Origin of the sequence: Microbacterium sp. che218 (assembly GCF_040436305.1) — a bacterium.
Taxonomy (GTDB): Bacteria; Actinomycetota; Actinomycetes; order Actinomycetales; family Microbacteriaceae; genus Microbacterium; species Microbacterium algihabitans.
In genome coordinates, this window is the sequence record NZ_AP031501.1 from 56,599 (window position 1) to 114,269 (window position 57,671).

Here is a 57,671-nt window from a genome sequence, read left to right on the forward strand (position 1 = left end):
CGTCTTCTTCGTCATCGTCGTGCCTTTCGATCGGGACGCGGAACGTCCGGTGGCAGAGGTGTACGACCGCGAGTGCTTCGGCGTTCATCGGGGCCGAGAATTCGTCCGGCGATGAACGCGGGCCGCCGCGCCGACGTATACCCCGCAGGGCCGCCGCTTCGGCGACCGTTAATCTCGAAGGGGCTGCGCGCATGACGGGGTCGACCGGGCGAAGCAGGGAGAGGCGCATGCACGCATCCCGACCACGTCCGGCGGGAGCGGGATTCGACCTGCGCCGGGCCTTCGACGACAATGCCAACGCCCTGCTCGGCTTCGCCGTCAACGCCCTCCGAGACCGTCCGCTCGCGGAGGACTGCGTGCAGGAGACGTTTCTCCGCGCGTGGCGAGCGCGCGATCGGTTCGACGCCCAGGGCGCCTCCGAGCGCACCTGGTTGTTCGCGATCGCGCGCAATGTCATCGTCGATGCGCTCCGCGCTCGCGCCCGCCTCCCGCTGATCGGCGATCACGCCGAGCTCGAGAGCCGCGCGGCCGAGGCGATCGATCCCCTCGAGCGTCTGCGCATGCTGGAGGCGCTGTCGGTCCTCACGGAGGCGCACCGCACCGCCGTCGTCGCCGTCCACCTGCACGGTCGCACCTATCAGGAGCTCTCGGATGCCACGGGCGTGCCCGTCGCGACCTGGCGCACCCGTACGTTCCACGCACTTCGCGCCCTCAGGACGCACCTCGAAGAGATGGAGGAGCCCGATGCGCACTCCCGATGACCGCTGGGCCGAACTTGCCGCGGCCGCGCTCGCAGGCGAGCTGACCGCGACGGAGAGCGCCGAGTTCGACGACCTCCGTCGAGCCGACCCTGCCCGCGCGGAGGAGTATGCGGCGCTGCAGGCGCTCGCCGGGCGCCTGCGTCAGGGCGATCTCGCCTGGACGGCCCCGCGCGACGCCGACGACCTGTGGGAGGGGATCCAGGGTGCGGTCGACGGCGAGGTCTCGCCCAAGGTCGACCTCGTTCCGGATGCCGCGGCGGCACGCCGACGCCGGCGGTGGGTCACGCCGCTGACCGCCGCGGCGTGTCTCGTCGTCGGGGTGGTCATCGGGGTCAGCGGAGCCGGTGCGTTCACCTCGACAGTGCCGTCCGGCCCGCCCGGGACCCTGGGGGCGGTCGAGCAGATCGCGGTGAGCGATGATGTCGGCGGCGTCGACGTCTCGGCGGAGGTCGTGGCGCACACGTGGGGCACCGAGGCGTATCTCGAGGCGTCCGGACTCGACGTCGGAGCGACCTACGAACTGGTGTTCGTGGGCGTCGACGGCACGGAGTTCAGCGCCGGAGAGGTGCTCGGTTCGGACGTCCCCATCGTGTGCCGCATGAATGCGGCGGTGCTCCGCGGCGACGCGTCGCGGATGGAACTCCGCGACACGGGCGACGCGGTCATCGCGCACGCGGAACTTCCCGCCGTCTGACCCGTGATGTCGCGGGTCGTGCGCCTCAGCCCAGCTCTCCGGGGTGGGTGAGGCGCCACCACAGCGTCGGCTCCTCGATCGCGCCCGAGATCTTCACGCTCGACAAGGTCGATCGCGGCCCGGCGGTCCACGAGACGCTGCCCACGACCTCGCCGTCGGCGTAGTTCTGCGGCGTCGTGGTCTTGAGGTCGACCGCGATCGGGGTGTCCGACCACGTGCGCACCTCGCTCGTCTGGGCGAGCACGAGCGAGGCCTTCGCTCCCCAGGGCGTCGAGATCGAGCCGACGGTGTCGCCGACCGTGCCGACGGTGACGTCGTGGAACCCGTCCGCGACCCCCTGCAGCATGCGTCGGACGTCGTCGTCGGTGCTGTCGTGCGTCTCGCCGCCCATGCGCACGCCGGTGATCTGCAGGGGCGTGCCGACGCCGACGTCGAGGCGGGAGGTGAAGAGCAGATTGAACGTGCCGTCGCCGAGATTGCCGGTCTTGAGCCCCGTGATTCCGAGGGTGCCCAGCAGGTCGTTGGTGTTGGTGACGTATCCGGGGCCGGGCACGTCGATCGAGCCGGTGGCGGCGATGGCCGCGACGGCGGGGTTCGCTGCGGCGAGGCGTGCGAGGGCGAGCAGATCGCTCGGCGTGCTGGTGTTGCGGGAGTCGAGCCCGGTGGCATCCACGATGCGGGTGTTGGTCAACCCGTTCGCGCTCAGCCACGCGCGGGCGGCCTGCACGTAGGCGCCCTCCGAGCCGAAGCCCCACCGCGCGAGGGCGACGGCGTAGTTGGCGGCCGAGGGGAGCAGCATCGTTGCCAGGGCATCGTGCTGCGACATGCGCGTGCCGTCGGGCATGCGGGCGACGACGGCGTCCTGCACGTAGAACTGGTCGTACAGGTCGGTGTCGGCCTTGGTGAACGAGATCGTGGGACCGGGGTCGTCCGCACTCGCGAGCGGGTGCGCATCGAGCACGACCAGCGCCGTGATCAGCTTCGCGACGCTGGCGATGGAGCGGGCGTCGTCGCCACCGGTCGAGGCGAAGAGGCTCGCGGCGTCGGGCCCGAGGAAGGCGTCGCCGCCCTCGACCCGCAGCAGGGCGGCACCGGTCGCGGGCATGGGCACGGACGAGGCCGCCCCGGGGGCCACCGCGGGCGCTTGCGAGGTGACGGTGGGAGCGGGCAACGCCGCCGTCGACGCCCACCACACGTATCCGCCGGAGCCGGCGAGGAGCAGGAGGATCACCCCGAGGAACGACAGGGCGACGATCTTGCCCGCGGGGCCGGGAGGCGTCGGCTCCGGGGGAGCGTCGTCGAGAAGGTCGGCGAAATCCGAGAGCGTCTGAGACGTGGTCATGAGCGGTCACGGACGATGGTGATGGCTGCTTCCCCCCGGTGCATTCTTCGAACCTAGCCCGCAGCAGTGCCTCACGGCGAGATGAATATCAAGCCCCCTGGCGGGTGAAGGTCGGCGACTTACCGTGTACGCACATCGGGAGATTCCCGAAGACCACAGGGAGGAGCCGACATGGGACTCGACGACAAGATCAAGAACGCCGCGGAAAACATCGCTGGCAAGGCGAAGGAAGCCACTGGCAAGGCGACGGACAACGAGCGCCTCGAGGCCGAAGGTCAGGCTGACCAGACCAAGGCCCACGCCAAGCAGGCCGGCGAGAACGTCAAGGACGCCTTCAAGTAAGTCGCCCTCCCCGAAGTGCCCTCACCCCTCGCGGGTGGGGGCACTTCGTCTTTTCGGACGACATCGCGCCGACCCGGGCGGTGCCCGCCACGGCGCGCCCCGTGGCGGGCGGGAGCGGGGCCGACCGGGATAATGTCGACATGACCGCTGTCGTTCCCACCGAGACGCCCACGCTCGTCTCGGGCACCCCCGTCGTCCTGCGCGCCCACGGCTACGAAGCCGCGATCGCGAGCGTGGGCGCCTCCCTCCGCTCCCTCACCTTCGACGGCCGCGACCTCGTCGTCCCCTTCGCCGCCGACGAACTGCGTCCCGCCTACCGCGGCACGACGCTCGCGCCGTGGCCGAACCGCGTCGTCGACGGCATCCATCACTTCGACGGCGTCGAGCACCAGCTGCCCCTCACCGAGCCGAACCGCGGCCACGCCCTGCACGGACTGCTGTCGTGGGTCGACTGGAACGTCCGCGAGGCGACCGACGACTCCGTCACCCTCGTCGCGACGATCACCGCGCAGGCCGGCTACCCGTGGTGGGTCGTCGTCTCGACGACGTTCTCGCTGGATGCCGACGGCCTCACGCAGATCGTGCGCGCCACCAACCTGTCGGACACCCCCGCTCCGTGGGGCACCGGACCGCACCCGTACCTCGTCGCGGGACCGGCGACCCTCGACGAGTGGACCCTCGGTCTGCCGGCCGACACCGTGCTCGAGGTCACGCCCGACCGTCTGGCGCCGGTGGCCCTGGCATCCGTCACCTCCGACGCCGAGCGATTCGACTTCCGCGAACCGCGAGTGCTCGGCGCCGTGGAGATCGACCACGCCTACACGGGTCTGCTCCCGGATGCCGGTGCCCGCACGACCGTCACGCTCACCGACCCGTCGGGCACGGGCGTGGCCATGAGCTGGGGCGCGGACTGCGCGTGGGTGCAGATCCACACCGCAGACCTCCCGGCCGGTCCCGGCACGCCCGGACACCGCGCCGGCCTCGCCGTGGAACCGATGACGTGCGCGCCCGATGCGTTCAACGACGACGCGTACGACTTCGCCACCGGCGTCGTCTCGCTCGACCCCGGTGCCTCGCACGAGGCCGGCTGGACCATCTCGGCCCGCTGAGCCCACGAACGACAGAACCGCCCCGGAGTGATCCGGGGCGGTTCTCTCGTTCAGGCGGTCAGACGACCTGGGCGCCGCACATGCCGCAGTCGCCGCCGACCGAGACCTCGACGAAGCAGTCGGGGCACATCGTGCGCGTCGGGCGGTCGGTGATCAGCATCGGCTTCGAGCTCGGGGTGCGACGCTCCTTCGGGGCGGACGCGGCCCGCGCGCGTCGGGCCTCGATGGTCGGCGCGGGCGGCGGCGGGGGAGCGGCCGGCTTGTGCGCCTCGCAGTAGAAGCGGACGAAGCCGCCGTGGTGCTTGGGGTGCTGGTGCTTCACCGCCCACAGCTCGGTGCGGTCGTACAGGGGGCCGTCGGCACCGCACGCGACGCAGCGGGTGGCTTCGCCCGGAACGACGTCGGCGACCAGCACGGGGACATCGAAGCGGATGGCATCGCGCCAGTCCTGCGACGAGACGATCTTCATGGGGGACCCTTCTTCGGGCGGTTCGGGCCGCCTCACCTTCAACGGTACGCTCCCGGCCGCCCGTCGGGGGACGCGATCGTGCGCGGATGGGGTGGACAGCGGCCGGAGCCCCCCGGATAGGTTGGAGGCAATTCCCCCGTGCCGTCGTCGGCGGCACCCGTCGAAGGAGAAGCATGGAACTCGCCGCTCTCGGAGCAGTCGGACTGATCGTCGTCGTCGTCGTGGTGGTCGCGATCGTCGTAATCCTGGTCCTGGCCCTCGTCGTCCGCGGCTGGTACCGCGTCGCCAAGGCCGACGAAGCCCTGGTCATCGTCGGAAAGCGGCAGAAGGGCGCCGACGGCGAGTCGTCGCGCATCACGGTGATCACCGGCGGGGGAGCCATCGTCAACCCGCTCACCCAGCGCGGCGAGATGATCTCGCTGCGGGCCCGGCAGATCAAGATGGAGCCCACCGCGCAGTCGTCGAACGGCGTCACGGTCAACGTCAGCGGTGTGGCCCTGGTGAAGATCGGATCCGACCCGGATCAGGTGCGCCGCGCGGCCGAGCGTTTCGCCTCGCAGGACAAGGCGATCGAGCAGTTCACGACCGAGCAGCTCGAGGGTGCGCTGCGCGGCGTCGTCGCGACGCTGACCGTCGAGGAGCTGATGCGCGATCGTCAGCGCCTGTCGGACCAGATCGCCGAGGGCATCAAGGGCGACCTGTCGTCGCAGGGCCTCATCCTCGACTCGTTCCAGATTCAGGGCGTCACCGACAGCAACGGGTACATCTCGGCGCTCGGCGCCACCGAGGTCGAGCGCGTGAAGCGCGAGGCCGAGGTCGCCCGCATCAACGCCGTGCGCGAGATCCGCGCCCGCCAGATCGCCACCGACGAGGCCAACCTGATCGAGCAGACCAAGCTCGACAAGAACAGCGCCGCGGCCAAGGCCGAGGTCGGCCGTGCCAACGCCGAGGCCGAGCAGGCCGAAGCCCTCGCCCGCGCCGAGCGTCGCCAGGCCGTCCTCGAGCAAGAGGCCCAGAACACGCAGGCGCGCCTCGAGTCCGAGGTCAACCGCGTCGCCGACGCCGACCTCTACCAGCGTCAGAAGGACGCCGACGCCGACTCGTACGCGCAGATCAAGGCCGCCCAGGCCCGCGCGCAGATCGCCGAGCAGGAAGCCGCCGCCGTGCGCGTGCGCGCTGAAGCCGACGCGCAGTCGGTGCGCCTCGCCGGTGAGGCCCGTGCCGAGGCGATCCGCGCCGAGGCCGAGGCCCTGTCGCACAACCAGGAGGCCCTGCTCGCCCAGCGCGCCCTCGAGTCGCTGGTGCCGATGATGGCGGAGTTCGCCAAGGGCTATGACCGCGTCGGGAACATCACCGTGCTCGGCGGCGAGGGGGCCAGCGGTCACCTCGCGACCGAGTCGGCGACGGGCCTGCGTTCGTCGTTCGAGGCCGTGAAGGCCGCCACCGGCATCGACCTGACGCAGATCATCCAGGGCCGCGCGATGGCCGACGCCTTCGCCGAGTCGACGCAGCGGCCGGCCGCCACCGGCACCACGCCCGCGTCTCCGGTGCCGTCGACCGCCCCCACGGCATCCGAGCCCGGAGCCTGAGAGCAGCGCCGACATGCCCGAGGCACCCGAGGTCGAGGCGCTCGCGCTGTTCCTGCGCGAGCGCCTCATCGGTCACGAGGTCGTCGGGGTCGACCTCGTCGAAGGGCGGGCGCTTAAGACGCGTGCCCGTCCCCTCGCCGAGCTGATCGGCCGGCGGGTGACCGCGGTCACGCGGTTCGGCAAGCACATCGACCTCGACCTCGACGGGGTGCACCTCGCGCTCGGCTTCGGCCGGGCGGGGTGGGCGACCTGGCAGGAGGCGGGGGCCGCAGAGGTCGACTCCGCGGCCGCGGTGATCGCGCGGATCGCGTTCGATGACGGCATCCTGGGCATCACCGACGCCGGTGAATGGCTCTCGGTGCAATTGCACGTGGTCGACGCCGCCGATGAGGTGCCCGCGGTGGCGAAGCTGGGTCCGGATGCCGCGGACCCGGCGTTCTCGCGCGACATGCTCGTGACCGCGCTCGGCGGTCGGCGCAAGCAACTGAAGGCCCTCCTGCAGGAGCAGGAGACGCTGGCCGGGATCGGCAACGCGTACTCCGACGAGATCCTGTTCGCGGCGCGGCTGGACCCGACGGCGCACGCGTCGAGCCTGAGCGCCGACGAGATCACCCGGCTGCATGCAGCCCTTCACGACACCCTGACCGCGGCCGTGCTCGCGCGGCGGGGAGTGCCGATCGCCGAGCAGAAGGCCGCGAAGGTCGCCGCGATGCAGGTGCACGGGCGTACGGGCGAGGCCTGTCCGGGCTGCGGCGGCGTGGTCGAGGACATCCCCGGCTCCAAGGGCGGCGGGCAGTGGTGCCCCGCGTGCCAGTCCTCCTCCGCGTGAGGGGTGGTGAACTGTCGCCTGGCGCGTGGCTCGGCCCGCCTGCCCGTCCTCCCGCGCATGAGGGGTCGAGAAGTGTCGCCTGGCGCACGGCTCGGCGACACGGTCTGACCCCTCACGCGAGCGAGGGCCCCGGACCGGAGTCCGGGGCCCTCGTCAACGGGGGAGTTCAGGCCGTCTGGCCGGAGTGCTTCCCCTCGGCGACCTCTTCGACGAGCTTCGCGTTGAACGCGGGCAGGTCGTCGGGGTTGCGGCTCGAGACCAGGCCCTGGTCGACGTGCACCTCTTCGTCGACCCAGGTGGCGCCGGCATTGCGCAGGTCGGTCTGCAGCGTCGGGTAGCTGGTGAGCGTGCGGCCCTTCAGCACGTCGGCTTCGGTGAGGATCCATCCGCCGTGGCAGATGACGGCGACCGGCTTGTGCTGGTCGAAGAAGCCACGGGTGAACGACACGGCGTCCTTCACGATGCGGATGTCGTCGGCGTTCTGCACGCCGCCGGGGAGGACGAGGGCGTCGAAGTCGCCCGCAGAGGCACCGGAGACCGAGAGGTCGACCTTCTGCTCGTGACCCTTCTCGCCACTGATGCTGCCGTCGTTCGGGGAGACGAGCACGGCCTCCGCCCCGGCGGAGGTCACGGCCTCCCACGGGCTGGTGAGCTCGCTGTCTTCGAATCCGTCGGTGGCCAGGAACGCGATGCGCTTTCCGCTGAGATCGGTCATGTCGAACGCCTCTCTTGTTGTGGATCGGGGGCGTTTCCTACGCTAGGAACGGCCGCGGCGGGCGAGGCGGGGGTTGCGGATGCCGCGAGGCGGCGGTAGTCCCGCGCGGCGGCCCTCGTGCTCTCGCGCAGGCGTAGGATCGAGCGCATGTCCGGTGAACCCACGTCCGACACGGCCGTCGCATCCAAGCCGCTGATCACGCTGCTGAATGCGCCCGCTGTCGAGACCGACGACGACAAGCCCTCCGCCTCGCAGTGCTGCGGCGGCGGTTCCTGCTCGATCTGATCCGGCGCTGACGCGCTAGCTGAGACGGGGCGGTCTGTCGCGCTCCGTCGTGTAAACAGTGCGGCTCGCGCGTGTACGAGGCGACGCCTTAGTTATGCCGCGGCGCTTCGTCGTGCTGGCGGCGCCGCTTCGCGTGTCAGCGGCGACTCCGAGACGGGTTTGAGTCCGCCTCGAATCCGCCTAAGTGCGCGACGACCGGAGCGTCCGACTCCTCCGCCTCAGCGGGCTTGCGGACGAAGCACGCGAGGATCACCGCCGCGGTGGCGATGACCGCGCCGACGAGGAACGACACGTGCACGCCCGACGCGACGGCCCCGGGCTGATCGGCGCCCCCGGCGAGGGCGGTGCTCGAGAACACGGTCATGATCGCGACGAAACCGGCTGTGCCTGCGGCTCCCGCGACCTGCTGAGCCGTGCCCACCACGGCACTGCCGTGCGAGTACAGCCGACGGGGGAGCGAGCCCAGCGCCGAGGTCATCAGCGGGGTGAAGACGAGTCCGAGTCCGAGATTCAGCCCGAGGTACACGGTGACGATCCACCAGATAGGGGTGCTCTGGTCGAAGGTGAGTGCCATCGTCCACAGCACGACGGCCGCGATGACCATGCCGGGGATGACGAGGGGGGTCGGCCCGAAACGGTCGAAGAGGCGGCCGACGATCGGCGCCATGACACCCATGAGCACGCCGCCCGGAAGCAGCATGAGGCCGACGGTGAGGCTGGAGAGGCCGAGTGCCTGCTGCAGGAAGATGGGCAGCAGGATGAGCGAGCCGAACAGCGCGGCCATCACGATCGCGACCAGCGGGACCGCGAGTCGGAACGAGGGGCTCTGGAACACGCGGAGGTCGAGCAGGGCGGCATCCGAGCGCTGCAGACGCAGCTGACGGATCACGAAGACGGTGACGAAGACCGCGCCGACGGCGAGGGGGATCCACACCGGGACGGACGCATGTCCGGATGCCGATTCTCCGATCGCGCTGAGGCCGTAGACCAGACCGCCGAAGCCGATCGCCGACAGGACCACGGAGAGCACGTCGAATCGTGCGTCGGGACGGGTCTGGGTGACGTTGCGGACCCACCGAGCGCCGAGCGCGATGGCCACGAGGGCGATGGGGAGGATGAGCCAGAAGATGGCGTGCCAGGTGAGCGCGGACAGGATGAGGCCGGAGACCGTCGGGCCGACCGCGGGGGCGACGGCGATGACGATCGTGACGACGCCCATCACGCGGCCGCGCTTGTTCGCGGGGACCAGGTTCAACACGGTGGTGAACAGCAGAGGCATCATCACGCCCGTGCCCATCGCCTGGATGATGCGACCCACGAGCAGCACCCCGAACGCCGGCGCGATCGCGGCGACGAGCGTGCCCACCGCGAACACCCCCATCGCGGCGAAGAAGACGTTGCGGATCGGGAAGCGCTCGAGGAGGAAGCCGGTCAAGGGGATGACGACGGCCATCGTCAGCAGGAACGCCGACGTCAACCACTGACCGGTCGCGGCGCTCACGCCGAAGTCGGCCATGATCGCGGGGAGCGCCACCGACATCGTCGTCTCGTTGAGGATGACGACGAACGCGGCGACGACGAGCAGGGCGATCACCGGGCCCGAGCGGTGCGACGAGGCCTCCGGAGTGGGCGCGGAGTTCGGCCGGGAGACGGGGACGGTGCCGGTGGTGGCCATGACGAGGTCCTTTTCGAGACGGGGGGCTTCGTGGCGCCACGCGGGCGACTGCAGGGAAGGCAACGGCGGCCGACGGCGGGATATTCCGACATCGAGACATTTCTCGTTCCGGATGCCGCGGCGGGCGCGCCGAGTCTATCGAGAGGCTCCGACATCGAGGCCTCGCGAGCCGGTGTCGGTGGTCGGACGTAGGCTGGCCCGCATGAGCATGGGCGCGATGGGCGGGAGCATGTTCCGCGGCGTGGACGCCGAGTCGCAGCGTCGCCGCAACGCGCAGGCACCGGAGGTCGCGAACCTCGGTCGTCGCGTGGTCGAGCTCTTCCGGCCCTACCGGTGGCGCATCGTCTGGACCGCCGTGCTGGTGGTCGTCGGTGCCGCCGTGGCCGTGATCCCTCCGCTGCTCGTTCAGCGCATCTTCGACGACGCGCTCTTCCCCGTCGACGGCTCGAGTCCCGATCTGCGGCTGCTCGCGACGCTCGTCAGCATCATGATCGTGCTGTTCCTCTTCTCGGCGGGGCTCAACGTCGCTCAGACGTGGCTCACCGCCACGGTCGGCAACCGGGTGACCGGCGACCTGCGCACCCGTCTGTTCGACCACCTGCAGTCGATGGAGCTCGGCTTCTTCACCCGCACCAAGACCGGCGTCATCCAGTCCCGTCTGCAGAACGACGTGGGCGGGGTCTCGGGGGTGCTGACCAACACGGTCACGAGCATCCTCGGCAACGCGGTGACGGTGATCGCCTCGCTGGTGGCGATGATCCTCATCGATTGGCGCCTGACCCTCATCGCGGTCGCGCTCATGCCGTTCCTCATCTTCGTGCAGCGCCGCGTCGGGCAGGTGCGCGCTCGCATCGCCGGCGAGACGCAGGAGTCGCTGTCGGAGCTGTCGGCCATCACGCAGGAGACGCTGAGCGTCAGCGGCATCCTGCTGTCGAAGTCGTTCAACCGCCAGCGCACCGAGTCGGCGCGCTTCGACGCCGAGAACGACAACCAGGTGCACCTGCAGGTGCGTCGGGCCATGAGCGGTCAGGGCTTCTTCGCCGTCGTCCAGGTCATCATGTCGAGCGTCCCGGCGATCATCTACCTCGTCTCGGGCTACCTCATCGGCGGGGGAGCCGGAGCGATCACCGCCGGCACGATCGTGGCCTTCACCACCGTCCAGGCGCGCCTGCTCATGCCGCTCATGGGCCTCATGCGCGTCGCGCTCGACGTGCAGACCTCGTCGGCGCTGTTCGCCCGCATCTTCGAGTACCTCGACCTGCGTCCCGCGATCGTCGACGTGCCCGACGCGAAGCCGGTGTCGGCGGCGCCCGGGCCGGTCGGGCGGATCGAGTTCCGCGACGTCGAGTTCCGCTACCCCGACGCCCCCGAACAGGCGCGTCCGACGCTCGACGGCGTCTCGTTCACGGTCGAGCCCGGTCAGCACGTCGCTTTCGTCGGCCCGTCCGGTGCGGGCAAGACGACGATCCTGTACCTCACCCCGCGCATGTACGAGGCCAGTGGCGGGGCCGTCATGTTCTCGGGCGCCGACGTGCGCACCCTCGACCGCGCGTCGATCATCGACGAGATCGGCATCGTCTCGCAGGAGACCTACCTCTTCCACGCCACCGTTCGCGAGAACCTTCGCTACGCCCGCCCCGACGCGACCGACGACGAGATCGAGGCCGCCTGCCGTGCGGCGAACATCCACCACGTCATCTCGTCGTTCGAGGCCGGGTACGACACGGTCGTGGGCGAACGCGGCTATCGCCTCTCGGGCGGCGAGAAGCAGCGCATCGCCATCGCGCGCGTGCTGCTGAAGGACCCGCCGGTGCTGCTGCTCGACGAGGCGACGAGCGCCCTCGACACCGTGTCGGAGCGCATCGTGCAAGAGGCCCTCGAGACGGCGTCGCACGGCCGCACGACTCTGTCGATCGCGCACCGCCTGTCGACGGTGATCGGCGCGGATCAGATCCACGTGGTGGATGCCGGCCGCATCGTCGAATCGGGAACGCACAGCGAACTGCTGGCCCAGGGCGGCCTGTACGCGAGCCTCGCCGCCGAGCAGCTGGCCTCCTCGTTCGTGCTGGCGGAAGAGCAGCTCGACGCTGCGGGTCTCGCCCGCGCAGCCCTGCCCTCGCGTCGCGCCGACGAGGCTCCCGCCTGACGCGCGTCGCCGCACAGGCCGGCGGTCGCGTCGCGAGCGGTCACGGTGGCTTCGACAAGCTCAGCCACCTTGCGCGAGGAACCCACGCCCGTGTCGCGACCCCGGCGGCGCGGTGCCACGATGGGCCACGGTGGCTTTGACAAGCTCAGCCACCTCGCGCGAGGGACCCCTGCGGGCGCGGCACCCGCCGAGCCGGGCCGCGCGTCAGCCGGGCAGCGTCGCCGTGAACGACTCGAGCGCGATGCGGTACGCCGGGTCGAGGTGCGTCTCGGCGAGGCGCTCGAGCGGTGGCAGGTCCAGCGTGCGGATCAGCGCCCCGCGTTCGCGCACGGCCGCGTCGGCTCCCGCGGCGCGCAGCACCGCGATCCCCTCGCCGAGGGCTTCGAGGTAGTCGCGCAGTACGTCGACCTCACCGAGGCGCTGCGTGATCGAGCCGCCGTCGCGCCGCTGGCGCCACTCGACCACCACGTCGGGGATCGTGTCGAAGGCGGGCGCCAGGGTGTACATGCGCTGCGCGAGCACCTGGTCTTCGTAGTAGCGGCCCTCGGGGAAGCGCAGGTCGTGCTCGCGCCAGAAGTCGGTGCGGCTGAGCTTCGACCACGCGACGATGTTCCCGGATGCCGCGGGGTGCTGATCCAGCGAGACGCCCTCGCGCGCCGGGTCGGTGGCGGCCGTCACCCACGGTTGCACCTCGCCTGCGGTGTAGCCGGGGCCCTCGGCATCCGGACGCAAACGCACGTACGCCCCCACGACGAAGGCGCTGCCGGTGCGGTCGAGCGTGTCGGCCAGGCGCGAGAGGGCGTCGGGGCGCAGCACGTCGTCGGCGTCGAGGAACGCGGTGTAGGGCGTCTCGACGAGTGCGAGGCCGGAGTTGCGGGCGGCGCCGAGTCCGCGCTGCTCGTCGTGGCGCACGAAGCGGAAGCGCGGGTCGTCCGCCTCGGCGTCGGCGAACAGGCGGGTGGTGTCGTCGGTGGAGCCGTCGTCGACGAGCACGGCCGTCCAGTGCGGGTGCGTCTGCGCGCGGAGGGAGTCGAGGGCCTCCTGCGCGTACTCGGCGACGTCGAAGCCCGGGACGATGACGGTGACGGCGGTGGAACTCATCCGCGCGATCCTACGGCGGTGACGGCGGCGGCGACGGCATCCGCCACGTCATCGAGAGAAGCGGTGAGGCCGTGCGGCAGCGTGAAACGCACGGCGGTGCGGGCCTCGTCGTGGTCGACGCCGATCGCGAGCAGCACGTGCGAGGCTTCGCCGCTGCCTGCCGCGCACGCGGATCCGCTCGATGACACGATGCCGTGCCGTTCCAGCTCGAGCAGCACGGTCTCGCCGTTGGTGCCGGGGAACACGAAGCTCGCCGTGCCGGGGAGGCGATGCGCGGGGTGACCCGTCACGCGGGCGGTCGGCACGAGGGCGAGCACCCGGGCGACGAAGGCGTCGCGCAGGGCGCCGACACGGGCGGCCTCTTCGGCCCTCTCGGCTTCGGCGAGGGTGAGGGCGGTCGCGATCCCCACGGCTCCGGCGACGTCGGGGGTGCCCGAGCGGCGCCCGCGCTCCTGCCCTCCGCCGTGCAGCAGCGGCTCGAACGGGAGGCGTCCGCGCACCGCGAGGATGCCCGTGCCCTTCGGGGCGCCGATCTTGTGTCCGGCGATGGTCACGGCATCCGCCCCCGTCCCCGACAGCGGCAGCCACCCCGCAGCCTGCACGGCGTCGAGGTGCAAGGGCACTCCGCGGGCGTGCGCGACGGTGGCGAGCGCCGCGACGTCCTGCACCGTGCCGATCTCGTTGTTGGCGTAGCCCACCGACACGAGGGCCGTGTCGTCACGCAGCGCTGCGGCGAGGACGTCGGGGGTCAGCGTCCCCGTCTCGTCGACGGGAGCGTGGGCGACCTCGACGCCGTGCAGGCGATGCAGGTAGTCGGCAGAGGCGAGCACCGATTCGTGCTCGATCGCCGTGGTCACGAGATGCCGGCGTCCCGACCCCAGCACGATCCCCTTGATCGCGGCGTTGTTCGACTCGGTGCCGCCCGAGGTGAACAGCACGTCTCCGGGACGCATGCCCAGCACCGAGGCGACGCGACGGCGGGCGTCGTCGAGGGCGGATGCCGCGGCCTCACCCACCTCGTGATGGCTCGACGGGTTGCCGAAGTAGCGGGTGAGGTACGGGGTCATGGCCTCGAGCACCTCGGGGCGCACGGGGGTGGTGGCGGCGTTGTCGAGGTAGAGGCTCACGCCGTCTCGATGCGGATGTCGAGCCCGAGGTCGAGGGCGGATGCCGAGTGCGTGAGCGCTCCGACCGAGATGACGTCGACGCCGGTCTCGGCGATCGCGCGGACGGTCTCGAGCGTGACACCCCCGGAGGCCTCCACCTGCGCGGCGCCGGCGATGCGGGCGACACCGGTACGCAGGTCGTCGAGCGAGAAGTTGTCGAGCATGATCGTGCCGACCCCGGCCGCGAGCACCGCGTCGATCTGCTCGAGGCGGTCGACCTCGACCTCGACGTGGGTGGTGTGGGGGAGCCGCGCGATCGCGCTCTCGAGGGCCTGAGTCACCGACAGACCCTGAGCGGTGAGCACGGCGAGGTGGTTGTCCTTGGCCATCACGGCATCCGACAGTGAGAAGCGGTGGTTGTGACCGCCGCCGTCGCGCACGGCCTGCCGCTCGATCGCGCGCAGGCCGGGCGTGGTCTTGCGCGTGTCGACGATGCGCGCGCCGGTGTGGGCGACCTCGGCGACGTAGCGGGCGGTGAGGGTCGCGATGCCCGACATGCGCTGCACGAAGTTGAGCCCGATGCGCTCGGCGGTCAGCACCGCGCGGGCGGGACCGGTGACCACCGCGAGCGTGTCACCGGGGGCGAAGCGCTCGCCGTCGGCGACGCGCTGCACGACGGAGGTCGAGGGGTCGGTGAGGGTGAAGGCGGCGGCGAACACCGCGGCGCCGCTGAACACGCCCTCGACCCGCGCCACGAGCTCCGCGCGGGCGACGGCGTTCTCGGGGATGAGGGTCTCGCTCGTGAGGTCGCCCCACGGAGCGTCTTCCTCGAGAGCGGCGGTGACGACACGGTCGATGGCGGAACGGCTCAGCATGCGAGGACCTTCGAGGGGGAGGGGGCGGATGCCGCGACGGCGGTCGCGCGGGCGGGTGCGGCGATGCGCGCGGCGGCGTCGGCCACGGGGGCATCGACGGTGGGAGCGGGCGTGGTGGCGTCGGAACGGAAGTGCGCGCCCACGGATGCCGTGCGCCGCAGCGCCGCGTCGACCACGTGCGAGGCGACGAGGAGGAGGTTGGCGTCTTCGCCCCCGGGGGCGGCGTCGGCTGCACGCCACGCGGCGAGGATGCCGGCGGCACGGGTGAGTCCCGCGGCATCGCGCATGAGCCCCGCGTCGGTCCACATCAGCTGCTGCAGCGCTGCGCGCGTGAAGGGCGGGGCCGCGGCATCCGGAACCTCCTGAAGGGGCACGGGCGCGACGGGTGCGACGGGCCAGATCGTGTCGCGGGCCACCGCCTCTCCGGCGCGCGCGCCGAACACGGCTCCCTCGAGCAGGGAGTTCGAGGCCAAGCGGTTGGCTCCGTGCACGCCCGTGCGGGCGGTCTCGCCGACCGCGTAGAGCCCGGGCACGGTGCTGCGCCCGTCGAGGTCGGTGACGACCCCGCCCATCAGGTAGTGCGCGGCGGGGGTCACCGGGATCGGCTCGCGGCCCCAGTCGAGACCCCGTCCGCGCACGGCGGCGTCGATCATGGGGAAGCGCTGGGCGAGGCGCTCGCCGCCGATGGCGGTGGCATCCAGGCGCACGGGGCGACCGCCCTGCGCGGCCATCGCGCGCGCGTTGGCGCGGGCCACGACGTCGCGCGGGGCGAGCTCGCCGTCGGGGTGGGCATCGAACGCGAAGCGGCGGCCGGCGTCGTCGACGAGGGTCGCGCCCTCTCCGCGCACGGCCTCCGACACGAGGAAGGGCGCGCCCACGGCGAGGGCCGTGGGGTGGAACTGCACGAACTCGAGATCGGCCACCGCGGCGCCCGCGCGGATCGCCGCGGCGATGCCGTCGGCGGTCGCGCCCAACGGGTTGGTGGTGTGGGCGTACAACTGACCCGCCCCGCCGGTCGCGAGGATCACCGCATCGGCGGTGAGGCGCTCGCCTCCGTCGAGTTCGATGCCGACGACGCGGCCGTTCGCGAGCAGCAGGTCGCGCAGCAGCGCGTGCTCGCGCAGCTCGACACCCGAGGCCCGGACCGCCGCCCCGAGAGCGGCCTGGATCGCCGCTCCCGTCGCGTCGCCGCCCGCGTGCAGGACGCGCGCCACCGCGTGGGCCGCCTCCAGCCCGCGCGAGAAGTCGCCGTCGGGGGCGCGATCGAAGTCCACGCCCCGCTCGACGAGCTCGGCGATGCGGGCCGGGCCCTCGCCGACCAGCACGTCCACGGCATCCGGATCGTTCAGTCCCGCGCCGGCGGTCAGCGTGTCGGCGGCGTGCGAGGCCACGGTGTCGGCGGGGGAGGTGACCGCCGCGATCCCGCCCTGCGCCCACCGCGTGTTGGTGTCGGGCAGCGCGCCCTTGGTCACGACCGTGACGTGGCATCCGCTCTCGGCCGCGTGCAGCGCCGCCGTGAGACCGGCGATGCCGCTGCCCACCACGACGACGGTGATCATTTCACCGCGCCGTTCGGCTTGGCCGCGAGCATGCGCTCGAGAGCGACAGTCGCGGGCTCGGCGACGTCGGCCGGCACTGTGATGCGGTTGACGACCTCGCCCGCGACGAGCGACTCGAGCACCCAGGCCAGGTATCCGGGGTGGATGCGGTACATGGTCGAACAGGGGCAGACGACGGGGTCGAGGCAGAAGATCTCGTGCTGCGGGTACTGGGCGGCCAGACGCTGCACGAGGTTGATCTCGGTGCCGACCGCGAAGGTCGTGGGCTCGGTCGCCGCGGCGATGGCCTTGCGGATGATGTCGGTCGAACCCGCTTCGTCGGCGGCGTCGACGACGTCCATCGGGCACTCGGGGTGCACGATCACGCGCACGCCGGGGTGCTCGGCGCGGGCCTTGTCGATCTGGTCGACGGTGAAACGGCGGTGCACCGAGCAGAAGCCGTGCCAGAGGATCACGCGGCTGTCTTCGATCACCTCGGCCGTCGAGCCGCCGAGCGGCTTGCGTGGGTTCCACATCGGCATCTGCTCGAGGGGCACGCCCATCGCCTTGGCGGTGTTGCGGCCCAGGTGCTGGTCGGGGAAGAACAGCACGCGACGGCCGCGCGCGAACGCCCACTCGAGCACCGTCCGCGCGTTCGACGAGGTGCAGACGATGCCGCCGTGACGACCGACGAAGCCCTTGATGGCGGCGGAGGAATTCATGTAGGTCACCGGGATCACGGGGACCAGGCCCTCGGCATCCGGCGTCTCGAGGTCTCCGAGCACGTCTTCGAGCTGTTCCCAGCACTCCTCGACCTGGTCGATGTCGGCCATGTCGGCCATCGAGCAGCCCGCGGCCAGGTTCGGCAGGATTACGGCCTGGTCGGGGCGCGACAGCAGGTCGGCGGTCTCGGCCATGAAGTGCACGCCGCAGAACACGATCGCCTCGGCCTCGGGCCGCTCCTTGGCGGCGTTCGCGAGCTGGAACGAATCGCCCACGTAATCGGCGTGACGCACGACCTCTTCGCGCTGGTAGAAGTGCCCGAGCACGACCACCCGGTCGCCGAGCGTCTCCTTCGCCGCGCGGACGCGGGCGTCGAGCTCGTCGTCGGACGCGTCGCGGTACTCCTGCGGCAATTCGCCCTGGCGCGGCGCCCCGGTGGGGATGACGTCGCCCATCGACGAGCCGGGGCCGTAGCCGGGGCGCGTGTCGAAGTCCCAGGGGCCGACGGCGAGGTCGGTCGTGCAGGTCGCATCGGTCGAGGCGCCCGAGACGATCGCCTGGATCGCGTGATCGACGCTGGGGTCGATCGCGGGGCGGGGCTGCAGGGTGAGAGGGGTGGCGGACATGGGCGTTTCCGATCAGTGACGGGACGGGAGCGGGCCGCGGTCGGCGAGCTCCACGTCGCGGTTGTAGCGGTAGAGGCGGGCGGGTCGGTGGCTTCCAGTGCGGAAGCGCTCGGTCGGGATGAGGGTGTCGGACGTGTCGACCTGGCGGCGGAAGTTCGCCGGATCGAGGCGCTTGCCGAGGATCGACTCGGTCACTTCGCGGAGGTCGGCGAGCGTGAACTCGTCGGGCAGCAGGCCGTGCGCGATGCGGCTGTAGCCGACCTTGTTGCGCAGGCGCCACAGCGTGTACTCGACGATGTCGTTGTGGTCGAAGGCGAGGGTCGGCAGATCGGTCGCGTCGAACCACTCGACGTTCTCGGGGGCGTCGCCCTCGCGGGCGTGCGCGGCCACCTGGGCGTCGACCTCGTCGGAGCGCAGCAGCGCCCAGTACACGATCGAGACGACGCGCGTGGGGGAGCGGTCGACCGCCCCGAACGCATACAGCTGCTCGAGGTAGCTGGGGGTGAGGCCGGTGGTCTCGGCGAGGGTTCGGGATGCCGCGGCGTCGAGCTCTTCGGTCGCGTCGAGCCAGCCGCCGGGCAGCGCCCATCGTCCGTCGAAGGGGTCGCGCGTGCGGCGGACCAGCGGGAGCGAGAGGACGGGTTCGTCGTCGGCGTCGCGGCGCACGCTGAAGATCACGGTCGACACCGCGACGCGCACATCGGCGTCGCGGGACTCGGGCTGAGGGGTTCGTGTCATGGTGACCATATCTCCGAGAACGATCTTAGTGTCATTCCGACTCGAAGGGCGAATTCTGGCGGCGGGCACGAGCGAGGGAGGGGAGGGGTGGGGTGCGCGGCGTGGCCCCGGGGCCACTTTCCGCGCCCCGGGGCCACTCCCGGCGCCCCTATCTGACGGGTGGCCGAGGTTCCGGCGCCGAGCGCGGGGTTGGGGGCGGGTTGCGCGCTCAGGTGGGGTGCGCGGCGTGGCCCCGGGGCCACTTTCCGCGCCCCGGGGCCACTTTCGACGCCCCGATGTGACGGTGGCCGGGGTTCCGGCGCCGAGCGCGGGTTGGGGGCAGGTTGCGCGCTCAGGTGGGGTGCGCGGCGTGGCCCCGGGGCCACTTTCCGCGCCCCGGGGCCACTTTCGACGCCCCGGGCCAGCGCCGGCCGCACCGTCCGGCCGCACCGCCCGGCCGCGCCGGCCCCGCGCGTCGAAAGGGTTCTCTCAGATGCGCGTCCTAGCCTCGAAGGGATTCAGGAGGTCCGGATGCCGATCGTCGACATCGCCCTGATCGTCCTGTTGGCGATCGCGCTCGTTTCAGGCCTCTCGCGGGGCTTCCTCGCCACCATCGGCTTCTTCGCCGGCCTCGCGCTCGGTGCGCTCGCCGCGTACTGGGCGACGCCGTTCGTCGGTCAGTGGGTCACCGACCCCTCGTGGCGCGGACCGGCGATGATCGCCGCGGGCACCCTTCTGCTGTTCCTCGGCGCGTTCCTCGGCGGCAGCGTCGGCAGCTTCTTCCGCCGCGGCGCCGATCGCATCAAGCTGCGCGTCCCCGAGCGGCTGCTGGGCGGGGTGGTCAACGTCGCCGCGGCCAGCCTCGTCATCTCGTTCGTCGCGGGCGCGCTCACCCCCGTGGGCCTGCCGGTCGTGTCGGCGGCCCTTGGCTCGTCGGTCGTCGTCCGCACGATTGACGACCTCACCCCGCCGCCGGTGCGCACGGCTCTCGGCGACCTGCGCGGTCAGGTGTTCGCCGGGGGCATTCCGCGCTTCCCCGACCTCATCCAGATCGGGCCCGTTCCCACCACGCCCTCGATCGCCCTCGACGACCCCGCGCTCACTCAGGCCGCGCAGTCGGTCGCTCGCGTCTCGGGTACGGCCTACGCCTGCGGTGTCACCTCGAGCGGGTCGGGCTTCGTCGTGGCCGACGACCGCGTGGTCACCAACGCCCACGTGGTCGCGGGCGTCGACGCGCCCCTGGTCGAACTGCCCGGCCAGCCGGCGCGCGAAGGCCGCGTGGTCTACTTCGACCCGATCGACGACATCGCGGTGGTCTCTGTCGACCAGCTCGACGCGCGGGCCCTGCCGATCTCGTCGGCGCTCGCCGTGGGTTCGCCCGCCGTCGTGCAGGGCTACCCCGGTGGCGGTCCGTTCACCTCGGGCAGCGCCCAGGTGATCTCCGAAGGCACGGTCCCGGTCCCCGACATCTACGACGACAGCTCCGCTCCCCGTGACATCTACGCGATCGCCGGCATCGTGCGCCCCGGCAACTCCGGCGGGCCCCTGCTCACCACCGACGGCCAGGTCGCGGGCATCGTGTTCGCCCGCTCCGACACCGACGACAACGTCGGCTACGCCATGACCCCCGCCGAGCTCGAGCCGGTGATGGCCCAGATCGACGCGTTGTCGACGCCCGTGGCATCCGGGACCTGCACGCGGGAGTAGCGGCGCCGCTTCGCGCGGCGGACGACCCGGAGGGTCAGGCGGTCGCGGCCGCGGCGACGACTTCTCGCAGTTCGTCGCGCCCGCTCACGCCGAGCTTGCGGTACACGGCGGCCAGGTGGTTCTCGACCGTGCGGTGCGAGAGGCCCAGACTCTCGGCGATCTCGCGATTGCGGGCGCGGGTGGCCGCGACGCTGGCCACCGCCCACTCGCGCGCGGTGAGCAGGTCGGCGATGCCCGATCGCGCCGCGGGGGCGGGGGAGAGCACGGCGCCGACGCGCGTGACGATCACGCGGGCGAGACGGGCGGCGGATGCCGCGTCGGGGTGCGCACCGAGGGCGAGGGTCTGGCGGGCCGCGTCGTAGGCGGCCGCGAGGAAACCGGCCGTCTCGAGTCCCTGCGCAGCCGCGACGAGAGCGGAGGGATCGCCCTGCTCGAGCGCGTCTCCGTAGGCGAGGATGAGGCGCACCGTGGCTCCCGTGTGCCGGGCGGGCAGGCGGCGCAGCACCGCGCACACCGCCGAGGGCTGGCCCATGCGGATGGCGCTCAGCGCCGACAGGGCGAGCCACCAGTCGTGGTGCCGCCCCTCGGCGGCCTCGACGGCGCGCTCGACCGCCGCGGCGGGCGACGGCTCTCCCGCGCGGAACGCGAGCCACGACTCGGCCTGGGCCGCTTCGAGGTCGGTGATGACGAGGGCGCGCATTCCGGGGGTCAGGCGGGCGAGGCACTCCTGGGCCTCGTCGGGACGGCCGAGCCACGCGGCGATCGTGGCGCGGGTGCCGATCGCGAGGCCTTCGAAGGCGAGCAGGTCGCGCCACGCAAGCTCGTGCGTCGCCTCGCGGGCGTGGACGAGAGCGCCGTCGGCATCGCCCTGCATGAAGGAGGTCCACGCGACGCCGAGCGTCCAGATCCCGATCGCCTCGCTGACGCGGTGCCCGGCGTGCGCGCGGAAGGAGTCGCGCGCTGTCGCGAGGTCGCCGTCCGCGCAGTCGGCGAACGCCTCGGCGTAGTCGAAGAGCTCTTCCGCGTGCCGGATGACGGCGAGTGCGGCCTGCGCGTAGGGGCGTCCGGTGGCGATCGCCGCGCGTGCCGTGGCCGTGTCGCCCGCGAGACACGCGGCGAGCGCGGTCGACAGCATCGGATCGAGCGACGCGACGGCCGCACCCGCGCTGTCTGCGCCGAGTCGACCGCCGGCGAGGGGGTCGCTCGGCAGGTCGCCGAGCATGATGCGCCACTTCGTCATGCTGGTGGATAGGAACGCCTTCGCCTCGCGGTCGTCGAGCCGCTCGAGAGCGTCGCCGGTCACGCGGTACGCGCGCGGCGGATCCTGCCGGCGCAGCGACCAGTACGAACCGGCGCGCGAGGCGGCGAGCGCGAGAGAGGCGTCGTCGTCGGCGACCTCCACGGCTGACTGCATCGCCACATCGGCGTCGTCGTGCCGACCGAGCAACCAGAGCGACTCCCCGCGCAGGATCACCGCGTCGACCGGTACCGGCTCCTCGCGCTCGGTGGCCAGCTGCAGCGCCCGCGAGCCCAGCGAGACGGCGCGCGCGTGATGCCCCATCGCGGTGCAGGTGCGGGCGGCCCAGGCGAGCTCGGCGGTGGGCGGGGGCGTCTCGTCGTCGAGGGTGAGGACGACGCGCGTCACCCGGCTCTCCGCGTCGTCGTGACCGGCCAGCAGTTCTGCGGCGCGGGCTGCGCGGGCGCGGCGCCGGTCGATCGGCATCCGTTCGGTGATCGCCTCGCCCACGAGGGGGGTGACGATCCGCACGCGGTCGGGGGTGCCGATGGCGAGCCCCGCCTCGGTGAGGGCCGCGACGCTCTCTTCGGGGAGGACGTCGCGGGGGAGGACGGTTGCGACCGAGAGCAGCGCGAGCTGTTCCCGATGCGCGTCGGGGACGAGATCCGCCCAGTCCGCGACGAGTTCGCGCAGGCGGTTCGGTGGCGCCGGGCGGCCCAGGTCCACGCCGAGCGGAGTCGGGCGGGCGAGTCCCGAACGCAGCGATTGCTCGGCGAGAAGCGCCAGGAACAGGGGGTGCGTGCCGGCCCGATCGAGCAGGGCGACGAGGCTCGGGGCCGCGACGCGGCGGCCGACGACCCGCTCGATGAGCGCGACCGCCTCGTCTTCGGTCGGGGCCGGGACTCCGAGGCGTTCGAGCAGTCCCTCATCACCGAGGCGTCGGAGGGCTGCGGGCAGGGGCTGGCCGATGCGGGCCGTCAGCAGCACGCGCACGCCGTACGAGCGGACGAGCTGGTGAACGGCCGCAGCCGAGACCACGTCGAGCCAGGCGGCTCCGTCGATCAGGAGGACCGTGGTCTTCGCGGTGCCCGCGAGTCGGGTCGTCACGCGCTGCAGGCGGTGCGCGGGCTGCTCGTCGACGTCTCCGCCGGGATCGCGCGAGACCAGGGGGAGAAGGGCGGCGAGCGGGATGCCGCTGAGCTCCGGCATCGCGGAGGTGCGCACGACGTCGAAGCCTCGTCCATCGAGCAGGTCGGCGATGCGCCCGGCCAGGCGCGTCGCGCCGGCACCGGGAACCCCCTCGACGAGCCAGGCGCGGCCTCGACCGGCGACGATGTCATCGGCGAGGAGGGCGGCCCCGTCGCCGCCGGGGGCACCCGCGCTCATCACGTCGATCAGTATGCCGTGCGGCGGAGGACGGTCGGCGCAAAGACGGCCGGTTCGCGTCGAAACCCCGTCGCTCGGAGGGCCACCCACCAGTAGGTGGATTCCACCTAGGGGTTGACAGTCCGCCGTCAGCGAACATGAGCACATGTTCTTGGGTGCCTTGCGTGATTCCGGTCGAGCCATCGCGTCTTCCTGGTGGCGGCTGCTTCTCGTCCAGGTGCTCGTGGCGTTCGCCGCCGGTACCGCCCTGCTCGCGCTGAGCGTGTCGGCGCGGGCCGGGGCGACCGGGGTATTCGCGTGGATCAGCGCGGATCCCGCAGCCAGCGACGACCGCGTCTCGGCCGCGGGGTTCGCCCTCGCTCTGCTGGTGGCGGCGATCGGGCTGCCGCTCTTCTCGGCGGGGACGGCCGCCCTCATCGTGCTGGTCGACGAGGGCGCGGCATCCGGGGACCCCCGCCTCGCGAGCGCTCTCGCGCGGGGGATCCGCTCCGCGGTGCGCGCGGTCGCCGCCCTGGTGCCCGCCGTGGCGGCCGTGGTCGTCGCGTTCGTCCTGGCCCCCGTGATCAGCGCCGTCGGTCTCGTCGGACTCGTGGTCAGCGGCGCGGTCTTCGCCGTGCGTCGCCGCACCCGGCCGCAGGCGCGGTGGGCGTGGCGCGCGTGGACGATCATCGCGGTCCCGTTCGGCGTGCTGTGGTTCGTGCTGCCGCCGGCGATCCTCGCGGTGCCCGCGGCCGTCCTCGACCGCGCGTGGCCCCGCGTCGCCCTCACCCGTGCCGCGCAGGCCTCGCGCGCTCGCCGGGGCAGCGTCCTCGCCGTGTGGGTGCTGTCGGTCGCGCTCTTCGCCGGGGCGCTTCTGCTCATCGCGACCGCTGCCACGCCGGGAGGCTCGGCCCTGGTCTCGTACGCGACCGGCATCGCACAGCTGGTGCTCGCGCCGCTGCCCGTGATCGCGGCGACCGTGCTCTACCGGCGCGCGGGCGGGCCCCGGCCCGCTCCGGCGTCGGCGCTGTCGTCGTCGGCACCGTCTCTGCTCGCCGCGCCCTCCGGGGTTCTCGCGCGGGTGGCGACGGTCACGGTCGTCGCCCTGCTGCTGCCCCTCGGCGTGGTCGCGTCGGGGAGCGCGGCGTCGGCCGCCGGCACGACCGCGGCCCGCGAGGTGTTCGTCGTCACCTCGGATGAGGACACGACGGATGCCGCGGCCCTCGCCGTCCAGCAGGACGCGTGCACCACCGGCTCGGGCGCGTGCACCTTCCGCGCCGCGGTCGCCGTCGCCGAGTCGCTGGCGCGCGCGGGGGCTCCGCGGGCGACCGTGCGCTTCGACGGTCCGCGCACGGTCGTGCTCTCGGCCCCGGTGCGGTTCGAACCCGACACGGCGCCCTCGACCGGCGGCGGCGACAACCCGGGGGAGGAGACCCCGCCGAGCGAGACGCCTCCCACCGAACAGCCCCCGACCGAGCAGCCCCCGACCGAGCAGCCGCCCACCGAGCAGCCCCCGACCGAGCAGCCTCCGTCGGACACCCCGCCGTCGGACACCCCGCCGACCGAGCAGCCGCCGACCGAGACCCCGGCGCCCGAGCAGTCCCCGTCCGACACGACCCCGACCGAGACCCCCGCTCCGCTCGACGAGCAGCCGCAGAGCGACGAGCAGCCGCAGAGCGACGAGCAGCCGCAGGCCGACGAACGCCCGCAGGGCCGTGCCGTCGACGCGGTCGTGGGGGCACCGGCATCCGTCTCCTCCGCTCCCCTCGCCGCGGTGACCGACGTGTTCGGCCTGCTCACGATCGAAGGCGCCGGATCGATCCTCGACGGGCAGAACCGGACGCAGATCCTCCGGGTCGCCAGCGAGAAGTGGGACCTGAGCGTCTCCGACCTGACGTTCCGCGACGGCACATCCGCCGATTTCGCGGGCGGTCTGCTCGCCGGGGTGTCGCAGACGACCCTCGTGCGCACGGTGTTCCGTGGCAACTCCGCCCCCTACGGCGCGGGCGCCCTGTTCACGCAGCGCCTCACGGTCGATGCGAGCGCCTTCTTCGGCAACTCAGCGACCGGGTGGAGCGAGACGACGTGGGGCGGAGCGATCCGCGCCGCGGGCGACACCCGCATCACCAACTCCACGTTCTCGGCCAACCGCATCGGCGACAGCGTCGGCGCCTCGCGCAACCAGGGCACCGACGTGTACGCCGAGACGGCCATGACCGTGGTCAACTCGACCTTCGTCGACTCCGTCGGCGGATCGTTGACGAGCCCGAACGGCACCTCGACCGTGCGCAACTCGGTCTTCTCGGTCACCGACGGCATCACCCCGGGGCTCGCGTGCTCGGGGAGCCCGTTCGTGCTATCGGACAACCTGCACCAGCAGGGCGACGGCAGCTGCGTGACCGGCGACACGCACACGCGCCTGCCCTACACGATGCTCGGCCAACTCGATGAGACCGGGCCCGTGCCGTTCTACCCCCTGCGCTTGACTGCAGACAACGGAGCCCTCGGCGCGGGAGCGGACTGCCCCTCGAGCGATGCGCGCGGCAACGCCCGCCCGGCCCAGGGCTGCGACCTCGGCGCGGTGCAGGCCGATGGCGGCTCGAGCCTGCGGGTCACCGCGACCGCTGACGAGCAGGTCGGCGCCCGCGCGACCTTCCGCGCCACCGTCGCCGGTGTCTCCGGCGCCCAGCCGCGCGGCCGCATCACCTTCACCATCGGCGACCGCACCGTCGGCCCCGTCGAGCTCACCGAGAGCTCCGCCCCCGCGGAGCACGGAGTCGACACCGCCGTCGCCGTCGTGGACGACCTCCCCGTCGGCAGTGCCGTCACCTGGTCGGCCGCCTTCACGGGGGACGACGGGTTCCGCGACAGCGTCTCCACCGCGCAGAGCCTCACCCTGACCCCCGTCGGCACCTTCGTCACCCTCACGTGCGCCGCCGCGAACGGCGCGGGCGTGTGCGCGGGCTCGGACTGGCCGGTCGCGAGCGGCGCCACGCTTCAGCTCGAGGTCGCCGTGTCGGACACCCGTGCAGGCACCGTGGTCATCGCGAGCGACGCCGCGGGCACGACGACCCTCGGCGACCGGGTCGCGACGGTGGGCGGTCGGGCGAGCATCGGCATCCGCTCATCCGCTCTCCCCGACGGTCGCACTCCGCTCTTCGCCGTGTTCACCAGCGACGACGGCCGTGTGCAGGGGGCCTCGCTCGCCGGCCCCGCGGCGACGAAACGCGCCGCGGCCACCGTCGAGGTGAAGCTGAACGCCGCCCAGGCGACCTACGGCGACGCGAAGACCGCGCGCGCCACCGTGACGGTCACGGGAACGGGCGCGACGCCCACCGGAACCGTGTTCGTCACCGGCGCCGGCACGATCGCCCTCGATGCGACCGGTCGCGCCGACGTCGACCTCAGCCTCGCGCCCTTCGCCACGACCTCGTTCACGGCGCAGTACAGCGGCGACGCCGTCTACGCCCCGGTCACCTCCGCCGCGGCAGGGCCGTTCCGTTTCACCCCCGCCGATGTCAGCGTGCGCGTCACGGGCACCCAGCCCGCGTCCCCTGTCGTCGGCAGGCCTTTCGTGGTCCTGGTCGAAACCGAGTCAGTGGCCCCCAGCACGACGGTGCACCCCCTGGGCGACCTCACCCTGCTCGTCGACGGAGCGCCGGTCCCGGGCGCGACGGCCACCAGCGGCGGCGGCGGAACCGGCCCCCTGACCACCTGGACCGTGACCCTCCCCGCCGACGCCCTCGGCACGGGCGAGCACACTCTTCGCGCGGTGTTCCGCGGCGGAACGGGATTCACGGATGCCGAGAGCACCACGGTCTCGAGCAGCATCGGGCTCGCAGGCACCACCACGACCTTGGTCGCGACCCCCGATCACGTCGCGTTCGACGGCAGCATCACTCTCCGCGCGACGGTGACGGCCGCGGGCGATTCCCGCACCCCCGCCGGCGAGGTCGTCTTCTCGCGCGGCGACACCGTGCTCGGCACCGTGGCGCTCGCCGGGTGCGACGCGCCCGCGGGCTGTGCTCAGGCGTCGCTCGGGGTGGCCGCCTCGACGATCGACGTCGGTGATCGCACCGTCACGGCGCGCTACGTCGGCGGCGATCTCTTCGCCCCCTCGATCACGGCGCCCGTCGCGGTGACCGTGACGCCGGCCGCTGCCGTGGTGCAGCTCACCCTGCCGCGCGAGCTGGCCTTCGGCGTCGGGGGTGGTTTCACCGTCTCGGTGGCGGCCGGCGCGACGCGTCCCGCTGCCGGAGTGGTCGCGGTGACCGCGCTCGCGGGCGACGGCTCGCGCCTCGACCTGGGCACCGTCGCCCTGCGCGACGGTGCGGGAACCCTCACCCTCGCTCCCGGTGCCCTCCCCGTCGGCTCTTACACCGTGACCGCCGCGTTCGCGGGCGATGCACGTTTCGCGGCGGCGAGCGCTGACCGCCCGCTCGCCGTGAGCTCGGCGAAGACCGTGATCGGCCTCGACGCCTATGTCAACCGGACGCTCACCTGGGGCGGGACGCACGATGTCGGCGTCACCGTCTCGACGACCGGTCGGCTCGGACCCGAGGGCGAGGTCGTCCTGCGCTGGCGCGGGCACGAGGTCGGCAGCGCGACGCTCAGCTCCGCCGACGACGCGGGAGAGGGCCGCCGGCACGTCGTGGTCACCGCGCACTTCGATTTCGACCCCGACGCGATCGGCTCGGGCGCTCTGACCGCGGTGTTCCGCGGCGCCGACGGCTTCTCGGGGGCGTTCCCCGGTGAGGGCGGCAGCCCGGCCGACAGTCAGTCGATCTCGGTCGTCCCGATCGACGCGGTGACCGGCATCACCAGCAGCATCGCCTTCGGGCAGCGGGCGGATGCCACGGCCACCGTCACCGTGCCGGGCACCGCCCTCGTGGCGCGGGGCACCGTCACCTTCACCCTCTCCGCGCCCGGCGTCGGCGATCGTTCGGCCACGACGTCGCTCGCGGATGGTCGGGCCTCGCTGCACGACACCGAGCTCGGCGGCGTCGTCGTGGACCGCGCGGGCTTCTGGGTCGTGTCGGTGCGGTACAACGGCCCGATCGGCGACGCCCGCTACGTCGCCCGCGCTCCGGGAGACTTCGCCTTCGTCTCGGTCAACCTGCACTCGACCGCAGCCGTCGTCACGGCGACCCCGACCGCCTCGAGCGTCGAGGCGCGCGGTACCCTCACCGCCGACATCCGCGTGACGGCCCCCACCTCTCCCGGCGGCACGGTGCGACTGCGCAGCGAAGACAACCGCGTCGAGGGTCCGGCCGTCGCCGTGGTGAACGGCGTGGCACGGGCGACCTTCCCGATGCCGGCGGACTGGGCGAACAGCGACCGCGCCTTCGTGGCCGAGTACTCCGGTGACACGGCGCTGTCGTCGGCGACCTCGGCGGCGTTCACGGTGCGCGTGGTCCCCACGGCCACTCGCGTCGTGGTCGAGGCCACCGACCCGCTCGCGCCGGTCGTCCTCGTCGGCTCGACGACCTCGTTCACCATTCGCACCTCGGCCGGTTCGGCGCCGACCCCTGAGGGCTTCTTCACCCTCTCGCGCGACGGTCGGGAGTTCGCCCGGGCGCCGATCGGCGCCGACGGGGCCACGCGCGTGAGGACGACGGTGCGCGAGGCCGCCAGCGGTCCGATCACGGCGACCTTCACCCCGCTCGAGGCCGGGTACGCGCCGAGCACCGGCACGACCTCGCAGGACTGGGCCCTGGCCCCCGTCACGGTCACCGTCCGCAGCGACGGCGCCACCGTGGGGCGGTCGGCCTCGGTGTCGGCATCCGTCGCCTATGACGCCGCGCGCTACCCGACGCTCGGCCTCGAGGGCCTTCCCGCGTCGGCTCCGAGCGGGACCGTCCTGCTCGACGCCGGATCGGGCATCCGCTGCACGATGGATCTCACCCCGGATGCCACCCGCCCCCACGCCTCGACGGGCTCGTGCGACCTGCTGTTCCGCACGGCCTGGCACCACCCGATCACCGCGACGTACACGGCGTCGAACGCGTGGGAGTCCCGCAGCGTGCCCGCGATCGTGGTCGTCACGACCGGCCAGACGTCGGTGAGCCTGTCGGCTCCCACCGACGCGTGGGTCGGACTCTCGACGATCCCCGTGCGCTGGAGCGTCGCCGGACCCGCCGTGGGCACCGTTTCGGTGCTGCTCGCCGGCACCGAGGTCTGCACATCGGCGGCGATGAGCGGGTCGTGCTCGGTCGCGCTGCCGGCGTCCGCCGAGGCGGGCGCGGCCCTCACCCTGCGGTACCGCGGGGGAGGCCTCGACTGGTCGGATGCGGATGCCACCGTCCAGAACCAGATCATCGCGTGCGTCCCGACACCCGCCACCGACGTCTCTCCGTCGGGGACGGGGACGGTCACGCTGCTGACCGCGCCGACCTGCGGAGCCGGCACCGGCTACCGCGTCGACACCGACGTGCTGGTGCAGGCGACGACGCCCGACGACTCCGTCGTGACCGGTCTGACCCTCGACACCGTGCCGGTCGCCGACCTCACGACGGGGGCGACCATCGCCCTGACCACACTGCGTCTGCCGCTGCGCGTGATCGACGGCTCCACGCCCCTGCGCTCGCGTCTGCTGGCGACCACCGGGGCCCGATGCGTTCCCGTGAGCGTCGGCACCTCCGGACTCGACGATCGACTGCTCGCTGTCAACATCGTCGAATGGATGCCGCAGGCCGACTGCGGTCGCGAGACGCGCGTCGCCGACGATCGGCCGGTGGCGATGCTGCGGGTCGGCTCCGACTTCACGGTGTCGCTGCGCACCGACCGCATCCCGGCGCACACCAAGCTGCTCACCTGGGAGCAGACGGCGGGGACGCAGCGCAGCTTCCCCGAGGGCGACGCCGCGCGTGCGTCGACCTACAGCGTGCGCGTGGCCGCCGACACGAAGGACGTCCGCGCCCTGTTCGGGCCCGTCTGCTATGGCCTGCCGACGGTGGTCCAGCCGACGAACGGACGGATCACCCTCACCCCGCCGGCGCAGAACTGCGGCGATCCGTACACCGGGCTGAGCGGATGGCTCCGCGGGACGACGGTCTCGGGAGAGCTGCAGGATGCCACCGCGGGCACCCGCAACTACTTCGACGGGTGGGCGGGTGACACCTCGCGATTCGCCGATGTGAGCTCCTCGTCGCGCACGACCACCCACGCGCTGCGGTTCACCGTCTCGGAGCGGCCCTTCACGATCGCGGCGACCTACGCGGCCTGCGTGGCGCTGAAGACCGACGTGATCGGCAAGCGGCTGCTGAACGGTCGCCCGCCGGGGATCGTCTCGGTCGACACCGAGTCGAACTGTCCCGCGGGGTCGGGCACGGGGCAGAACTGGTGGTTCCGCGACAGCGCCGGCGGCGGAGAACGCTGGTTCCGCAGCGGCACGAGCGTCACGCTCACCTCGACCCTCGTGGCGAACTCCCCGAAGACGACCTCGTTCCTCGGCTGGACGGGGATCACGGGCGGCGACGCCGCCCAGGCGACCACGACCACGACCCTCACCTCCGACGCGAAGGCGGTCGCCGCCTTCGGCGACCTGCAGAAGTGCATGCCGGTGCGCATCCAGACAGCTCCGGCGGGGGCGCTGAACGTCGCGGTGGACTGGGGATCCGACGGCAACGTCTGCGATCCCACGGGATCACGCCCGCTCTCCGACGGACGCTACGACCAGGGCACCGGCGGTGCTCTGCTGAACGCGGTGACCTCGCCCGCGAGTCCCCTGGCCGTCGGCGCCGACATCGTCTGGGCCTGGTCGGCCCAGCAGCCACCCGAGCCCGGAGAGGCGCCCGCCGCCCTCTCGAACGTGTGGGAGGAGACCCCCGCGCTGCAGCAGGGTGTCTACGGCAAGGTGAACGCGGTCGCCTACGCCTGCAACCGCGTCCTGGTGGACGCGTCGGTGCGCGCCCCCGACGGCACCGTCGTCCGCGACGCCGGGGCGAGCAACATCGCCCCCGCCGGAGACACGAAGCTCAGCGGCTTCGTCGGACTCCCCGCCGCCGACTGCTCCGTCGGCGCGAACCCGCGATCGGGGCGGTCGGGGTATTCCTGGCAGGTGGGCACTCCGCTTTTGCCCGTCGTGCTGGCCGACTCGGGGGCCTACCGCTTCACCGGATGGAGCGGAGACGTCACCGGAACGGGAGAGACCCCCGATCAGCCCCTCGTGCTGGGCGGCGTCCCGCAGCCGGCGAGCGGACTGGGGTTCCACCACCGCATCACGGCGAACTTCACCGCGATCTGCCACCGATTGACGATCGGGTCGGATGCCGCGCAGATGAAGGTGCACACCGCGCCCAACTGTCCGGGTGTCGACGCCTCGCAGAACATGTATCTCGGCAACACCTCCGTGGTGGTGCAGGCGATCGACGGCAATGCGCTGTTCCGCCATTGGGTCAGCGGATACGACGCGATCTCGACGTCCGACGGGCACTGGGCGACGGTGAAGATGACCGACGACCGCACGGTCATGCCGTACTTCTCGTCGAAGTCGGCGGGGGAAGCGATCAGCTCGGTCGCGACCGCGGTGGGCGACTACGCCGCGGTGTCGTCGAAGAAGTTGATCGGCTTCGTCAGCGCCGGGGCGCTCGCGTTCGTCAAGACGCTCACCGCCCCGATCGCGGCCGTCGGAACGGCGATGAGCGGGCTCGCCGACATGCTGGAGTACTTCGAAGTGCGCGGCGCGTTCGTGGACGGGCTGCACGAGGCGGCGGCGGTCGTCGAGTCAGTGCTCGCGATGGTCTACTCGCCGATGGAGTGCATGACCCAGTGGTCGTCGGGCGGAACGAAGAGCATGTTCTACGGCATCCAAAACGTCGTGGGCGGAATGGCGGTGGGTGTCCTGACCGCCGATGCGGCGGGTGCGGCGAAGACCGTCACGACAGCCCAGAGCAAGTTCGCCGCCGCCGTGGATCAGGCGAAGAAGATGAAGGCGGCCGTGGTCGCCGCGAAGGAACGTGTCGACCAGGCGCAAGAGGTCATCGACGCCGCCCGTGCGGCTTCCGCGTCGGTCGACGACGACACGGCCGGGCTGGAGAGCACCGCCTACGAGGCGTGGGGGACGCAGAAGGGGGCATCGGTGTTCTCGTCGTGCATGTCGTCGACGATGGGCGCCGGGCTCGACCGCCTGTCGGGGCGATAGCGCAGCCTTCGCAGACCTGGTCGCCGTCCTCGCCCTCGCGGGTGGGGGCGGCGGCCCCCGACCAGGGCAACCTCTGTGCGTCTCCCGCGGTGCGCCGGTGCTCCGCTAGGCTGACCCCACAAGTCCACACCGGCCCCATGATCGATGCGGGAGAGCTCCGGCGAACGCAGCCGGGCACCGAAGGAGCAAGCCTCCCCGCCAATCTCTCAGGTACGCGTACCGCGTCGATCGGGCCACTCTGGAAAGAGGTTCGGGATGCCACGTCCCCGAGCCCGCCGACGGTGAAAGCTGCGCGAGTCGCGCGGTGAAACTCTCAGGCCCATGACAGAGGGGGAGTTCTTCAGGCGCCGCCCGGCGTCTGTCCGTCATCGCGAACGGCAGAACTCATGACCGAAACCCCCGCTCCACCGCGCACGTCCCCGCTGAACGATCGGCACGAGGCCCTCGGCGCCTCGTTCACCGACTTCGGCGGCTGGAACATGCCCGTGCGCTACACCTCCGACCTCGCCGAGCACCGCGCCGTGCGCGAAGCCGCGGGCCTGTTCGACATCTCGCACATGGCCGAGTTCCGCGTCGAGGGCGAAGCGGCGGCCGCGTTCCTCGATTACGTGCTCGCCGGGCGCCTGTCGACCATGAAGATCGGCAAGGCGAAGTACTCCCTCGTGCTCGCCGAGAGCGGCGGCATCGTCGACGACGTCATCGTCTACCGCACGGGGGAGCAGAGCTTCCTCGTCATCTCCAACGCCGGAAATCGGGATGCCGTGGCCGCGGCGTTCGACCTGGCGCAGCGCACGTGGGTGCCCGCAACCGAGGTCCCTGAGCCCGCAACCGAGGTCCCTGAGCCCGCAACCGAGGTCCCTGAGCCCGCAACCGAGGTCCCTGAGCCCGCAACCGAGGTCCCTGAGCCTGTCGAAGGGACCGGAACCCTCGCAACAGCCGCCCCCGCGTCGGACGCTTCGACAGGCTCAGCGACCGGCGCTCGCGGAACCCCCACGGTCGCTGCCCCCGCGTCGGACGCTTCGACAGGCTCAGCGACCGGCGCTGGCGGAAGCCTCGCGGTCGCCGACGTCACCGACGACTACGCCCTCATCGCCCTGCAGGGGCCGGAGGCCCGCGGCATCCTGAGCTCCACCCCGGGTGTCGAGATCACCGGCACCGCCCTCGACGAGCTCGGCTACTACGCCTGGACCGAGGGCACCTTCCAGGGTGCACCCCTCTTCGTCGCCCGCACCGGGTACACCGGCGAGGACGGCTACGAGCTCATGATCCCCACCGCGCAGGTCGCCCCCCTGTGGGATGCCGCGCTCGCCGCCGGCGCCGACCGGGGCCTCGTGCCGTGCGGTCTCGCCGCGCGCGACACCCTGCGCCTCGAGGCCGGCATGCCGCTGTACGGCCACGAGCTCTCGCGCGACATCGTCCCCGCGCAGGCGGGTCTCGGCCGCGTCGTCGCCGTCGACAAAGAGGCCTTCATCGGCAAGGACGGCCTGTCGTCCGGTCCCGCCGACGCCCCCGTGCTCGTCGGTCTCGTCTCGGAGGGCCGCCGCGCGGGCCGCGCCGGCTACGCCGTGCTGCACGGCGACGACACCGTCGGCGAGATCACCAGCGGCGCCCTCAGCCCCACCCTCGGCCACCCCGTGGCCATGGCGTTCGTCGCACCCGCGGCATCCGCCATCGGAACCGAACTGTCCATCGACGTGCGCGGAACCCGCATCCCCGCGACCGTCACCGCCCTTCCCTTCTATCGGAGAAACGCATGACCGACCTCACCGCCCTCAGCTACACCTCCGAGCACGAGTGGATCGCCCTCGAGGGTGACATCGCCACCGTCGGCATCACCGACTTCGCCGCCGACAAGCTCGGTGACGTCGTCTTCGTCGAGCTGCCCGGCGCCGACTCGGCCGTCTCGGCCGGCGACGTCTGCGGCGAGATCGAGTCGACCAAGTCGGTCGGCGAGCTCTACGCGCCGCTGAACGGCACGGTCGTCGAGGTCAACGACGCCGTGGTCGACGACCCCTCGCTGGTCAACGCCGAGCCGTTCGCCGGCGGCTGGCTCATCAAGATCCGCGTCGAGGGCGACCTCCCCTCCGACCTGCTCGACCGCGCCGCCTACGAGGACCTCACCGCATGAGCACTCTTCTTCCTCCCCGCACGGACGCGGGCACCCCGGCCGCCTTCACCGACCGCCACATCGGCATCGGCCCCGACGCCCAGGCGCACATGCTCGAGGTCATCGGCTACGACAGCGTCGAGGCACTCGTCGAGACGGCCGTCCCGGCTTCCATCCACGTGCAGGCCCGCGCCACCAGCGCGATCCCGACCGCGGCCACCGAGGCCGAGGCCCTGGCGGAACTGCGGGATCTGGCATCCGCCAACCGCTCCGCCCGCCCGATGATCGGTCTCGGCTACTACGACACCTTCACGCCGTCGGTGATCGCGCGCAACGTCCTCGAGAACCCGTCGTGGTACACGGCGTACACGCCGTACCAGCCCGAGATCTCGCAGGGCCGGCTCGAGGCGCTCATCAACTTTCAGACGATGGTGACCGACCTGACCGGTCTCGCCACGGCGAACGCGTCGATGCTCGATGAGTCGACCGCCGTCGTCGAGGGCATGCTCGTCGCCCGCCGCGCGTCGAAGGCCAAGACCGACCTCTTCCTGGTCGACGTCGACGCCCTGCCGCAGACCAAGGCGCTCCTGCACCACCGCGCCGCGGCCGTCGGCATCCGCATTCTCGAGACCTCGTTCGAGGGCGATCTGCCCGAGGCATTCGGCGCGTTCGTGCAGTACCCCGGCGCGACCGGTCGCATCTGGGACTTCTCGGCCGTCGCCGAAACGGTGCACGCCGCGGGCGGTCTCGTGGTGGCCGCCGCCGACCTGCTCGCGTTGACCCTGCTGCGCTCGCCCGGCTCGCTCGGCGCCGATGTCGCGGTGGGCACGACCCAGCGCTTCGGCGTGCCGCTCGGCTTCGGCGGACCCCACGCCGGCTACATGGCCGTGCGTGCGGGCCTCGAGCGTCAGCTGCCCGGCCGCCTGGTGGGCGTGTCGCAGGATGCCGTCGGCGCCCCCGCCTACCGCCTGTCGCTGCAGACGCGCGAGCAGCACATCCGCCGCGAGAAGGCGACCTCGAACATCTGCACCGCCCAGGTGCTGCTGGCCGTGATGGCGGCGATGTACGCGGTGTACCACGGGCCCGACGGGCTCCGCGCGATCGCGACGCAGGTCGCGCGCAAGGCCGACTCCCTGGCATCCGCTCTGCGCTCCTACGATCTGACCCTCGCGAGCGACGCCTTCTTCGACACCGTGCGCGTGCACGTGCCGGGGCGCGCGCAAGACGTGGTCGACCGCGCCCGCGAGCGCGGCTACCAGTTGCTCTGGGTCGACGACGCGACGGTGGGCGTCTCGGTCGATGAGACGACGACGGATGCCGACGTCTCGGCCATCCTCGACGCCTTCGGTCTCGCCGCGGAAACGCTGCCCGAGGGCGGGGCGCTGCGCGGAATCGATGCGGCCCTGCACCGCGACGACGAGTTCCTCACGCACCCCGTCTTCCACGCGCACCGCAGCGAGACGGCGATGATGCGCTACCTCAAGACCCTCGCCGACCGCGACTACGCGCTCGATCGCGGCATGATCCCGCTGGGCTCCTGCACGATGAAGCTCAACGCGGCCACCGAGATGGCGGCGGTGTCGTGGCCGGAGTTCTCGCGCGTGCACCCCTTCGCCCCCGAGGCCGACGTGCACGGCTACCTCGAGATGATCGAGCAGCTCGAGCGCTGGCTGGCCGAGGTGACCGGCTACGACGCGGTCTCGCTGCAGCCGAACGCCGGGTCGCAGGGCGAGCTCGCGGGGCTCCTCGCGATCCGCGGGTACCACCTCGCAGGCGGCGACACCGAGCGCACCGTGTGCCTCATTCCGTCGTCGGCGCACGGCACGAACGCCGCCTCGGCGATCCTCGCGGGCATGAAGGTCGTCGTCGTCGCGTGCGACGAGGCCGGCAACGTCGACCTCGGCGACCTGCGCGCGAAGATCGCGCAGCACGCGGCCGAGCTGTCGGCCCTGATGATCACGTACCCCTCGACCCACGGGGTGTACGAGCACGACGTGCTCGAGATCACGCAGGCCGTGCACGACGCGGGCGGACAGGTGTACGTCGACGGCGCCAACCTCAACGCGCTGCTCGGCTTCGCCCGCTTCGGCGACCTGGGCGGCGACGTCTCGCACCTCAACCTGCACAAGACGTTCGCGATCCCGCACGGCGGTGGCGGACCCGGTGTCGGTCCGGTCGCGGCGAAGGCGCACCTCGCGCCGTACCTGCCCTCGCACCCGTTCTCGCAGCGCGCGGATCACGCCGGCGGCGTGTTCGACGGGGGACCGGTCTCGGCCGCCCCGCACGGCTCGGCCGGCATCCTGCCGATCTCGTGGGCGTACGTGCGCATGATGGGCGCCGAGGGCCTGCGCCAGGCCACGGCCGCGGCGGTGCTCTCGGCCAACTACATCGCCACGCGCCTGCGCGAGCACTACCCGGTGCTCTACGCCGGTGAGGGCGGACTCGTCGCGCACGAGTGCATCCTCGACCTGCGTCCGCTCAAGGAGCAGACCGGCGTCACCGTCGACGATGTCGCCAAGCGCCTCATCGACTACGGCTTCCACGCCCCGACGATGTCGTTCCCGGTCGCCGGCACCCTGATGGTGGAGCCGACCGAGAGCGAAGACCTCGCCGAGCTCGACCGCTTCGTGGATGCCATGATCGCGATCAAGCACGAGGCCCTCGCGGTCGCGGCGGGGGAGTGGCCCGCCGACGACAACCCGCTGGTCAACGCCCCGCACACCGCAGAGACGGTCGTGGTGGGCGAGTGGGTGCACCCGTACTCGCGCGAGACCGCGGTGTACCCCGTGCGCTCGCTGATCCGCGGCAAGTACTGGCCCCCGGTGCGCCGCATCGACCAGGCCTACGGCGACCGCAACCTGGTCTGCTCGTGCCCGCCGCCGGAGGCGTTCGCCTGACCCGCGCGCGGCGTCGGCTCCCCGCATCCGGGGTCGACGCCGCGCGGGGTCGGCGGGGCCCCGGCGGGCCCGTTCATTTCGCGAGACTGCATCTCGCTGACAACTCCGTTGCAGCTTGACGCGGGTTTGTCAGCGACTTGCAGTTTCGCGCGTGCTGGCGGCTAGGGTGCCGGCCGCGAGGTACAGCGCCGCCCCGCGCCGCGCTGCCCGCCAAGCTTGCGCCCCACCGGACGACGAGACTGCATGTCGCTGACAGTTCCGTTGCAGCCTGACGCGGGTTTGTCAGCGAGATGCAGTCTCGCGCGTCGATGACCCCCGAAGGACACCCCGAAGCGAGGCCAAACGGCCCGGATCGGGGGTGTGGACGATCGGCATCCCGACGCCCCGCAGCATCGCCCGCAGGGAAGTGGCCTCGGCGACGTCGTCCCATGCCCAGTGCACCACGGTGCGGACCCCCGCGGCCAGAAGTCGCCGATCGCGTTTCTCCCGCGCGCGAAGCGCCTCGAGGGGATCGCCGAAGCGGCCGTCGTACTTGTGGTGACCGTCGGCTTCTCCGGCGATCCTCTGAGCGGGCCACCAGAGATCCACACGGTCCTCCCGCTCGTCCGTTCCCGGAAAGCGCTCCTGAAGCTCGGGAGCCGGGAACCCCAGCCACTCGATCGAGGCCCTGCTGATCGATTCGAGAGGGGACTCGGCGGCCCGATCGGCGCGATGCAGCGCCCACCTCGCCTGTCTCCTTCCGCGGGCGGATGAACGCTCCTCGTTCAGCACCACGAGCGCGAGGTCGCCCAGGGAGGGGTCGCGACGAACCGTGGCGTCGGCGACGGCAAGCGCCAGGGCGGGGTGCCGAGACCGGGCGATGTCGATGCAGGTGTCGGCGAGCGATGTCACCCGGATACCGTCGACCTCCGCGAACGTACGATCTGAGGCTGCCATCGTGTGCACACGCACTCCGCCCGAGCGCCGAGAGGTGGCGCCGTGCTCGGAGAGGACGTGGATGTCATGATCGCCACCCACCAGCGGAAGCCCCAGAAGGACGGCGGCCGACTCGAGACACAAGACATCATCCGGATGCCACATCGCGTGCGCTTGCACTCGGAGCCCGTACCGCTGCCACGGCGCGAGGGCGTTCCATTCATCGCGGAGGGCGTAAACGCCCCGATTGAGACGGAGCACCTCGCCCCTTCGTCGGCTCCGCGTCGAGTGTACGAGAGTGCCGGCGGGGAGCAGCGTCGCGGGAAGCTCGAGAGAAGACATGCGCTTCACCGTGCTCGCGCGACGCCGTCCCCGGGGCGCGCGACGAGCAATCCGTGGAGAACGCCGCGCACCGGCATCCGGTGCAGAAGGCGCAAACGATCGACTTCCTGGCTGCACGCCTGAGACGCCCGCTGCCGGTCGTCGCCTCGCGCGCCGAGGGCGTGTGGCCCGCGCGCCCTCGCCCCACACCCGCCGAGACTGCATCTCGCTGACAACTCCTGTTGCAGTGTGACGCGGGTTTGTCAGCGAGTTGCAGTCTCGCGAGGAAATCGGCCACCCTGTCGCGCTCACGCCCGGCGGCCGCGACAGAGGCATGCGCGCGCGAAGACCTGCCGAGACTGCATCTCGCTGACAACTCCGTTGCAGTGTGACGCGGGTTCGTCAGCGAGTTGCAGTCTCGCGGCAAACGAGACCCGGACGCGCCCCGCGAACAGGTCCGAACCCCACCCGGCGGGCCCCGGCGGGCCCAGGCGGGCCTTGGCGGGGGCCCGGCGGGCCCGAGGAGATCCCCAGGAGGCCTTTAGTAAAGTGCCCCTGTGCACCACGGGCTGAACGACGTTCCTCGACCGAATCGACGACGCCGCGGAGTCGGCGGCCTGCTCGCGATCGCCGCAGCCGCCGCCGTCGTGCTCGCCGGGTGCTCCGCGCCCGAGACGAGCCCCGCGCCGCGCGAAGAAGAACCCACCACCCTGACCCTCGGTGTGGTCGGCTCGCTCACGAGCTTCAACGCCGCCAGCGCCACCGGCGACACCGACGCGAACCGGGCCGTCGCGGCCCTCCTCGACGAGAAGCTGGGCTCTCTCGACGGCAACCTGCAGGTCGTTCCGAACGACGGCCTCGGCCGCATCACCCGCGTGCAGGGCGATCCGCTGAAGGTCAGCTACGAGCTCTTCAGCGACCGCGTCTGGTCGGACGGCACGGAGGTCAGTCTCGACGACCTGCTGTTCGGATGGGCCGTGTCGTCGCACTACTTCGACGACGCCACCTACGACGCCTCGGGCCAGCTAGTGTCGGGCACGCGCTACTTCGACACCGCGGCACCGGCCGATCCCAACGCCGCGACCACGCGGCCGAGCCTCGACCGCGCGAACGACACCCTGACCCTCACCTACGCCCAGCCGTTCGCCGACTGGAACCGGCAGTGGCTGCTCGACCGGCCGATCCACGTGGTCGCGCAGCGCGCGGGCGTGAGCGTGAAAGACCTCGTGACCGCGATCATGACGACCCCCGCGGGCGACCCGGCGGCGCCGCGCGAGCCGAACGCGGTGCTCGCGGCGGCCGCGAAGGTCTGGAACACCGGCTTCGACGTGGCGCCCGGCACGACGCCCGATCCCGCCGGCGTCGTCTCGTCGGGACCGTGGAAGGTCAGCGCCATCACCGACGACACCCTCGAACTCGCGCGACGCGACAGCTACCAGGGCGGTCACTTCCCGGGGCTCGAGAGCCTGAAGGTCCGCTTCTTCGCCGATCGGTCCGCGCAGCTCTCCGCCGTCGAGGCGGGGGTCGTCGACGTCGCGAACGTCGGCGACATCGACGCCACCGAGCTCAAGACGCTCACCGATGCCGGGCTGCAGGTCAGCACCGGACCGACCACGCAGACCCTGCAACTGCGATTCGCTGACGGCACGGCATCCGCCCTCCGTCGGGCCACCACCCTCTCGCTCGATCGCTCCGCGATGGTCAAGGACGTGCTGGGCGACGTGCGCCCCGACGCGCAGCCGCTGCAGTCGTTCCTCTCGTCGCCGGCGACCGGTCAGCTCTACAACGACCTCGTGTCGGGCAACGGCGCCCCCGGAACCGGGAGCGACGTCGATGGAGCCCGCTCGGCGCTCGACGAGCGCGCGGCCGTGCTGCGCGTCGCGTACGACAGCACCGACGAGGTGGCGTCGAAGGTGTTCGCGCGTCTGGTGACGATGGCGGCCAAGGCGGGAATCGCGGTGCGCGCGGCGGCGGCCGACGACGTTCCGGATGCCACCCTGGCCTGGGTGGGCGAAGACGAGAGCCTCTACCGCTCGGCGCGCGACCGCATCGCGGAGGGGGTCGACGGCGAGAACACCGACCAGCTCTTCGACGAGCTGACCGTGCACACCGACCCGGTCGACGTGCTGTCGGAGGCCAAGGAGATCGACCGGTCGCTCTTCACCGCCTACGCGGGCGTGCCCCTGCTCGAGCGCACGGGCGCGGTGGTCGCCGCGGCCGGCGTCGGGGGAGTGACCTACACGTCCGAGCCCGACGGCGTACCGCCGGCGTTCTGGACCTGGTCGCCGCCGCAGAGCTGAGCGACGTTCCGGATGCCGTGAGCTCGGCCGCCTCGCTGCGGCTGTGCTCCGGATGCCGCGCCCCCGGCGTCCGCGTCTCGCGCAGCGGCTCAGCTCGTCGGTGTCGGCGTCGACGCCGGCGCGGGCGGCGCGAAGATGGCGGGCCACCAGGCCGCGGCGAGCGGGTACCCCACGAAGGCGACGATGTCGATGATCGTGTGCGCGATCACGAGGGGCATCACTCGGCCCCAGCGCTTGTAGCACCAGCCGAACACGAGCCCCATCACGACGTTGCCGAGCGCCGACGGCCACCCCTGGTAGAGGTGGTAGCTGCCGCGCAGCAGGGCCGTCGAGACGATGATCCCGGTCCACGACCAGCCGAGGCGGCGCAGGCGATCGAAGAGGAAGCCGAGGAAGATGACCTCCTCCGTGAGGCCGGCGCGCAGCGCCGCCAGCACCAGCAGACCGATGACCCACCACGAGGAGTCGAGCGGGGCGGGGACCACCGTGATGCTCTGCCCGATGGAGCGGCCGATCGCGTAGACGCCGATGCCCGGCGCTCCGATGAGCACGACGAGCAGGATGCCTCGGAGGAGGTCGCCGCCGAAGCGGCGGAAGTCGAGCCCGATCCGGCGCAGCGCGTTGTTCGCCGGCTCCCACAGCAGGTAGACCGCGAGGGCGACCAGGGCGAGCGAGAAGAAGATATCGAGGAACTGGTAGATCGCGTCCCACAGCGGCTCGGCGCTGCGCGAGGGGTTCAGCTGCGTCTGCTGCTGCGAGATCGGGGCGCGGGTGGCTGCGCGCACGAACGACACGACCGAGTAGATGGCCGATTGACCGACGCTGACGAGCAGCACGATTGCGATCTCCCAGCCCAGACGCCGACGGTCGTACCGGTCGGCGGGGGAGAGGGTCGGAGGATAGGTCCAGTCGGCTGGACCCCGAAAGGCGCCCGACTTGTCAGATTGCCACATCTGAACCCTTCTGAGTAAATCCTCTGTAACGTTTTTCAGAGGAGTTTGGGGCACCTGGGTAAACGTGCCTAGTGTGTTCTCATCCTGCCCGACGGATCTTCCATGCATCTTGTGCTGCGTGAAAACCTACCCGGGCGACGATCATCCCTTCCCTGGAGGAACTGTGAAGCGCAACAAGATTGCCCTTTCCGGTCTCGCCCTGCTGGGAGCCGTCGGGCTTATGCTCGCCGGCTGCGCAGGCGGAGACACGGACAGCGGCTCTGCATCCGGCAGCGGCGACGCGTCGGCGATCATCCGGACCAACGGCTCCGAGCCGCAGAACCCGCTGATCCCCACCAACACCAACGAGGTCGGTGGCGGAAAGATCCTCGACTCGATCTTCGCGGGCCTGGTCTACTACGACGCAGACGGCGCCCCGGTGAACGACATGGCCGAGTCCATCGTCACCAACGACCCCCAGAACCTCACGGTCACCCTGAAGAAGGGCCAGAAGTTCACGGACGGCACCGAGGTCAAGGCCGACAACTTCATCAAGGCCTGGAACTACGGCGCTCAGCTGTCGAACAACCAGCTCAACAGCTACTTCTTCGAGGACATCGTCGGCTTCAGCTACGACGCTGACTCCGAGCTCACGGGTCTGAAGAAGGTCGACGACTACACCTTCACGATCGAGCTGTCCAAGCCCGCCGCCGACTTCGCGCTGCGCCTCGGCTACTCGGCGTTCTTCCCGCTGCCCGACTCGGCCTTCGCCGACATGGCCGCGTTCGGTGAGAACCCGATCGGCAACGGCCCGTACAAGCTCGCCAGCGACAGCGCGTGGCAGCACAACGTGCAGATCGACCTCGTCAAGAACGACGACTACCAGGGTGGCCGTACCGTCGCCAACGGTGGTCTGACCGTCGTGTTCTACGCCTCGCAGGACGCGGCCTACGCCGACCTCCTCGGTGGCAACGTCGACGTGATCGACGCGATCCCGCCGGCATCGCAGGCGACCTTCACCTCCGACCTGGGCGACCGCGCGGTCAACCAGCCGGCGGCCGTGTTCCAGTCGTTCACGATCCCCGAGCGCCTCGCGCACTTCAGCGGTGAAGAGGGCAAGCTGCGTCGTCAGGCGCTGTCGATGGCCATCAACCGCGACGAGATCACCAAGACGATCTTCCAGGGCACCCGTACCCCCGCCAGCGACTTCACCTCGCCGGTCATCAACGGCTGGTCCGACTCGCTCGAAGGCTCCGACGTGCTCAAGTACGACGAGGCCAAGGCGAAGGACCTGTGGGCCCAGGCCGACGCCATCTCGCCGTGGACCGGCACCTTCCAGATCGCGTACAACGCCGACGGTGGACACCAGACCTGGGTCGACGCGGTGACCAACTCGATCAAGAACACCCTCGGCATCGATGCATCCGGCGCGCCGTACCCGACGTTCAAGGAAGCCCGCTCGGCCATCACCGACCGCAGCATCCAGACTGCGTTCCGCACCGGTTGGCAGGCCGACTACCCCGGTCTGTACAACTTCCTCGGACCGCTGTACGCGACCGACGCCTCGTCCAACGACGGTGACTACTCGAACCCCCAGTTCGACCAGCTCCTGAGCGACGGCATCGCCGAGACCGACGTCGACACCCAGAACCAGGACTTCCAGAAGGCCCAGGAGATCCTCCTGCAGGACCTCCCGGCCATCCCGCTCTGGTACTCCAACGTGACCGGTGGCTTCGCCGAGGGCGTGAACAACGTCAAGTTCGGCTGGAACTCGGTTCCGCTGTACTACGAGATCACGAAGTAACCCTTCCGATCTCTGGCCGCGAGGCGGTGACGGATTCGTCACCGCCTCGCGGTCTGCCAGCCAGGCCTCATCACGACGTGTGATAAAACGGCACGGGCCCTTTCGGGGCCGTCCCCCCACGAAACGTCGGATGAGGCGTTTCCCACGTTCGAAAAGAGAGCGGATGCTCGGCTACATCCTCAGACGTCTGCTGCAGGTGCTCCCCGTGTTCTTCGGGGCCACCCTGCTGATCTACTTCATGGTCTTCGCCATGCCGGGAGACCCGATCCTCGGGCTCTTCGGCGACAAGACCCCCGCCCCGCAGGTCGTCGAAGCCTTGCGGGCCCAGTACCACCTGGACCAGCCCTTCATCGTCCAGTACTTCCTCTACATCGGCGGCATCTTCCAGGGTGATCTCGGAACCACGTTCTCGGGTCAGTCCGTCAACGAGGTCCTCGCGCGCACGCTCCCCGTGACGGCGCGTCTGGCGATCATGGCCCTGGCGATCGAGTTCGTGCTCGCCGTCGTGATCGGCACGATCTCGGCCATCCGCAAGGGCAAGCTGTTCGACAACGCCGCGCTGATCGTCGCATTGCTGTTCGTCGCGCTGCCGATCTTCGTGGCCTGCTTCCTCGCGCAGTACTTCCTCGCGATCCAACTCGGCTGGTTCCGCCCGACGGTCGGTGCGCAGAACAACTGGGGCGATCTGATCCTGCCGGCCATCGTGCTGGGCTTCAGCCTTTTCGCCACGAGCATGCGCTTGATGCGCGGGTCGGTCATCGACACGCTCAACCAGGACTGGGTGCGCACCGCCTACAGCAAGGGCCTCTCGCGTCGCCGCGTGATCCCCGTGCACGTGCTGCGCAACTCGCTCATCCCGGTCATCACGAACTCCGCGACCAACTTCGGCGTGCTGCTGGTCGGCGCGACCGTCACCGAGGGCATCTTCAACATCCCCGGTGTCGGTAACACGCTGTACCAGGCGACCATCCGCGGAGAGGGCCCCACGGTCGTGTCGTTCGTGACCGTCTTCGTCATCATCTACGTGCTGGTCAACCTGGTCGTCGACCTCCTGTACGGCCTTCTCGACCCGAGGATCCGCTATGTCAAGTAGTCAGTTCCCGGCGCCGCACTACGTCGCGCCGATCAAGACCGAAACGATCTCCGTCGACGCCGTCCGCGTGGCGGCGCGCAAGAGCAACCTGTGGCTCGACGCGTGGCGCGACCTCCGTCGTCGTCCCACCTTCTGGATCGCCCTGGCCGTCATGTTCGTGGTGATCCTCATGGCGATCGCTCCGACGCTGTTCACGCAGGTCCCCCCGAACAACGACTGCCAGCTGTCCAACAGCAACGGCGGACCGCAGGCGGGCCACATCCTGGGCTTCACGTTCCAGGGCTGCGACACGTTCTCGCGCATCGTCTGGGGTGCCCGCACCTCGCTGTCGGTAGGTCTGCTGGCCACCGCGATCGGCACGATCATCGGCCTCATCATGGGCGCGCTGTCGGGCTTCTACGGCGGATGGCTCGACGCGGTGATCTCGCGCGTCGGCGACATCTTCTTCTCGATCCCCTACATCCTCGCGGCCATCGTCGTGATGAGCGTGTTCTCGCAGTACCGCAACGTGCTGACCCTCGCCTTCGCCATCGGCGGGTTCGCGTGGGCCTCCACGGCTCGCGTGGTGCGCGCCGAGGTGCTGCGCGTGCGCCAGGCCGACTTCGTCGCGGCCTCGCAGGCGCTGGGGCAGTCGAAGTTCAAGACGCTGCTCACCCACGTCATCCCGAACGCCATCGCGCCGCTGCTCGTGGTCACCACGATCAGCCTCGCCGCGGCGATCGTCGCCGAGGCGACCCTGTCGTTCCTCGGTGTCGGCCTCGGCGGCAGCACCATGTCGTGGGGCAACGACATCAGCCAGGCGCAGCAGTCGCTGCGCATCGCGCCCGCAGCGCTCATCTGGCCCTCGGTCGCCCTGACGGTCACGGTGCTGGCGTTCATCCTGCTGGGCGAGCTCATCCGAGACGCCATCGACCCGAGAGCGAGGGCCCGCCGATGAGCGACGCCACCATGACGCCTCTGCTGTCCGTTCGCGACCTCAAGGTCGCCTTCGAGGGCGAGGGCGGATCCCGCCAGGTGCTCCACGGCGTGAGCCTCGACGTCTACCCCGGCCAGACCGTCGCCATCGTCGGCGAGTCGGGCTCGGGCAAGTCGACCACCGCCTCCGCGGTGATCGGCCTGCTCCCCGGCACCGGTCACGTCACCGGCGGCAGCATCACGCTCGATGGGCGGGAGCTGACCGACCTGAGCGCGACGCAGTTCGAGTCGGTGCGCGGCAAGGACATCGGCTACGTCCCTCAGGACCCGATGTCGAACCTCAACCCGGTGTGGAGCATCGGCTTCCAGGTGAAGGAGGCGATCCGTGCGAACGGCATCGCCACCGGTCGCAAGGAGGTCGAGAAGCGCGCGATCGAGGTGCTGAAGCAGGCCGGCCTCGCCGACGCGGAGCGTCGCCTGCACCAGTACCCGCACCAGTTCTCGGGCGGTATGCGCCAGCGTGCGCTCATCGGCATCGGCCTCGCGGCCGACCCGAAGCTGCTGATCGCCGACGAGCCGACCTCGGCCCTCGACGTGACCGTGCAGCGCGTGATCCTCGATCACATGGCCTCGCTGACGCGTGAGCGCGGCACCTCGGTGCTGCTCATCACGCACGACCTGGGACTCGCCGCCGAGCGCGCCGACACCATCGTCGTGATGAACCAGGGCGAGATCGTCGAGTCGGGTCCCAGCCGCGAGATCCTCGAGAACCCGCAGCACCCGTACACGCAGCGCCTCGTCGCCGCCGCGCCCAGCATCGCCTCGCAGCGCATCCAGGCGAAGGTCGAAGACCGCGGCATCCTGCGCGAATCCGACATCGACGCCCCGGCGACCGTCAAGGTCACCGACCTGGTCAAGGAGTACAAGATCCGCCAGGGCGGGTTCCGCAGCGAGCAGTTCCGCGCCGTCGACGGGGTCTCGTTCGAGATCCCGCGCGGCAAGACGCTGGCGCTGGTGGGGGAGTCGGGCTCGGGCAAGTCGACGATCGCCAAGATGGTGCTCAAGCTCGAGGAGCCCACGTCGGGCTCGATCGAGGTCGACGGGGTCAACACCGGCAAGCTGAACGCGAAGGACACCTTCAACCTCCGCCGCCGCATGCAGCCGGTGTTCCAGGACCCGTACGGCTCGCTCGACCCGCTGCGCAGCATCGGCAACCTGATCGCCGAGCCGCTCAACATCCACAAGGTGGGCGACAACGCCTCGCGTCGCGCCCGCGTGGAGGAGCTGCTCGAGCAGGTCGCCCTGCCGCAGGAGCTCGCCTCGCGGTACCCCAACGAGCTGTCCGGCGGACAGCGTCAGCGTGTCGCCATCGCGCGCGCCCTGGCGCTCAAGCCCGACATCCTCGTGCTCGACGAGGCCGTCTCGGCCCTCGACGTGCTGGTGCAGGCGCAGGTCCTCCAGCTGCTCGCGGAGCTGCAGTCCGAGCTCGGTCTGACCTACCTGTTCATCACGCACGACCTCGCCGTCGTCCGCGTCGCGGCCGACCTGGTGTGCGTGATGGAGCGCGGCAAGCTCGTGGAGCAGGGCACGGTCGACGAGATCTTCGCGCAGCCCTCGCAGGAGTACACGCAGCGTCTGCTGGACGCGATCCCCGGCGCCTCGCTGTCGCTGGGTGGCGCGTGACGCGCGACGAGCGATTCCGGGGCACGGAACACCCGCGGGTGTTCCGTGCCCCGTCCGCGGTCGTCGGGCTCGTGCTCGGGGCCGCGCTGGCGGTCGTCCTCCTCGGCGACGCCGCGATCCGGGCGGGCATCGGCGAGATGCTGCTCATCGCCCCGTGGGTGCTGTTGGCGCTCTGGGGCGTGTACGCCCTGCTGTTCGCCCCGCACGTGCGGATCGATCCGAACGGCATCCGGATCCACAACCCGCTGCGCGTCAGCGACATCGCCTGGGCGCGCGTCAGCGACATCGACATGCGCTGGCAGCTCGAGGTGAAGACCGACGAGCCGCGGGTCTACAAGGCCTTCGGCGGCCCTGTCGCGGGCCGCCCCGGTCGACCGCCCCTGCGCCGCGACGACGACGACCGTGCGCGGCGCGAGCCGCCCGCCATCCGCGACCTCCAGGTCATCCAGGACGCGTGGGAGTCGGCCCGTCCGACGGCCCCGAAGGACGGCGTCGTCCGTCGTTTTTGGGACATTCCCTCGGCGATTTCTCTCCTGGTACTGATCGTCTGGGTTATCATCGCTTTGTTCATCTCCGGCGGTCTTCGCTGAGCGCAGTGCTGCGCTCGAGCCAGCCGCTCGTGACAAACCGCCATGTAAGGGGTTTGTTACGTTCGTGAAAAGTGTGTTCCCCCGGCACGCCTTCTGCGAAAAGCCGACGTAGGGTCTCTGAAGATCCTTAGCCAGGCGAAAGAATCGGCGGGGGATCTCGAAGGCGAGAGGACCACCATGATGCACACCACCGATCTGTTCCGGACGGGCCTCCCCGCGTCATGACGTTCTACGTTCTGCGCCGGTTCCTGAACTACGCCGTTCTCAGCCTGCTCGCCACGTGCCTCGCGTACGTGCTGGGAAGCGCGCTGCTGCGGCCCCAGGACCGCTTCTACGGCATGAACCCGCGGCCGCCCCAGGAGTCGATCATCGCGAGCCTCGACGCTCTCGGTGCCAACCCCGACGTGCCGATCATCGTGCGCCTGTGGAACTGGTTGGTGAACCTGTTCACCAACTTCTCCCTCGGCACCACGATCGGCGGCCAGGACGTCATGACCGAGATCGCCACGCGCGCCGGCACGAGCCTGCGCCTGCTGCTCATCGGCTCGATCCTCGGCGCCATCGTCGGCGTGCTCATCGGCGTGTGGGGCGCGGTGCGCCAGTACCGCGCGAGCGACCAGGTCACGACCTACGCGTCGTACCTGGTGTTCGCGACCCCGACGTTCGTGATCGGCGTGCTGCTGATGATCGCGGCCACCGCCTTCAACAACGCCCTGGGCAACCAGGTGATCCGCTTCACGGGCGAGTACACCGCGGGGGTCGAGGGCTTCGGACCGATGCTGGCCGACCGCGCCGTGCACCTGTTGCTGCCGACGATCGCGCTCGTGCTCATCAGCGCCGCGTCGTTCTCGCGCTACCAGCGCAGCATGATGCTCGACGTGCTGGGGGCCGACTACATCCGCACCGCCCGCGCAAAGGGCCTGCCGCGCACGCAGGCGTTGTTCCGCCACGGCGTGCGCATCGCCCTCATTCCGATGTCGACGTTCTTCGCCTACAGCTTCGGCGCCTTGATCGCCGGTTCGGCGATGCTCGAGATCGTCTTCTCGTGGCGCGGGATGGGGCAATTCCAGCTCAACGCCGTGACGCAGCAGGACATCAATGCGGTGGCGGGCTCGACGCTTTTCGTCGCCGTTCTCGTCCTGCTGTCTTCGACCCTGTCCGAAGTGCTCTACGCAGCCCTCGACCCGAGAGTGAGGAGCTGACATGACAATGCAGGAAGACGCCCTCGACGGCACCCTCGTCGCCACCAGCCCGGTCACCCGCGCCCGCAAGCCGCTCTCGCGCGGTGCGCTGGTGCGCGCACGCCTGCGCAAGATGCCCCGGTTCTGGGTCGGCGCGAGCGTGCTCGTGTTCATCGTGCTCTGGGCCTTCATCGGACCCCTGCTCTCGCCCTGGGACGCCACCCAGCGCGACTTCCTCAACGTCGGCCTCGGCCCGACGCAGCTGCACTGGTTCGGCACCAACGGCATCGGGCAGGACATCTACGCCCAGACGCTCGTCGGCCTGCAGAAGTCGCTCATCATCGGCGCCCTCGCGGGTGTCGGCGCGACCCTCATCGCCGCGGCGGTGGGCTCCGTCGCCGGCTACCTCGGCGGCAAGATCGACGCCGTCATCGGCTGGCTCATCCACCTGCTGCTGGTGGTGCCCTCGTTCTTCATCCTCGTGCTGCTGAGCCCGCTGACGCGCGGCCTGTCGTGGCTGGCGCTGACCTTCTTCCTGGCGGTGTTCAGCTGGATGATCCTCGCCCAGGTGGTGCGCAACCAGACCCGATCGCTGCGCAACCGCGACTTCGTGCGGGCGGCGCGCTACATGGGCATGCCGACCCGGCAGATCCTCGGCCGCCACATCATCCCCAACATCGCGTCGCTGCTGATCATCGACGCGACCCTCGGCATCGTCGCGGCCATCATGGCCGAGACCTCGCTCAGCTACTTCGGCTTCGGCGTGCAGGCGCCCGACGTCTCGCTCGGCACCCTGCTGTCGGCGGGAACCTCGGCCGCCGTCACCCGCCCGTGGCTGTTCGTGTACCCCGCCGGCGTGCTGATCGTGCTGCTCCTGGCCATCAGCCTCATCGGCGACGCTCTGCGCGACGCCATCGACCCCACTTCGGGAGCGAACCGTGACTGACACCCGTTCCGCCACCCTGCTGTCCTCGACCGGACGCCAGCCGCTGCTGTCGGTCCGCGACCTCAGCGTGACCTTCCCCCAGCGCGAGGGCAACGCCGTCCGCGCCGTCCGCGGCATCTCCTACGACGTGCACGAGGGCGAGTTCCTCGGCATCGTGGGCGAGTCGGGCTCCGGCAAGAGCGTGTCGTCGCTCGCGGTGATGGGACTGCTTCCCTCGAACGCCCGCGTCGAGGGCGACATCGTCTACGACGGCCGGTCGCTGCTGGCGATGAATGACGGGCAGCTGTCGAAGATCCGCGGAGCCGAGCTCGCGATGGTCTTCCAAGACCCGCTGTCGGCGCTCACCCCGGTCTACACGGTGGGCGACCAGATCTCCGAGGGCCTGCGACTGCATGACAAGGCGCTGTCGGCCCAGGCCGCTCACGCCCGGTCGGTCGAGCTGCTCAAGCTCGTCGGCATCCCGGATGCCGAGCGTCGGGCCCGCGCATACCCGCACGAGTTCTCGGGCGGTATGCGCCAGCGCGCGATGATCGCCATGGCCATCGCCAACGACCCGCGCGTCATCATCGCCGACGAGCCCACCACGGCGCTCGACGTGACGATCCAGGCGCAGATCCTCGAGGTGCTGCAGAAGGCCCGCGAGGTGACGGGCGCCGCCGTCGTCCTCATCACGCACGACCTCGGTGTCGTGGCCGGTCACGCCGACCGCGTCGCGGTGATGTACGCGGGCAAGCTCGTCGAGCGCGGCTCGGTCGACGAGATCTTCCACGACCCGCACATGCCCTACACGGTGGGCCTGCTGCGGTCGGTGCCGAACATGCAGACCGCCGGCTCGCAACGTCTCGTGCCGTTGGAGGGACGCCCGCCGTCCCTCGCGAACCTGCCGAAGGGGTGCCCCTTCGCGGCGCGCTGTCCGATCGCGATCGACGCGTGCCACGACATCGAGCCCGAGCTCGCGATGCACGGCACCGACCCCGATCACGTCTCGGCCTGCATCCGCGCCGACGAGATCGCCTCCGGCGCCCTCGCCCGCCCCGAGATCTTCCCCCGCCCCGAGGCGCTGGGCGAGATCCCGCCGCTGCGTCCCGACGTGACCCCGGCGGTCGAGGTCACCGATCTGACCAAGCACTTCCCGCTGATGAAGGGCTCGGTCTTCCCGCGCCGCATCGGCACGGTGCGCGCCGTCGACGGCATCTCGTTCTCGATCCAGCCCGGTCGCACCATGGGCCTGGTGGGGGAGTCGGGGTGCGGAAAGACGACGACGATCCTCGAGATCATGGAGATGGTCGCCCCGCAGAGCGGCAGCATCCGCATCAACGGCACCGACGTGGCCACCGTGAGTCGCAAAGACAAGGCGACGCTGCGCAAGGGCATCCAGATCGTCTTCCAAGACCCGATGGGCGCCATCGACCCGCGCCTGCCGGTCGGTGAGGTCATCACCGAGCCGCTGCTGGTGCAGGGCGTGCCGCGTGCCGAACGCGACCGCAAGATGACCGAGTTGCTCGAGCTCGTCGGCCTCGACCCCAACATGTCGGACCGCTACCCGCACGAGTTCTCGGGCGGTCAGCGTCAGCGCATCGGCATCGCCCGCGCCCTCGCGACCGACCCCGCCGTCGTCGTGCTCGACGAGCCGGTCTCGGCCCTCGACGTCTCGATCCAGGCCGGTGTCATCAACCTGCTCGAAGACCTCAAGGAACGCCTCGGACTGTCGTTCCTCTTCGTCGCGCACGACCTCGCCGTGGTCCGTCAGATCGCCGACGACGTCTCGGTCATGTACCTCGGGCGCATCGTCGAGCAGGGTCCCGTCGACGCGGTGTTCGACGACCCCCGGCATCCGTACACCAAGGCCCTCATCTCGGCCGCACCCATCCCGGATCCGCGCATCGAGCGCGCGCGCACCCGCATCCTGCTCGACGGCGACCTGCCGAGCCCGACGCAAGAGATCTCCGGATGCCGTTTCCGCACGCGATGCCCGCTGTACCGCCTGCTGCCGGACGCCGACCGGCGCCGGTGCGACTCCGACGACCCCGGTCTGCGCTCTTCGGCGCGCTCCGAGGTGGCGTGCCACTACGCCGAACGCTCCGACCTCGTCCTCGAGACGGCGTCGGTCGCGTCCCCCCGAACGTCTTCGATCGATGGCACCACGTCGTCGGAGACCCTCCCCGATCACCAACGAGAGGATTGATCACATGACCCGCAAAGCGAAGGCTCTCGGCGCACTCGCGCTGCTGAGCGCCGCCGCCCTGGCGATCGCCGGGTGCGCACCGGGCAACACCGCGGCACCCTCGGCCAACCCCGACGACCAGAACTCGCTGCCGTCGACCGCGTGGGTGCGTGCCGACGCCGCCGACGTGCAGGACGGCGGAACCCTGACGCTGGCCGTCGACTCCATGCCCGTCAACTGGAACAACTTCCAGATCGACGGCAACGAGGCCAACACCAACGACATCATCTCGGCGATGCAGGGTGGCCCCATCAAGATCGACGAGTCGGGCAAGCCGGTCGTCAACGAGGACTACGCCTCGTCGGTCGAGCTGACCAACGAGAGCCCCCAGACGGTCGAGATCAAGCTGAACCCGGATGCCGTGTGGGAGGACGGGACGCCCATCACCGTCGCCGACTACCAGGCGACCTGGAAGGCCAACAACGGCTCGAACCCCGAGTACGTCGTCATCTCCACCACCGGCTGGGACCAGATCGAATCGGTCGAGCAGGGCACGGACGAGTTCGACGTCATCATCACGTTCTCGTCTGTCTACGCCGACTGGCAGGGTCTGCTCGGTCAGATCCTCCCGGCCACGGTCGCCAACGACCCGAACACCTTCAACACGGGCTACCTCACCAAGGCCCTTCCCTCCTCGGGTCCCTTCCTCCTGGGCTCGTTCGACTCGACGGCCGGCATCGCCACCCTCGAGCGCAACCCCAAGTGGTGGGGCCAGGCGCCCAAGCTCGAGACGATCGTCTACCGCGCGGTGAGCCAGGACCAGCAGGGCACCTCGTTCAGCAACGGTGAGATCGACGCGCTGAACATCAGCGCCAACGCCGACCTGTACCAGACCGCTCAGAACGTGCAGGGCGCCGAGATCCAGGCCTCCAACGGTCTGACCTGGACGCACATCACCATGCGCGCCTCCGACGGCCCGCTGGCTGACGTCAACGTCCGCAAGGCCGTGGCGTCCATCGTCAACCGCGAGCAGATCGCCAACACGGCGAACTCGCCCGTCGGCGTCCCCGCCATCACGCAGGGCAGCTACGTGTTCATGCCCGGTCAGGACGGCTACACCGACGAGTCGCTGCCCTACGACACCGACGCCGGTGCCAAGTACCTCGAAGACGCCGGCTACACCAAGGACGGCGACTCCTGGGTCAAGGACGGCACCCCGCTGAAGTTCTCGGTCACCGTCCCCGCCGACACCGCCACGAACATCCAGCGTGCCGAGCAGATCCAGGCCGACCTCAGCGAGTTCGGCATCCCGGTCGACCTGAACACCGTGCCCGTGGGCGGCTACTTCAGCGACTACATCATCCCCGGTGACTTCGAGATGGTGACGTTCTCGTGGCGCGGTACCGCGTACCCGATCTCGTCGAGCGAGTCGCTGTTCTCGCCCGTCGACTCGGCGCAGAACTACACCGGCATCACCGACCCGCAGCTGGCGGACCTGTGGCAGAAGGCCAACACCGACCTCGACCCCGACTCGCGCCTGAAGACGGCCGAGGAGATCGACAAGGTGCTGTGGTCGTACGTGCCGATCATCCCGATCGCGCCGCTGCCCAACGTCTACGCCGTCAAGCAGGGTCTCGTGAACTGGGGCGCCACCCAGTTCGAGACCGTCGACTGGACGATCGTGGGCTTCCAGAACAGCTGACGCACGTCGTGAAAAGGGGGCGGGGTCCTGCGGGATCCCGCCCCTTTCGCGCGTCCGGACCGTTCCTGAACGTCAGCTGCCGGGAGTGTCGGCGCGGGCCGGTAGACTAGAGACGCCCGATTCCGGGCACCACCCCGAATTTTCCTGGAGACCCTCCATGGCGCACGCCCTTCGTCCTGACCTCCGTAACGTCGCGATCGTCGCGCACGTCGACCACGGCAAGACGACTCTCGTCGACGCCATGCTCCGCCAGACCGGCTCGTTCGGCGACCACGCGCACGTCGAAGAGCGCGCGATGGACTCGAACGACCTCGAGCGCGAAAAGGGCATCACGATCCTCGCCAAGAACACGGCGATCACCTACAACGGTGTGCACACCGAGGTTCCGGTCACGATCAACGTGATCGACACCCCCGGCCACGCCGACTTCGGTGGCGAGGTCGAGCGCGGCCTGTCGATGGTCGACGGCGTCGTGCTGCTCGTCGACGCGTCCGAGGGCCCGCTGCCCCAGACGCGCTTCGTGCTGCGCAAGGCCCTCGAGGCCAAGCTCCCCGTCATCCTGCTGGTCAACAAGACCGACCGCCCCGACGCGCGCATCGCCGAGGTCGAAGAAGAGGCGCACGACCTGCTGCTGGGCCTCGCGTCCGACCTCGTCGACGACGTGCCCGACCTCGACGTCGACGCGCTGCTCGACGTCCCCGTCGTGTACGCCTCGGGCCGCGCGGGTGCCGCGTCGCTCAACCGCCCCGACAACGGCTCGCTGCCCGACAATGAAGACCTCGAGCCGCTCTTCGGTGCGATCCTCGAGCACGTCCCGGCTCCCGCCTACGACGACGAGGCTCCGCTGCAGGCCTGGGTCACCAACCTCGACTCCTCGCCGTTCCTCGGACGCCTCGCGCTGCTGCGCGTGTTCAACGGCACGCTGAAGAAGGGCCAGACCGTGGCCTGGGTGCGCGCCGACGGCACCACCAGCAACGCCCGCATCACCGAGCTGCTCAAGACCCGCGCCCTCGAGCGCTACCCCGCCGAAGACGCCGGCCCCGGTGACATCGTCGCCATCGCCGGCTTCCCCGACATCACGATCGGCGAGACGATCGCCGACCCCGACGACGTGCGCCCGCTCAAGGCGATCACCGTCGACGACCCGGCCATCTCGATGACCATCGGCACCAACACCTCGCCCCTCATGGGCAAGGTGAAGGGCCACAAGCTCACCGCCCGCATGGTGAAGGACCGCCTCGACCGCGAGCTCATCGGTAACGTCTCGCTCAAGGTCGTCGACATCGGACGCCCCGACGCGTGGGAGGTCCAGGGCCGCGGCGAGCTCGCGCTGGCCATCCTCGTCGAGAACATGCGTCGTGAGGGCTTCGAGCTCACCGTCGGCAAGCCCCAGGTGGTCACCAAGCGCGGCGAAGACGGCAAGCTCAAGGAGCCCTTCGAGCACCTCACCATCGACGCCCCCGAAGAGCACCTCGGTGCGATCACGCAGCTGATGGCCGCCCGTAAGGGTCGCATGGACAACATGACGAACCACGGCACCGGCTGGGTGCGCATGGAGTTCGTCGTGCCTTCGCGCGGCCTGATCGGCTTCCGCAGCGAGTTCCTCACCATCACGCGCGGCACCGGCATCGCGAACGCGATCTCGCACGGCTACGACGACTGGGCCGGCTCGATTACGACCCGTCAGAACGGCTCGATCGTCGCCGACCGCATGGGTGTCGTCACCCCGTTCGCCATGATCGCCCTGCAGGAGCGCATGAGCTTCTTCGTGCAGCCCACTGAAGAGGTCTACGAGGGCATGGTCATCGGCGAGAACTCGCGCGCCGACGACATGGACGTCAACATCACCAAGGAGAAGAAGCTCACGAACATGCGTTCGTCGACCTCCGACTCCTTCGAGTCGATGACGCCCCCGCGCATCCTCACGCTCGAGGAGTCGCTGGAGTTCGCTCGCGACGACGAATGCGTCGAGGTCACGCCCGAGAAGGTGCGCATCCGCAAGGTCGAGCTCGACGCGACCGCGCGCGGTCGCTCCGCTTCGCGCCTGAAGCGTCAGGACGCCAACGCGTAAGCGTTCCCGTCTCGAACGGCCCCGCCCAGCCTCGTGCTCGGCGGGGCCGTTCGCATTCCGGGATGCGTGGCCAGGTGGCTTAGCCGGTCGAAGCCGCCGGTCCCGGCGTAGGTGGCTGAGCCTGTCGAAGCCGCCGGTCCCGGTGCAGGTGGCCGATTTTGTCGCAGCCTCCGGTCCCGGCGTAGGTGGCTGAGCCTGTCGAAGCCGCCGGTCCCGGCGTAGGTGGCTGAGCCTGTCGAAGTCTCCGGTCCCGGCGTAGGTGGCTGAGCCTGTCGAAGCCTCCGGTCCCCGGCGGCCGAGCCTGTCGAAGCCCCCGGCCCCCGGCGCAGGTGGCCGATCCTGTCGCAGCCTCCGGCCCCGGCGCAGGTGGCTGAGCCTGTCGAAGCCCCCGGTCCCGGCGCAGGCGGCTGAGCCTGTCGAAGCCTCCGGTCCCGGCGTAGGTGGCTGAGCCTGTCGAAGCCTCCGGTCCCGGCGCAGGTGGCCGATCCTGTCGCAGCCTCCGGCCCCGGCGCAGGTGGCTGAGCCCGTCGAAGCCTCCGGTCCCTTGCCAGGCTCAGGGACCTCCGCCGGACGCGCGACGCGACCTCACCCCTGGGCGGCGGGGGCTGACGCGCGCATCACCTTCGCGACTGCCTTGCCCTTCGCCAGTTCGTCGACGACCTTGTCGAGCAGGCGGATGCGGTACATCAGCGGGTCGTCGATCTGCTCGACCCGCACTCCGCACACCACGCCGGTGATCTCGGACGCCTGCGGGGTGAGGCGCGCGTCGTCGAAGAACTCGCGGAAGGTGGTCGTCCCCTGGGCGTGACGGGCGAGCTCCGCCTCGTCGAACCCGGTGAGCCAGCGGATCACGGTGTCGAGCTCGTCGACGGTGCGCTCCTTGCGCTTGACCTTCGCGACGTACAGCGGGTAGACCGACGAGAACGGCACGTCGAAGATCCGGGACATGCCTGCACGATAGCTCCGCCGCCCGCCGCTGTCGACGTGGGCCCTCGCTCGCCGAGGCGCGTTCGAGACCTCCCGAGTGTCCAGAACACTCCGTCGGCCGTCGACCGATACGGCGTGTTGTGGACACTCGACCGGGCATCACGCGGCGCGCAGACCTGTTGAGCGTCCACGACACGCCGCTGACCCCACACGGGTGCGGCGTGTTCTGGACACTCAACGAGCGGGCGGGGCACCAGCCCGGGGCGTCAGCGCGACTCGACCACGCACACCGCGCTCATGCCGGGCGTGAGCGCCTCGAACACGTGCGGGGCATCTCCCGGGTACGACAGGTAATCGCCGGGCGAGAGTTCGAAGGGGTCGTCGGCCGGGCCGACCATTCCGCGCCCCGACACCATGACGAGGTGCTCGATCGTGCCGCGCGGGTGCGGGTCGGACCGTCGCGGCGTGCCGGGCTCGGCCGACAGCAGGTAGATGTCGCGGCGAGCGTGCGGCGGGCTCGCCGAGAGCAGCACGGCGATGTAGTCGGATGCCGACGAGGCCACGGCCGTTCCCGCTTCGCCCGCGCGGATCAGGGTGGGGGAGTGCACCCCCTCGTCGACGAAGTCGGCGAACGGGATCTCGAGCGTCGACGCGAGAGCCCACAGCGTCTCGACGCTGGGATTGCCGCCGCCGTTCTCCAGCTGCGACACGGTCGCCTTCGCCACGCCGGCGCGCCGCGCGAGCTCGCTGACGCTGAGGTCGCGCCTCTCGCGCTCGCGCCGGAGGGTGGTCGCGATGCGGTCGCCGAGCTCGGTCATGCGTTCATTATGCTCGCCGTTCGTTCGACTTGACGAACGACTGTCCGATCGTTCACGATGATGTCCATGCGTTCGATTCACCGAACACCCGAGGGGGTGGCCGCCCGACAGGGGCTCGCCGTGGCCCTCGCCACGAGCGCCTACGGTGTTTCGTTCGGCGCCGTGTCGGTGGCATCCGGACTCGACGTGTGGCAGACGTGCGTGCTCAGCCT

41 protein-coding genes and 1 riboswitch (2 of these 42 only partly in view) are annotated in these 57,671 nt (G+C 71.0%); of the genes, 25 read left to right on the forward strand and 16 right to left on the reverse strand.

The features are described 5' to 3' along the window. Positions 1-15, reverse strand: partial view of a CHRD domain-containing protein gene (locus ABXS86_RS00285; protein WP_353665254.1) — the 5' portion only. Its footprint begins 696 nt before the window's first position; 15 of the gene's 711 nt are visible here — the first part of the coding sequence; it begins with the start codon at positions 13-15; the stop codon falls past the left edge of the window. A 212-nt stretch (positions 16-227) separates the two neighbouring features. Between ABXS86_RS00285 and ABXS86_RS00290 the strand changes: the two genes are divergently transcribed. Further along, entirely contained in the window at positions 228-761 is a 534-nt protein-coding gene (locus ABXS86_RS00290; RefSeq protein WP_144835231.1) for an RNA polymerase sigma factor, read from the forward strand. After that, positions 745-1,455: a hypothetical protein gene (locus ABXS86_RS00295; protein WP_307212244.1), complete on the forward strand. Its 711-nt coding sequence runs from the start codon at positions 745-747 to the stop codon at positions 1,453-1,455. The genes ABXS86_RS00290 and ABXS86_RS00295 overlap by 17 nt, the downstream gene beginning before the upstream one ends. A gap of 25 nt (positions 1,456-1,480) precedes the next feature. Here ABXS86_RS00295 and ABXS86_RS00300 read toward each other — a convergent pair whose 3' ends face one another. Beyond that, the gene (locus ABXS86_RS00300; RefSeq protein WP_353665255.1) at positions 1,481-2,797 is read right to left on the reverse strand and encodes a D-alanyl-D-alanine carboxypeptidase family protein; all 1,317 of its coding nucleotides are present in this window, start codon (positions 2,795-2,797) and stop codon (positions 1,481-1,483) included. Positions 2,798-2,968: 171 nt separating this feature from the next. Between ABXS86_RS00300 and ABXS86_RS00305 the strand changes: the two genes are divergently transcribed. Both ABXS86_RS00305 and ABXS86_RS00310 read left to right on the forward strand, forming a co-directional pair. Continuing rightward, positions 2,969-3,139: a CsbD family protein gene (locus ABXS86_RS00305; protein WP_074697048.1), complete on the forward strand. Its 171-nt coding sequence runs from the start codon at positions 2,969-2,971 to the stop codon at positions 3,137-3,139. Between the two features lie 140 nt (positions 3,140-3,279). Next, positions 3,280-4,248 carry an aldose 1-epimerase family protein gene (locus ABXS86_RS00310; RefSeq protein WP_353665256.1) on the forward strand — a complete coding sequence of 323 codons (969 nt, stop codon included), beginning with the start codon at positions 3,280-3,282 and terminating at the stop codon, positions 4,246-4,248. A gap of 58 nt (positions 4,249-4,306) precedes the next feature. Here the strand turns inward: ABXS86_RS00310 and ABXS86_RS00315 are convergent, their stop codons facing one another. After that, on the reverse strand, positions 4,307-4,717 hold the full coding sequence (locus ABXS86_RS00315) for a glucose-6-phosphate dehydrogenase (protein ID WP_144835224.1): 411 nt from the start codon (positions 4,715-4,717) through the stop codon (positions 4,307-4,309). A 173-nt stretch (positions 4,718-4,890) separates the two neighbouring features. On the opposite strand from ABXS86_RS00315, the gene ABXS86_RS00320 reads away from it, so the two are divergent. Then, positions 4,891-6,306 (forward strand): flotillin family protein, encoded by a 1,416-nt coding sequence (locus ABXS86_RS00320; protein ID WP_307212234.1) that lies wholly within the window; start codon positions 4,891-4,893, stop codon positions 6,304-6,306. Between the two features lie 13 nt (positions 6,307-6,319). Continuing rightward, a complete protein-coding gene (locus ABXS86_RS00325; protein ID WP_353665257.1) occupies positions 6,320-7,135 on the forward strand; it encodes a DNA-formamidopyrimidine glycosylase family protein in 816 nt (271 codons plus the stop codon). A 166-nt stretch (positions 7,136-7,301) separates the two neighbouring features. On the opposite strand, the gene ABXS86_RS00330 is transcribed toward ABXS86_RS00325, so the two are convergent. Further along, positions 7,302-7,850, reverse strand: a complete 549-nt coding sequence (locus ABXS86_RS00330) for a type 1 glutamine amidotransferase domain-containing protein (RefSeq protein ID WP_144835217.1) — start codon at positions 7,848-7,850, stop codon at positions 7,302-7,304. Positions 7,851-7,997: 147 nt separating this feature from the next. Here ABXS86_RS00330 and ABXS86_RS00335 point away from each other — a divergent pair, with 147 nt between their 5' ends. After that, positions 7,998-8,135, forward strand: coding sequence for a hypothetical protein (locus tag ABXS86_RS00335; RefSeq protein ID WP_307212226.1), 138 nt, complete (start codon positions 7,998-8,000; stop codon positions 8,133-8,135). A gap of 136 nt (positions 8,136-8,271) precedes the next feature. Here the strand turns inward: ABXS86_RS00335 and ABXS86_RS00340 are convergent, their stop codons facing one another. Next, a complete protein-coding gene (locus ABXS86_RS00340) occupies positions 8,272-9,810 on the reverse strand; it encodes an MDR family MFS transporter (RefSeq protein WP_353665258.1) in 1,539 nt (512 codons plus the stop codon). A 208-nt stretch (positions 9,811-10,018) separates the two neighbouring features. Here ABXS86_RS00340 and ABXS86_RS00345 point away from each other — a divergent pair, with 208 nt between their 5' ends. Further along, on the forward strand, positions 10,019-11,956 hold the full coding sequence (locus ABXS86_RS00345; protein WP_307214084.1) for an ABC transporter ATP-binding protein: 1,938 nt from the start codon (positions 10,019-10,021) through the stop codon (positions 11,954-11,956). A gap of 204 nt (positions 11,957-12,160) precedes the next feature. On the opposite strand, the gene ABXS86_RS00350 is transcribed toward ABXS86_RS00345, so the two are convergent. Genes ABXS86_RS00350 through ABXS86_RS00375 form a run of 6 tightly spaced genes read right to left on the reverse strand, consistent with a single transcriptional unit; the run spans position 12,161 to position 18,663 of the window. After that, entirely contained in the window at positions 12,161-13,057 is an 897-nt protein-coding gene (locus tag ABXS86_RS00350; RefSeq protein WP_353665259.1) for a glycosyltransferase family 2 protein, read from the reverse strand. Continuing rightward, positions 13,054-14,184 carry a cysteine desulfurase family protein gene (locus tag ABXS86_RS00355; RefSeq protein ID WP_353665260.1) on the reverse strand — a complete coding sequence of 377 codons (1,131 nt, stop codon included), beginning with the start codon at positions 14,182-14,184 and terminating at the stop codon, positions 13,054-13,056. Before ABXS86_RS00355 ends, ABXS86_RS00350 begins: the two co-directional genes overlap by 4 nt. Beyond that, the gene (gene nadC / locus ABXS86_RS00360; RefSeq protein WP_307212214.1) at positions 14,181-15,038 is read right to left on the reverse strand and encodes a carboxylating nicotinate-nucleotide diphosphorylase; all 858 of its coding nucleotides are present in this window, start codon (positions 15,036-15,038) and stop codon (positions 14,181-14,183) included. Before nadC ends, ABXS86_RS00355 begins: the two co-directional genes overlap by 4 nt. Continuing rightward, positions 15,032-16,597, reverse strand: coding sequence for an L-aspartate oxidase (gene nadB, locus ABXS86_RS00365; RefSeq protein WP_353665261.1), 1,566 nt, complete (start codon positions 16,595-16,597; stop codon positions 15,032-15,034). Before nadB ends, nadC begins: the two co-directional genes overlap by 7 nt. Continuing rightward, complete coding sequence (nadA, locus tag ABXS86_RS00370) at positions 16,594-17,925, reverse strand: quinolinate synthase NadA (protein ID WP_353665262.1); 1,332 nt, start codon at positions 17,923-17,925, stop codon at positions 16,594-16,596. Before nadA ends, nadB begins: the two co-directional genes overlap by 4 nt. Before the next feature lie 12 nt (positions 17,926-17,937). After that, entirely contained in the window at positions 17,938-18,663 is a 726-nt protein-coding gene (locus ABXS86_RS00375; protein WP_373459171.1) for an NUDIX hydrolase, read from the reverse strand. Positions 18,664-19,173: 510 nt separating this feature from the next. Between ABXS86_RS00375 and ABXS86_RS00380 the strand changes: the two genes are divergently transcribed. Continuing rightward, the gene (locus tag ABXS86_RS00380) at positions 19,174-20,349 is read left to right on the forward strand and encodes a MarP family serine protease (protein ID WP_154096365.1); all 1,176 of its coding nucleotides are present in this window, start codon (positions 19,174-19,176) and stop codon (positions 20,347-20,349) included. 34 nt (positions 20,350-20,383) lie between these two features. Here ABXS86_RS00380 and ABXS86_RS00385 read toward each other — a convergent pair whose 3' ends face one another. Continuing rightward, positions 20,384-22,972, reverse strand: coding sequence for a LuxR C-terminal-related transcriptional regulator (locus tag ABXS86_RS00385; protein WP_353665263.1), 2,589 nt, complete (start codon positions 22,970-22,972; stop codon positions 20,384-20,386). Between the two features lie 145 nt (positions 22,973-23,117). On the opposite strand from ABXS86_RS00385, the gene ABXS86_RS00390 reads away from it, so the two are divergent. The 4 genes from ABXS86_RS00390 to gcvP all read left to right on the forward strand — a co-directional run bounded on the left by ABXS86_RS00390 (position 23,118) and on the right by gcvP (position 37,097). Further along, positions 23,118-32,093, forward strand: coding sequence for an Ig-like domain repeat protein (locus tag ABXS86_RS00390; protein WP_353665264.1), 8,976 nt, complete (start codon positions 23,118-23,120; stop codon positions 32,091-32,093). A gap of 137 nt (positions 32,094-32,230) precedes the next feature. Continuing rightward, positions 32,231-32,325, forward strand: a riboswitch (glycine riboswitch). Positions 32,326-32,479: 154 nt separating this feature from the next. Further along, entirely contained in the window at positions 32,480-33,850 is a 1,371-nt protein-coding gene (locus tag ABXS86_RS00395) for an aminomethyltransferase family protein (protein ID WP_353665265.1), read from the forward strand. Further along, positions 33,847-34,221, forward strand: a complete 375-nt coding sequence (gcvH, locus tag ABXS86_RS00400) for a glycine cleavage system protein GcvH (protein WP_056230424.1) — start codon at positions 33,847-33,849, stop codon at positions 34,219-34,221. Before ABXS86_RS00395 ends, gcvH begins: the two co-directional genes overlap by 4 nt. Beyond that, positions 34,218-37,097 (forward strand): aminomethyl-transferring glycine dehydrogenase, encoded by a 2,880-nt coding sequence (gene gcvP / locus ABXS86_RS00405; RefSeq protein ID WP_353665266.1) that lies wholly within the window; start codon positions 34,218-34,220, stop codon positions 37,095-37,097. Before gcvH ends, gcvP begins: the two co-directional genes overlap by 4 nt. 282 nt (positions 37,098-37,379) lie before the next feature. Here gcvP and ABXS86_RS00410 read toward each other — a convergent pair whose 3' ends face one another. Next, positions 37,380-38,192: a hypothetical protein gene (locus tag ABXS86_RS00410; protein WP_353665267.1), complete on the reverse strand. Its 813-nt coding sequence runs from the start codon at positions 38,190-38,192 to the stop codon at positions 37,380-37,382. Between the two features lie 698 nt (positions 38,193-38,890). On the opposite strand from ABXS86_RS00410, the gene ABXS86_RS00415 reads away from it, so the two are divergent. Beyond that, entirely contained in the window at positions 38,891-40,633 is a 1,743-nt protein-coding gene (locus ABXS86_RS00415; protein WP_353665268.1) for an ABC transporter substrate-binding protein, read from the forward strand. An 89-nt stretch (positions 40,634-40,722) separates the two neighbouring features. Here ABXS86_RS00415 and ABXS86_RS00420 read toward each other — a convergent pair whose 3' ends face one another. Then, positions 40,723-41,586, reverse strand: coding sequence for a CPBP family intramembrane glutamic endopeptidase (locus ABXS86_RS00420; protein WP_353665269.1), 864 nt, complete (start codon positions 41,584-41,586; stop codon positions 40,723-40,725). A 163-nt stretch (positions 41,587-41,749) separates the two neighbouring features. Here ABXS86_RS00420 and ABXS86_RS00425 point away from each other — a divergent pair, with 163 nt between their 5' ends. The 10 genes from ABXS86_RS00425 (at position 41,750) to typA (ending at position 55,714) form a co-directional block, all read left to right on the forward strand. Then, positions 41,750-43,369, forward strand: a complete 1,620-nt coding sequence (locus ABXS86_RS00425) for an ABC transporter substrate-binding protein (protein WP_353665270.1) — start codon at positions 41,750-41,752, stop codon at positions 43,367-43,369. 163 nt (positions 43,370-43,532) lie between these two features. Beyond that, positions 43,533-44,462 carry an ABC transporter permease gene (locus tag ABXS86_RS00430; RefSeq protein ID WP_307212178.1) on the forward strand — a complete coding sequence of 310 codons (930 nt, stop codon included), beginning with the start codon at positions 43,533-43,535 and terminating at the stop codon, positions 44,460-44,462. Beyond that, on the forward strand, positions 44,452-45,399 hold the full coding sequence (locus tag ABXS86_RS00435; protein ID WP_307212174.1) for an ABC transporter permease: 948 nt from the start codon (positions 44,452-44,454) through the stop codon (positions 45,397-45,399). The genes ABXS86_RS00430 and ABXS86_RS00435 overlap by 11 nt, the downstream gene beginning before the upstream one ends. Then, positions 45,396-47,060: an ABC transporter ATP-binding protein gene (locus ABXS86_RS00440; RefSeq protein ID WP_307212172.1), complete on the forward strand. Its 1,665-nt coding sequence runs from the start codon at positions 45,396-45,398 to the stop codon at positions 47,058-47,060. The genes ABXS86_RS00435 and ABXS86_RS00440 overlap by 4 nt, the downstream gene beginning before the upstream one ends. Positions 47,061-47,098: 38 nt before the next feature. Beyond that, positions 47,099-47,650, forward strand: a complete 552-nt coding sequence (locus ABXS86_RS00445; RefSeq protein WP_353665271.1) for a hypothetical protein — start codon at positions 47,099-47,101, stop codon at positions 47,648-47,650. Between the two features lie 221 nt (positions 47,651-47,871). Further along, complete coding sequence (locus tag ABXS86_RS00450; protein ID WP_353665272.1) at positions 47,872-48,852, forward strand: ABC transporter permease; 981 nt, start codon at positions 47,872-47,874, stop codon at positions 48,850-48,852. Between the two features lies 1 nt (position 48,853). Continuing rightward, positions 48,854-49,777 (forward strand): ABC transporter permease, encoded by a 924-nt coding sequence (locus ABXS86_RS00455; protein ID WP_307212165.1) that lies wholly within the window; start codon positions 48,854-48,856, stop codon positions 49,775-49,777. Further along, a complete protein-coding gene (locus ABXS86_RS00460; protein WP_353665273.1) occupies positions 49,770-51,962 on the forward strand; it encodes a dipeptide ABC transporter ATP-binding protein in 2,193 nt (730 codons plus the stop codon). Before ABXS86_RS00455 ends, ABXS86_RS00460 begins: the two co-directional genes overlap by 8 nt. A 4-nt stretch (positions 51,963-51,966) precedes the next feature. Then, entirely contained in the window at positions 51,967-53,643 is a 1,677-nt protein-coding gene (locus tag ABXS86_RS00465) for an ABC transporter family substrate-binding protein (RefSeq protein WP_307212162.1), read from the forward strand. Positions 53,644-53,800: 157 nt separating this feature from the next. Further along, positions 53,801-55,714: a translational GTPase TypA gene (gene typA, locus ABXS86_RS00470; protein ID WP_144835173.1), complete on the forward strand. Its 1,914-nt coding sequence runs from the start codon at positions 53,801-53,803 to the stop codon at positions 55,712-55,714. 585 nt (positions 55,715-56,299) lie between these two features. On the opposite strand, the gene ABXS86_RS00475 is transcribed toward typA, so the two are convergent. Both ABXS86_RS00475 and ABXS86_RS00480 read right to left on the reverse strand, forming a co-directional pair. Further along, positions 56,300-56,662 (reverse strand): DUF2200 domain-containing protein, encoded by a 363-nt coding sequence (locus ABXS86_RS00475; protein ID WP_353665274.1) that lies wholly within the window; start codon positions 56,660-56,662, stop codon positions 56,300-56,302. Positions 56,663-56,907: 245 nt separating this feature from the next. Beyond that, positions 56,908-57,459 (reverse strand): helix-turn-helix domain-containing protein, encoded by a 552-nt coding sequence (locus ABXS86_RS00480; protein ID WP_251509502.1) that lies wholly within the window; start codon positions 57,457-57,459, stop codon positions 56,908-56,910. 66 nt (positions 57,460-57,525) lie between these two features. On the opposite strand from ABXS86_RS00480, the gene ABXS86_RS00485 reads away from it, so the two are divergent. Then, positions 57,526-57,671, forward strand: partial view of an AzlC family ABC transporter permease gene (locus ABXS86_RS00485; protein ID WP_353665275.1) — the 5' portion only. 568 nt of this gene lie beyond the right edge of the window; the window shows 146 of its 714 coding nt (coding positions 1-146); its start codon is at positions 57,526-57,528; its stop codon lies beyond the right edge, outside the window.

What these genes read in the sequence shown, in the direction of transcription:
- ABXS86_RS00290 (WP_144835231.1), top strand. Translation starts at nt 228, where the DNA reads ATGCACGCATCCCGACCACGTCCGGCGGGAGCGGGATTCGACCTGCGC.
- ABXS86_RS00295 (WP_307212244.1), top strand. Translation starts at nt 745, where the DNA reads ATGCGCACTCCCGATGACCGCTGGGCCGAACTTGCCGCGGCCGCGCTC.
- ABXS86_RS00300 (WP_353665255.1), bottom strand. Translation starts at nt 2,797, where the DNA reads ATGACCACGTCTCAGACGCTCTCGGATTTCGCCGACCTTCTCGACGAC.
- ABXS86_RS00305 (WP_074697048.1), top strand. Translation starts at nt 2,969, where the DNA reads ATGGGACTCGACGACAAGATCAAGAACGCCGCGGAAAACATCGCTGGC.
- ABXS86_RS00310 (WP_353665256.1), top strand. Translation starts at nt 3,280, where the DNA reads ATGACCGCTGTCGTTCCCACCGAGACGCCCACGCTCGTCTCGGGCACC.
- ABXS86_RS00315 (WP_144835224.1), bottom strand. Translation starts at nt 4,717, where the DNA reads ATGAAGATCGTCTCGTCGCAGGACTGGCGCGATGCCATCCGCTTCGAT.
- ABXS86_RS00320 (WP_307212234.1), top strand. Translation starts at nt 4,891, where the DNA reads ATGGAACTCGCCGCTCTCGGAGCAGTCGGACTGATCGTCGTCGTCGTC.
- ABXS86_RS00325 (WP_353665257.1), top strand. Translation starts at nt 6,320, where the DNA reads ATGCCCGAGGCACCCGAGGTCGAGGCGCTCGCGCTGTTCCTGCGCGAG.
- ABXS86_RS00330 (WP_144835217.1), bottom strand. Translation starts at nt 7,850, where the DNA reads ATGACCGATCTCAGCGGAAAGCGCATCGCGTTCCTGGCCACCGACGGA.
- ABXS86_RS00335 (WP_307212226.1), top strand. Translation starts at nt 7,998, where the DNA reads ATGTCCGGTGAACCCACGTCCGACACGGCCGTCGCATCCAAGCCGCTG.
- ABXS86_RS00340 (WP_353665258.1), bottom strand. Translation starts at nt 9,810, where the DNA reads ATGGCCACCACCGGCACCGTCCCCGTCTCCCGGCCGAACTCCGCGCCC.
- ABXS86_RS00345 (WP_307214084.1), top strand. Translation starts at nt 10,019, where the DNA reads ATGGGCGCGATGGGCGGGAGCATGTTCCGCGGCGTGGACGCCGAGTCG.
- ABXS86_RS00350 (WP_353665259.1), bottom strand. Translation starts at nt 13,057, where the DNA reads ATGAGTTCCACCGCCGTCACCGTCATCGTCCCGGGCTTCGACGTCGCC.
- nadC (WP_307212214.1), bottom strand. Translation starts at nt 15,038, where the DNA reads ATGCTGAGCCGTTCCGCCATCGACCGTGTCGTCACCGCCGCTCTCGAG.
- nadB (WP_353665261.1), bottom strand. Translation starts at nt 16,597, where the DNA reads ATGATCACCGTCGTCGTGGTGGGCAGCGGCATCGCCGGTCTCACGGCG.
- nadA (WP_353665262.1), bottom strand. Translation starts at nt 17,925, where the DNA reads ATGTCCGCCACCCCTCTCACCCTGCAGCCCCGCCCCGCGATCGACCCC.
- ABXS86_RS00375 (WP_373459171.1), bottom strand. Translation starts at nt 18,663, where the DNA reads ATGACACGAACCCCTCAGCCCGAGTCCCGCGACGCCGATGTGCGCGTC.
- ABXS86_RS00380 (WP_154096365.1), top strand. Translation starts at nt 19,174, where the DNA reads ATGCCGATCGTCGACATCGCCCTGATCGTCCTGTTGGCGATCGCGCTC.
- ABXS86_RS00385 (WP_353665263.1), bottom strand. Translation starts at nt 22,972, where the DNA reads ATGAGCGCGGGTGCCCCCGGCGGCGACGGGGCCGCCCTCCTCGCCGAT.
- ABXS86_RS00390 (WP_353665264.1), top strand. Translation starts at nt 23,118, where the DNA reads ATGTTCTTGGGTGCCTTGCGTGATTCCGGTCGAGCCATCGCGTCTTCC.
- ABXS86_RS00395 (WP_353665265.1), top strand. Translation starts at nt 32,480, where the DNA reads ATGACCGAAACCCCCGCTCCACCGCGCACGTCCCCGCTGAACGATCGG.
- gcvH (WP_056230424.1), top strand. Translation starts at nt 33,847, where the DNA reads ATGACCGACCTCACCGCCCTCAGCTACACCTCCGAGCACGAGTGGATC.
- gcvP (WP_353665266.1), top strand. Translation starts at nt 34,218, where the DNA reads ATGAGCACTCTTCTTCCTCCCCGCACGGACGCGGGCACCCCGGCCGCC.
- ABXS86_RS00420 (WP_353665269.1), bottom strand. Translation starts at nt 41,586, where the DNA reads ATGTGGCAATCTGACAAGTCGGGCGCCTTTCGGGGTCCAGCCGACTGG.
- ABXS86_RS00430 (WP_307212178.1), top strand. Translation starts at nt 43,533, where the DNA reads ATGCTCGGCTACATCCTCAGACGTCTGCTGCAGGTGCTCCCCGTGTTC.
- ABXS86_RS00435 (WP_307212174.1), top strand. Translation starts at nt 44,452, where the DNA reads ATGTCAAGTAGTCAGTTCCCGGCGCCGCACTACGTCGCGCCGATCAAG.
- ABXS86_RS00440 (WP_307212172.1), top strand. Translation starts at nt 45,396, where the DNA reads ATGAGCGACGCCACCATGACGCCTCTGCTGTCCGTTCGCGACCTCAAG.
- ABXS86_RS00450 (WP_353665272.1), top strand. Translation starts at nt 47,872, where the DNA reads ATGACGTTCTACGTTCTGCGCCGGTTCCTGAACTACGCCGTTCTCAGC.
- ABXS86_RS00455 (WP_307212165.1), top strand. Translation starts at nt 48,854, where the DNA reads ATGACAATGCAGGAAGACGCCCTCGACGGCACCCTCGTCGCCACCAGC.
- ABXS86_RS00465 (WP_307212162.1), top strand. Translation starts at nt 51,967, where the DNA reads ATGACCCGCAAAGCGAAGGCTCTCGGCGCACTCGCGCTGCTGAGCGCC.
- typA (WP_144835173.1), top strand. Translation starts at nt 53,801, where the DNA reads ATGGCGCACGCCCTTCGTCCTGACCTCCGTAACGTCGCGATCGTCGCG.
- ABXS86_RS00475 (WP_353665274.1), bottom strand. Translation starts at nt 56,662, where the DNA reads ATGTCCCGGATCTTCGACGTGCCGTTCTCGTCGGTCTACCCGCTGTAC.
- ABXS86_RS00480 (WP_251509502.1), bottom strand. Translation starts at nt 57,459, where the DNA reads ATGACCGAGCTCGGCGACCGCATCGCGACCACCCTCCGGCGCGAGCGC.